The organism is Streptomyces lushanensis, from assembly GCF_001700515.1.
Lineage (GTDB): Bacteria > Actinomycetota > Actinomycetes > Streptomycetales > Streptomycetaceae > Streptomyces > Streptomyces lushanensis.
On sequence record NZ_MAUD01000039.1, the window covers coordinates 1 to 46,230 of the forward strand.

Annotated in this window: 51 protein-coding genes and 1 pseudogene; 12 read left to right on the forward strand and 40 right to left on the reverse strand. The window is 69.3% G+C overall.

The annotated features are described in order from the left end of the window. Positions 1 to 110 precede the first annotated feature (110 nt). Complete coding sequence (gene coaA / locus BFF77_RS03180; RefSeq protein ID WP_066943563.1) at positions 111 to 1,106, forward strand: type I pantothenate kinase; 996 nt, start codon at positions 111 to 113, stop codon at positions 1,104 to 1,106. Between the two features lie 50 nt (positions 1,107 to 1,156). Then, positions 1,157 to 2,179, forward strand: a complete 1,023-nt coding sequence (locus BFF77_RS03185; RefSeq protein WP_079124796.1) for a DUF389 domain-containing protein — start codon at positions 1,157 to 1,159, stop codon at positions 2,177 to 2,179. Between the two features lie 158 nt (positions 2,180 to 2,337). Here BFF77_RS03185 and glmM read toward each other — a convergent pair whose 3' ends face one another. From glmM to BFF77_RS03205, 4 genes are all read right to left on the reverse strand, one after another. Then, positions 2,338 to 3,696: a phosphoglucosamine mutase gene (glmM, locus tag BFF77_RS03190; protein ID WP_066943565.1), complete on the reverse strand. Its 1,359-nt coding sequence runs from the start codon at positions 3,694 to 3,696 to the stop codon at positions 2,338 to 2,340. Between the two features lie 191 nt (positions 3,697 to 3,887). Continuing rightward, positions 3,888 to 4,415: a 30S ribosomal protein S9 gene (gene rpsI / locus BFF77_RS03195; protein ID WP_066943567.1), complete on the reverse strand. Its 528-nt coding sequence runs from the start codon at positions 4,413 to 4,415 to the stop codon at positions 3,888 to 3,890. A gap of 42 nt (positions 4,416 to 4,457) precedes the next feature. Next, positions 4,458 to 4,901, reverse strand: coding sequence for a 50S ribosomal protein L13 (gene rplM / locus BFF77_RS03200; RefSeq protein WP_066943569.1), 444 nt, complete (start codon positions 4,899 to 4,901; stop codon positions 4,458 to 4,460). A 357-nt stretch (positions 4,902 to 5,258) separates the two neighbouring features. Next, positions 5,259 to 6,878: an ABC-F family ATP-binding cassette domain-containing protein gene (locus tag BFF77_RS03205; protein ID WP_211280143.1), complete on the reverse strand. Its 1,620-nt coding sequence runs from the start codon at positions 6,876 to 6,878 to the stop codon at positions 5,259 to 5,261. 137 nt (positions 6,879 to 7,015) lie between these two features. Between BFF77_RS03205 and BFF77_RS03210 the strand changes: the two genes are divergently transcribed. The 3 genes and pseudogenes from BFF77_RS03210 (at position 7,016) to BFF77_RS03220 (ending at position 12,499) form a co-directional block, all read left to right on the forward strand. Beyond that, a complete protein-coding gene (locus tag BFF77_RS03210) occupies positions 7,016 to 7,912 on the forward strand; it encodes a hypothetical protein (RefSeq protein ID WP_066943573.1) in 897 nt (298 codons plus the stop codon). Positions 7,913 to 8,203: 291 nt separating this feature from the next. Next, positions 8,204 to 9,277: pseudogene (manB, locus tag BFF77_RS03215) on the forward strand (mannose-1-phosphate guanylyltransferase); the annotation flags it as partial. Between the two features lie 141 nt (positions 9,278 to 9,418). Next, positions 9,419 to 12,499 carry a glycosyltransferase family 2 protein gene (locus BFF77_RS03220; protein ID WP_066943575.1) on the forward strand — a complete coding sequence of 1,027 codons (3,081 nt, stop codon included), beginning with the start codon at positions 9,419 to 9,421 and terminating at the stop codon, positions 12,497 to 12,499. Between the two features lie 11 nt (positions 12,500 to 12,510). Here BFF77_RS03220 and truA read toward each other — a convergent pair whose 3' ends face one another. The 31 genes from truA to rpsJ all read right to left on the reverse strand — a co-directional run bounded on the left by truA (position 12,511) and on the right by rpsJ (position 29,797). Next, the gene (gene truA, locus BFF77_RS03225; RefSeq protein WP_066943577.1) at positions 12,511 to 13,374 is read right to left on the reverse strand and encodes a tRNA pseudouridine(38-40) synthase TruA; all 864 of its coding nucleotides are present in this window, start codon (positions 13,372 to 13,374) and stop codon (positions 12,511 to 12,513) included. 78 nt (positions 13,375 to 13,452) lie between these two features. Further along, entirely contained in the window at positions 13,453 to 13,971 is a 519-nt protein-coding gene (rplQ, locus tag BFF77_RS03230) for a 50S ribosomal protein L17 (protein WP_066943579.1), read from the reverse strand. A gap of 85 nt (positions 13,972 to 14,056) precedes the next feature. Continuing rightward, on the reverse strand, positions 14,057 to 15,067 hold the full coding sequence (locus BFF77_RS03235) for a DNA-directed RNA polymerase subunit alpha (protein WP_066943581.1): 1,011 nt from the start codon (positions 15,065 to 15,067) through the stop codon (positions 14,057 to 14,059). Between the two features lie 152 nt (positions 15,068 to 15,219). Beyond that, positions 15,220 to 15,624, reverse strand: a complete 405-nt coding sequence (gene rpsK / locus BFF77_RS03240; protein WP_003956432.1) for a 30S ribosomal protein S11 — start codon at positions 15,622 to 15,624, stop codon at positions 15,220 to 15,222. A gap of 67 nt (positions 15,625 to 15,691) precedes the next feature. Then, positions 15,692 to 16,072, reverse strand: a complete 381-nt coding sequence (rpsM, locus tag BFF77_RS03245) for a 30S ribosomal protein S13 (protein ID WP_046504684.1) — start codon at positions 16,070 to 16,072, stop codon at positions 15,692 to 15,694. A 198-nt stretch (positions 16,073 to 16,270) separates the two neighbouring features. After that, positions 16,271 to 16,384 (reverse strand): 50S ribosomal protein L36, encoded by a 114-nt coding sequence (gene rpmJ, locus BFF77_RS03250; protein ID WP_003956441.1) that lies wholly within the window; start codon positions 16,382 to 16,384, stop codon positions 16,271 to 16,273. A gap of 67 nt (positions 16,385 to 16,451) precedes the next feature. Continuing rightward, a complete protein-coding gene (infA, locus tag BFF77_RS03255) occupies positions 16,452 to 16,673 on the reverse strand; it encodes a translation initiation factor IF-1 (RefSeq protein ID WP_003956442.1) in 222 nt (73 codons plus the stop codon). A 228-nt stretch (positions 16,674 to 16,901) separates the two neighbouring features. Beyond that, positions 16,902 to 17,738, reverse strand: a complete 837-nt coding sequence (gene map, locus BFF77_RS03260; protein ID WP_066943583.1) for a type I methionyl aminopeptidase — start codon at positions 17,736 to 17,738, stop codon at positions 16,902 to 16,904. Positions 17,739 to 17,900: 162 nt separating this feature from the next. After that, positions 17,901 to 18,560, reverse strand: a complete 660-nt coding sequence (locus BFF77_RS03265; protein ID WP_066943585.1) for an adenylate kinase — start codon at positions 18,558 to 18,560, stop codon at positions 17,901 to 17,903. Beyond that, positions 18,560 to 19,879 carry a preprotein translocase subunit SecY gene (gene secY / locus BFF77_RS03270; RefSeq protein WP_066943587.1) on the reverse strand — a complete coding sequence of 440 codons (1,320 nt, stop codon included), beginning with the start codon at positions 19,877 to 19,879 and terminating at the stop codon, positions 18,560 to 18,562. The genes BFF77_RS03265 and secY overlap by 1 nt, the downstream gene beginning before the upstream one ends. A gap of 180 nt (positions 19,880 to 20,059) precedes the next feature. Further along, positions 20,060 to 20,515 carry a 50S ribosomal protein L15 gene (gene rplO / locus BFF77_RS03275; protein ID WP_066943589.1) on the reverse strand — a complete coding sequence of 152 codons (456 nt, stop codon included), beginning with the start codon at positions 20,513 to 20,515 and terminating at the stop codon, positions 20,060 to 20,062. 1 nt (position 20,516) lies between these two features. Further along, on the reverse strand, positions 20,517 to 20,699 hold the full coding sequence (gene rpmD / locus BFF77_RS03280; protein WP_066943591.1) for a 50S ribosomal protein L30: 183 nt from the start codon (positions 20,697 to 20,699) through the stop codon (positions 20,517 to 20,519). After that, positions 20,699 to 21,304, reverse strand: a complete 606-nt coding sequence (gene rpsE, locus BFF77_RS03285; RefSeq protein WP_066943594.1) for a 30S ribosomal protein S5 — start codon at positions 21,302 to 21,304, stop codon at positions 20,699 to 20,701. Before rpsE ends, rpmD begins: the two co-directional genes overlap by 1 nt. Before the next feature lie 45 nt (positions 21,305 to 21,349). Then, entirely contained in the window at positions 21,350 to 21,733 is a 384-nt protein-coding gene (gene rplR / locus BFF77_RS03290) for a 50S ribosomal protein L18 (RefSeq protein ID WP_066943596.1), read from the reverse strand. 3 nt (positions 21,734 to 21,736) lie between these two features. Further along, complete coding sequence (gene rplF / locus BFF77_RS03295) at positions 21,737 to 22,276, reverse strand: 50S ribosomal protein L6 (RefSeq protein WP_066943598.1); 540 nt, start codon at positions 22,274 to 22,276, stop codon at positions 21,737 to 21,739. A gap of 21 nt (positions 22,277 to 22,297) precedes the next feature. After that, entirely contained in the window at positions 22,298 to 22,696 is a 399-nt protein-coding gene (gene rpsH / locus BFF77_RS03300; RefSeq protein ID WP_030351444.1) for a 30S ribosomal protein S8, read from the reverse strand. Between the two features lie 235 nt (positions 22,697 to 22,931). Then, complete coding sequence (locus tag BFF77_RS03305) at positions 22,932 to 23,117, reverse strand: type Z 30S ribosomal protein S14 (protein WP_003948630.1); 186 nt, start codon at positions 23,115 to 23,117, stop codon at positions 22,932 to 22,934. A gap of 2 nt (positions 23,118 to 23,119) precedes the next feature. Continuing rightward, positions 23,120 to 23,680 (reverse strand): 50S ribosomal protein L5, encoded by a 561-nt coding sequence (gene rplE, locus BFF77_RS03310; RefSeq protein WP_030351443.1) that lies wholly within the window; start codon positions 23,678 to 23,680, stop codon positions 23,120 to 23,122. Further along, on the reverse strand, positions 23,680 to 24,003 hold the full coding sequence (gene rplX, locus BFF77_RS03315; RefSeq protein WP_066943600.1) for a 50S ribosomal protein L24: 324 nt from the start codon (positions 24,001 to 24,003) through the stop codon (positions 23,680 to 23,682). Before rplX ends, rplE begins: the two co-directional genes overlap by 1 nt. A gap of 2 nt (positions 24,004 to 24,005) precedes the next feature. After that, positions 24,006 to 24,374, reverse strand: coding sequence for a 50S ribosomal protein L14 (gene rplN / locus BFF77_RS03320; RefSeq protein ID WP_003974257.1), 369 nt, complete (start codon positions 24,372 to 24,374; stop codon positions 24,006 to 24,008). A 99-nt stretch (positions 24,375 to 24,473) separates the two neighbouring features. Next, the gene (rpsQ, locus tag BFF77_RS03325) at positions 24,474 to 24,758 is read right to left on the reverse strand and encodes a 30S ribosomal protein S17 (protein ID WP_066943603.1); all 285 of its coding nucleotides are present in this window, start codon (positions 24,756 to 24,758) and stop codon (positions 24,474 to 24,476) included. Next, a complete protein-coding gene (gene rpmC / locus BFF77_RS03330; protein ID WP_046504635.1) occupies positions 24,758 to 24,982 on the reverse strand; it encodes a 50S ribosomal protein L29 in 225 nt (74 codons plus the stop codon). The genes rpsQ and rpmC overlap by 1 nt, the downstream gene beginning before the upstream one ends. Next, on the reverse strand, positions 24,982 to 25,401 hold the full coding sequence (gene rplP, locus BFF77_RS03335) for a 50S ribosomal protein L16 (protein ID WP_046504633.1): 420 nt from the start codon (positions 25,399 to 25,401) through the stop codon (positions 24,982 to 24,984). Before rplP ends, rpmC begins: the two co-directional genes overlap by 1 nt. Positions 25,402 to 25,406: 5 nt before the next feature. Further along, positions 25,407 to 26,252, reverse strand: a complete 846-nt coding sequence (gene rpsC, locus BFF77_RS03340; RefSeq protein WP_066943605.1) for a 30S ribosomal protein S3 — start codon at positions 26,250 to 26,252, stop codon at positions 25,407 to 25,409. Then, complete coding sequence (gene rplV / locus BFF77_RS03345) at positions 26,252 to 26,599, reverse strand: 50S ribosomal protein L22 (protein WP_004571827.1); 348 nt, start codon at positions 26,597 to 26,599, stop codon at positions 26,252 to 26,254. The genes rpsC and rplV overlap by 1 nt, the downstream gene beginning before the upstream one ends. Before the next feature lie 41 nt (positions 26,600 to 26,640). Beyond that, positions 26,641 to 26,922 carry a 30S ribosomal protein S19 gene (rpsS, locus tag BFF77_RS03350; protein WP_030351437.1) on the reverse strand — a complete coding sequence of 94 codons (282 nt, stop codon included), beginning with the start codon at positions 26,920 to 26,922 and terminating at the stop codon, positions 26,641 to 26,643. 14 nt (positions 26,923 to 26,936) lie between these two features. Beyond that, positions 26,937 to 27,773 carry a 50S ribosomal protein L2 gene (gene rplB / locus BFF77_RS03355; protein ID WP_046504626.1) on the reverse strand — a complete coding sequence of 279 codons (837 nt, stop codon included), beginning with the start codon at positions 27,771 to 27,773 and terminating at the stop codon, positions 26,937 to 26,939. Positions 27,774 to 27,820: 47 nt separating this feature from the next. After that, on the reverse strand, positions 27,821 to 28,138 hold the full coding sequence (gene rplW / locus BFF77_RS03360; RefSeq protein WP_066943608.1) for a 50S ribosomal protein L23: 318 nt from the start codon (positions 28,136 to 28,138) through the stop codon (positions 27,821 to 27,823). Beyond that, positions 28,138 to 28,821, reverse strand: coding sequence for a 50S ribosomal protein L4 (gene rplD, locus BFF77_RS03365; RefSeq protein WP_066943610.1), 684 nt, complete (start codon positions 28,819 to 28,821; stop codon positions 28,138 to 28,140). The genes rplW and rplD overlap by 1 nt, the downstream gene beginning before the upstream one ends. An 8-nt stretch (positions 28,822 to 28,829) precedes the next feature. Next, positions 28,830 to 29,474 (reverse strand): 50S ribosomal protein L3, encoded by a 645-nt coding sequence (gene rplC, locus BFF77_RS03370; RefSeq protein ID WP_066943612.1) that lies wholly within the window; start codon positions 29,472 to 29,474, stop codon positions 28,830 to 28,832. A gap of 14 nt (positions 29,475 to 29,488) precedes the next feature. After that, positions 29,489 to 29,797, reverse strand: coding sequence for a 30S ribosomal protein S10 (gene rpsJ / locus BFF77_RS03375; RefSeq protein ID WP_003948644.1), 309 nt, complete (start codon positions 29,795 to 29,797; stop codon positions 29,489 to 29,491). A gap of 677 nt (positions 29,798 to 30,474) precedes the next feature. Between rpsJ and BFF77_RS03380 the strand changes: the two genes are divergently transcribed. Further along, positions 30,475 to 30,894: a DUF6010 family protein gene (locus tag BFF77_RS03380; RefSeq protein WP_066943614.1), complete on the forward strand. Its 420-nt coding sequence runs from the start codon at positions 30,475 to 30,477 to the stop codon at positions 30,892 to 30,894. 181 nt (positions 30,895 to 31,075) lie between these two features. After that, positions 31,076 to 32,389 (forward strand): ThuA domain-containing protein, encoded by a 1,314-nt coding sequence (locus BFF77_RS03385; protein WP_066943616.1) that lies wholly within the window; start codon positions 31,076 to 31,078, stop codon positions 32,387 to 32,389. A gap of 273 nt (positions 32,390 to 32,662) precedes the next feature. Here the strand turns inward: BFF77_RS03385 and BFF77_RS03390 are convergent, their stop codons facing one another. The 5 genes from BFF77_RS03390 to rpsL form a co-directional block, all read right to left on the reverse strand. Further along, entirely contained in the window at positions 32,663 to 35,872 is a 3,210-nt protein-coding gene (locus BFF77_RS03390; RefSeq protein ID WP_066943618.1) for a glycosyl hydrolase 115 family protein, read from the reverse strand. Between the two features lie 273 nt (positions 35,873 to 36,145). After that, positions 36,146 to 37,339: an elongation factor Tu gene (gene tuf / locus BFF77_RS03395; protein ID WP_046503245.1), complete on the reverse strand. Its 1,194-nt coding sequence runs from the start codon at positions 37,337 to 37,339 to the stop codon at positions 36,146 to 36,148. A 153-nt stretch (positions 37,340 to 37,492) separates the two neighbouring features. Next, positions 37,493 to 39,619, reverse strand: a complete 2,127-nt coding sequence (gene fusA / locus BFF77_RS03400) for an elongation factor G (protein WP_066943621.1) — start codon at positions 39,617 to 39,619, stop codon at positions 37,493 to 37,495. Between the two features lie 38 nt (positions 39,620 to 39,657). Further along, complete coding sequence (gene rpsG, locus BFF77_RS03405; protein ID WP_030742163.1) at positions 39,658 to 40,128, reverse strand: 30S ribosomal protein S7; 471 nt, start codon at positions 40,126 to 40,128, stop codon at positions 39,658 to 39,660. 2 nt (positions 40,129 to 40,130) lie between these two features. Beyond that, positions 40,131 to 40,502 carry a 30S ribosomal protein S12 gene (rpsL, locus tag BFF77_RS03410; protein ID WP_003948652.1) on the reverse strand — a complete coding sequence of 124 codons (372 nt, stop codon included), beginning with the start codon at positions 40,500 to 40,502 and terminating at the stop codon, positions 40,131 to 40,133. 373 nt (positions 40,503 to 40,875) lie between these two features. Between rpsL and BFF77_RS03415 the strand changes: the two genes are divergently transcribed. From BFF77_RS03415 to BFF77_RS03435, 5 genes are all read left to right on the forward strand, one after another. Further along, entirely contained in the window at positions 40,876 to 41,592 is a 717-nt protein-coding gene (locus BFF77_RS03415) for a Crp/Fnr family transcriptional regulator (RefSeq protein ID WP_066943622.1), read from the forward strand. A gap of 232 nt (positions 41,593 to 41,824) precedes the next feature. Next, complete coding sequence (locus BFF77_RS03420; RefSeq protein ID WP_245703164.1) at positions 41,825 to 42,484, forward strand: hypothetical protein; 660 nt, start codon at positions 41,825 to 41,827, stop codon at positions 42,482 to 42,484. A gap of 49 nt (positions 42,485 to 42,533) precedes the next feature. Beyond that, positions 42,534 to 42,797 carry a hypothetical protein gene (locus tag BFF77_RS36525; RefSeq protein ID WP_066943623.1) on the forward strand — a complete coding sequence of 88 codons (264 nt, stop codon included), beginning with the start codon at positions 42,534 to 42,536 and terminating at the stop codon, positions 42,795 to 42,797. Continuing rightward, positions 42,794 to 44,959, forward strand: coding sequence for a hypothetical protein (locus BFF77_RS03430; RefSeq protein ID WP_066943625.1), 2,166 nt, complete (start codon positions 42,794 to 42,796; stop codon positions 44,957 to 44,959). The genes BFF77_RS36525 and BFF77_RS03430 overlap by 4 nt, the downstream gene beginning before the upstream one ends. A 95-nt stretch (positions 44,960 to 45,054) precedes the next feature. Continuing rightward, on the forward strand, positions 45,055 to 46,167 hold the full coding sequence (locus BFF77_RS03435; protein WP_066943627.1) for a hypothetical protein: 1,113 nt from the start codon (positions 45,055 to 45,057) through the stop codon (positions 46,165 to 46,167). The last annotated feature ends 63 nt before the right edge of the window (positions 46,168 to 46,230 follow it).

Here is a 46,230-nt window from a genome sequence, read left to right on the forward strand (position 1 = left end):
GCCGCGCCCGTACCCGCCGAGTACCTCGTCCGGCCCCCAGCACCCGCCCGGCCGCCGGTACGTGACTGAGCACACCCCCCGCGAGCGGCGGTGAGAGCCGACAATGGGGCGTGATCAATCCGTTGCCACGAAGTGTCCTCCGCCGGGGGGAGCACGGGCCGACCCCGTACGTGGATCTCAGCCGGGACGAGTGGAGCGCGCTGCGGGAGAAGACGCCGTTGCCGCTGAGCGCCGAGGAGGTGGAGCGGCTGCGGGGGCTGGGGGACGTCATCGACCTCGACGAGGTGCGGGACGTCTATCTGCCGTTGTCGCGGCTGCTGAATCTCTACGTCCAGGCCACGGCCGGGCTGCGCGGCGCGCTCAACACGTTCCTCGGGGAGGCGGGCAACGGGCACGGCGCGCAGCGCGGTACGCCGTTCGTCATAGGGGTCGCCGGGAGTGTGGCGGTCGGCAAGTCGACCGTGGCCCGGCTCCTGCAGGCGCTCCTCGCTCGGTGGCCCGAACATCCTCGGGTCGAGCGCGTCACCACCGACGGCTTCCTGTGGCCGATGGAGGAGCTGAAGGCGCGCGGGCTGATGTCGAGGAAGGGCTTCCCCGAGTCGTACGACCGGCGGGCCCTGACCCGGTTCGTCGCCGACATCAAGGCGGGCAAGGACGAGGTCACCGCGCCCGTCTACTCGCACCTCATCTACGACATCGTGCCGGGCGAGCTGCTCACCGTACGGCGCCCGGACATCCTGATCGTCGAAGGGCTCAACGTCCTTCAGCCCGCGCTGCCCGGCAAGGACGGCAGGACACGGGTCGGGCTCGCGGACTACTTCGACTTCAGTGTGTACGTGGACGCCCGCGCCGAGGACATCGAGAGCTGGTACCTGAACCGGTTCCGCAAGCTCCGCGAGACCGCGTTCCAGAACCCGGCCTCGTACTTCACGAAATACACCCAGGTCTCCGAGGACGAGGCCCTGGAGTACGCCCGTACGATGTGGCGGACCGTCAACCGGCCCAATCTGCTGGAGAACGTGGCCCCCACCCGGAGCCGCGCCACCCTGGTACTGCGCAAGGGCCCCGACCACAAGGTCCAGCGGCTCTCGCTCCGCAAGCTCTGAGCGCCCGGAAGGCCGACAGGCCCGGACCCCGACCCCGAGGAGCCGTTCGCTTGCTGCATCTGCGTCTGCTGGTGCCCGCCGACCGTACCGACGAGGTCGTACGGGCCGTCGAGCGCACGGTCGGCACGGCCCATCTCGCCGTCGTGCCCGGTGCCGCGCGCGATCCGCTGGGCGATCTCGTCATGTGCGACGTGGCGCGCGAGGCCGGCGACGAGCTGATCTCGGATCTGCGCGCCCTCGGGATCGACGACATCGGCTCGATCACCGTCGAGAACATCGATCTGACGCTCTCCCGGCGGGCGGAGGAAGCGGAGGAGGAGGCCCCGGGCGAGGGCGCCGACGCCGTCCTGTGGGAGCAGCTGGAGGAGGTGACCCACGAGGAGTCCACACTCTCCTTCACCTATCTCGCGTTTCTCTCCCTCGCGACGATGATCGCGGCCTGTGGTGTGGTGCTCGACAACGCGATCCTGATCGTGGGCGCGATGGCCGTCGGCCCGGAGTTCGGCCCGCTGGCCGGCGTCTGCACGGCGCTGGTGCAGCGCGCCCCGCGGCTTGCGTGGCGCTCGCTGGTCGCGGTCGTCGGCGGTTTCGCGGTGGCGATGGCGCTGACAACGGCGTTCGGGCTGCTCATGGATGTCTTCGGGCTCTTCTCCCGTTCCCTGCTGGAGGCCGAACGCGCGAACACCTCCTTCATCTGGAATCCCGATCCGTTCTCGCTGGTCGTCGCCGTGCTCGCGGGTGTGGCCGGAATGCTCTCGCTGACCTCCTCACGGTCGGGCGCGCTGGTCGGAGTCGCCATCTCGGTGACGACCGTTCCCGCCGCCGCCAACGCGGCGGTCGCGCTCGGCTACGGCGACTTCGACCAGGTCTGGGGCTCCAGCGGCCAGCTCCTGCTGAATCTGGCGGGCATCCTGGCCGCGGGCACACTCACGCTGGCCGCCCAGAAGGGACTGCGGGTGCTGACCCGGCGGCGGCGGACACGACGGAGCGGGCGGATCAAGGACGCCGGGCCCGTGGAGCGCACCGGTCCCGGACGTGTGCCCGCCGGCCCCGGGGGGACCCTTCCGGGCTGACGGGGAGCCGCGCGAATTCCCTTTCGACGCCGCGTGGCGCCCGTACGGGGAGTACGGGCGCCACGCGACAAGCCCGGGGTGACGCGACAGGCGCGGGTGCGGCCAGGCCGCCCCGCCCCCTCTTCACGACAGTCGCCGTATCGTTCCTTCGGCCGGTCTCAGCCCAGCGCCGACTTCACCGCGTCCGCCAGGCGGCCCGCCACCGAGCTCGCCTGGTCGATGTCCGGCGCCTCGACCATGACCCGTACCAGCGGTTCCGTGCCCGAGGGACGAAGCAGGACACGGCCCGTGGTGCCGAGCTCGGACTCCGCCTCGGAGACCGCCGCCGCCAGCTCCGCCGAGGTGTGCACCCGCGTTTTGTCGACATCGGGCACATTGACCAGCACCTGCGGCAGCCGCCGCATCACGCCCGCGAGATCCGCCAGCGTGCGGCCGGTCGCCGCGACCCGGGCCGCCAGCAGCAGACCGGTCAGCGTGCCGTCGCCGGTCGTCGCGTGGTCGAGGACGATGACATGGCCCGACTGCTCGCCGCCGAGCGCGTACCCGTGCTCCTTCATCGACTCCAGCACGTACCGGTCGCCGACCGCCGTCTCCACCAGATGGATGCCCTCGCGCTCCATGGCGATCTTGAAGCCGAGGTTGGCCATCACCGTGCCGACCACCGCGTTTCCGCGCAGCGTGCCCGCCTCGCGCATCGCCAGGGCCAGCACCGCGAGGATCTGGTCGCCGTCGACCTCCTCGCCCGCCGCGTCCACCGCGAGACAGCGGTCCGCGTCGCCGTCGTGCGCGATGCCGAAGTCCGCGCCGTGCTGCACCACCGCGGTCTTGAGCTGCGTGAGATGCGTGGAGCCGCAGCCGTCGTTGATGTTCAGCCCGTCCGGCTCCGCGCCGATCGTGATCACTTCGGCGCCGGCCCGGGTGAAGGCCTCCGGCGAGACCCGCGCCGCCGCGCCGTGCGCCTCGTCGAGAACGACCTTGAGCCCGTCGAGCCGGTTCGGCAGCACCCCGATGAGATGGGCCACATACCGGTCGAAGCCCTCGTCGTAGGTACGGACCCGGCCCACGCCCGCACCCGTCGGCCGCTCCCACGGCGCGCCGGTGCGGTGCTGCTCGTACAGCGTCTCGATCCGGTCCTCCAGCTCGTCCGCGAGCTTGTGCCCGCCGCGCGCGAAGAACTTGACGCCGTTGTCCGGCATGGCGTTGTGGCTCGCGGACAGCATCACACCGAGGTCGGCGCCCAACGCGCCGGTGAGATACGCCACCGCCGGGGTGGGCAGCACACCGACGAGCAGGACGTCCACGCCCGCGCTCGCGAGTCCGGCCACGACAGCGGCTTCCAGGAACTCGCCGGAGGCACGCGGATCACGCCCGACCACCGCCGTGGGCCGATGCCCGTCGAACGTCCCCACCTCGGCGAGCACATGTGCCGCCGCGACCGACAGACCGAGCGCCAGCTCCGCCGTCAGATCGGCGTTGGCGACACCGCGCACGCCGTCCGTACCGAAGAGTCGTCCCACAGCTCTCCCTCCGAGAACACTCCGAGCCGTCACCGCTCCGAGCGAAAATGCTCCGAAAATGCAAACTATTAAGCGCCTGATGCTGTTATACGCCCGAGATCACCCGGAAAACGAACGCCCCGGCGGCACGGAGTGCCGCCGGGGCGAACGAATGCCGTAGAGGCGTAATGCCTGGACCGGCCAGCGAGCGATTAGCGCTTGCTGTACTGCGGGGCCTTACGGGCCTTCTTGAGACCGGCCTTCTTGCGCTCGACGGCGCGGTCGTCGCGGCTCAGGAAGCCGGCCTTCTTCAGCGGGGCGCGGTTGTTGTCCACGTCCGCCTCGTTCAGCGCGCGGGCCACGCCGAGGCGCAGCGCGCCGGCCTGGCCGGAGACGCCGCCGCCGGAGATACGGGCGATGACGTCGTAGCGGTTGTCCAGTTCGAGCACCTTGAAGGGCTCGTTGACTTCCTGCTGGTGCACCTTGTTGGGGAAGTAGTCCTCAAGGGTGCGACCGTTGATCTTCCACTTCCCGCTGCCCGGGACGATCCGGACGCGGGCGATGGCGTTCTTGCGACGGCCCAGGCCGGCGGCCGGCTGCGGGTCGCCGAAGCGGGAGGCCAGGGACTCGGAGGTGTACTCACCCTCGACGGGGATCTCCGACTCGAAGGTCGTCACCGCGTCGAAGGTCTCTTCGACCTCGGCGCCTTCGACGGGGTTCTCAACAGTGGTCTCGGCCACGATGCTCCTCAGATTTCTTTTCGTCTTAGGGGGTGGCCGGAACTACTGCGCGACCTGGGTGATCTCGAACGGGACCGGCTGCTGGGCGCTGTGCGGGTGCTGGTCGCCCGCGTAGACCTTCAGCTTCGAGAGCATCTGACGGCCCAGGGTGTTCTTGGGGAGCATGCCCTTGACGGCCTTCTCGACGGCCTTCTCGGGGTTCTTGGCGAGCAGTTCGTCATAGCGGACGGAACGCAGACCACCCGGGTAGCCGGAGTGGCGGTACGCCATCTTCTGGGTCCGCTTGTTGCCGGACAGGTGCACCTTGTCCGCGTTGATGATGATGACGAAGTCACCGGTGTCCACGTGGGGAGCGTAGATGGGCTTGTGCTTGCCCCGGAGAAGGGTGGCGGCGGTGGTCGCCAGACGGCCCAGGACGATGTCCTGCGCGTCGATGATGTGCCACTGGCGCGTCACATCGCCGGGCTTGGGGCTGTACGTACGCACGGTCGTAGCCTTCGCTTCTTCAGTGATGGGGTCTCCCCGGGCCCGCTAGGGCCTGAGGGACGGGTCCTGTACAAGGGCCACCCGGACGATGCACGACAGCCTTGGCCGGCACACGGGGACGCAACCCGTTGCCAGCCGCTGGTCATCGGCCCGGTGGACCAGCGTAAGGGCCCCTCGCGTGAGAACGACCAAGCCAATACGCATAACGAACCAGAAGAATACCGTCGGTGCCCCGTACGGGTCAAAACGGCGGGTGGGGCACACGGCCCACGGGGTCCGGTACGGGTACGGGGGCCGGCGCCCGCGGCCCGGGACGCACGGCCTCCGGACCGGGCCGGGTGCGGCCCCGCGCGGCGGTCAGCGGGCGCGGACCACCCTGCGCTCGTCCCACACCGGCTCCGGGGTCTCCCGTACGACGCCGTCCGACCCGAACACCAGATAGCGGTCGAAGGAGCGCGCGAACCAGCGGTCGTGCGTGACCGCGAGCACCGTGCCCTCGTACGCCTCCAGGCCCTCCTGAAGGGCCTCCGCCGACTCCAGGTCGAGGTTGTCCGTCGGCTCGTCCAGCAGCAGTGCCGTCGTACCGCTCAGCTCCAGCAGCAGGATCTGGAAGCGCGCCTGCTGGCCGCCGGAGAGCTTCTCGAAGGGCTGGTCGCCCTGGCGCTCCAGCTCGTACCGGCGCAGCACGCTCATCGCGCCGCCGCGGTCCTTCGCGTGCTCCGTCCACAGGATGTCGACCAGGGTGCGTCCCAGCAGCTCCGGGTGGGCGTGGGTCTGCGCGAAGTGTCCGGGCACCACCCGGGCGCCCAGCTTCCACGTTCCCGTGTGACGGACCTCCTCGCCGGCCAGCAGCCGCAGGAAGTGCGACTTGCCGGAGCCGTTCGAGCCGAGGACGGCCACCCGCTCGCCGTAGTAGATCTCCAGCGAGAACGGCTTCATCAGTCCGGTCAGCTCCAGGCCCTCGCAGGTCAGGGCCCGTACGCCGGTGCGCCCGCCGCGCAGCCGCATGGTGATCTCCTGCTCGCGCGGCGGCTCCGGCGGCGGCCCGGCGTCCTCGAACTTCTTGAAGCGCGTCTGCATCGCCCGGTAGCGCGAGGCCATGTCGGGACTGATCGCCGCCTGCTGCCGCAGCCGGTGGACCAGCGCCTTCAGCCGGGCGTGCTCCTCGTCCCAGCGCCGCTTCAGCTCCTCGAAGCGGGCGAAGCGCTCCTTGCGCGCCGCGTGGTACGTACCGAACCCGCCGCCGTGCACCCAGACGTCGGAGCCGGCCGGGCCCGGCTCCACGCTCACGATCTTCTCGGCCGCCGTGGCCAGCAGCTCCCGGTCGTGGGAGACGAAGAGCACGGTCTTACGGGTCTCCTTGAGGCGCTCCTCCAGCCAGCGCTTGCCGGGCACGTCCAGATAGTTGTCCGGCTCGTCCAGGAGCAGCACCTCGTCGGGGCCGCGCAGCAGCGCCTCCAGCACCAGCCGCTTCTGCTCGCCGCCGCTGAGCGTGCGCAGTTCCCGCCACTGCGCCTTCTCGTACGGGACGCCGAGCGCCGCCATGGTGCACATGTCCCAGACGGTCTCGGCCTCGTAGCCACGGGCCTCGGCCCAGTCGCTGAGCGCCTGCGCGTACCGCATCTGCGCGGCCTCGTCGTCCACCGTCATGATCGCGTGCTCGGCCTCGTCGACCGCGGCCGCCGCCTCGCGGATACGCGGCTGCGCGACCGAGACCAGCAGGTCACGGACCGTACGCTCGTCGCGCACCGAGCCCACGAACTGCGACATCACGCCGAGTCCGCCGCTGACGGTCACCGTGCCGCCGTGCGGCTGGAGCTCTCCCGCGATCAGCCGCAGCAGTGTGGTCTTGCCCGCGCCGTTGGCGCCGACGAGGGCGACGACGGCCCCCTCGCCGACGCGGAACGAGGCGTCGCCGAGCAGCACCCGTCCGTCGGGGAGGTAGTACTCCAGGTGCGCGGCCTCAAGATGTCCCATGGTCCGCATTGTCGGGGCAGGCGCCACCGGAACCCAATCCTTTTCCGCCGGTCCTTTCGCGTCGCCCGCGTCCGCCCTCCCCGGCTCTTCCGCCTCCGGCGCACAACGCCCGCGCGGGCGGCCTTAAACTGCGCGGCATGAGCTATGGGCAAGGGGGACCCTGGGGCGGCCCCGGTTCACCCGGACAGGACCCGTACGGAACGCCCGGACCGGACCCGTACGGCACACAGACACCGGACTGGGCCGCGCTGGCGGACGCCTCCGCCGCGCGTGCGCGCCGTAGGCGCTGGCTGCTGATCGGCGGCGGCGTGCTCGCGACCGCCGCGGTCGGCGCGATCGTGGCGACCGCGGTCGTCTCCCTGGACAAGGGCGAGGACCGGGCCTCGGAGACCAGCGCCAGTGAGCTGCCCGCGCCCGAGGAGCTGCCGGCCGAGAGCGCGGTGCCCGAGCCGACCTTCTCCTCGGTCGATCCGCTGCCGCCGCCGGACCCGAAGGACTTCATCTCCAGCGCCGCCAAGGACAAGGCGCCGCTGAGCGCCGACACGCTCTTCCCCGGCGCGAAACTGACCATGGGCGACCGGGTGTACCGGAAGGGCGCCACCACCCGTACGACCAACTGCGCCGCTGCGGCCCAGGGCGCCCTCGGCTCCATCCTCGCCGCCAACGGCTGCGACCAGGTCATCCGCGCCACCTACAGCAAGGACGGCGTGGCGGTGACCGTCGGTGTCGCGGTCTTCGAGCAGGAGGCGCAGGCGCTCAAGGCCAAGGCCGAGGCGAAGGACGGTATCGCCTCGCTGTCCGGGAGCGGTGTCCCCACCTTCTGCCGGGCCCCCTCGATCTGCCGCAAGGTCACCAACTCCATAGGCAGGTACGTGTACTTCACGGTCGGCGGCTTCACCAGCGGCAAGGACGTCACCGAGTCCGACAAGGACGTCTACACCACCGGTGACGATGTCGCGGAGTTCACGTTCCGTCAGATATTCGGCCGGGGCCGCGTCCAGGCGTCGGCGGCGGCCACCGCTCCCGCGGCCTGACCCGGCAGGACGCGGAGACCGGACGCAGGGACAGGACACCGTCCCGACCCGGACAAGGCGCGCAACGGGCACCAATCGCGCGCATCTTCGCATTCGCCCCTCATGCTCCGCCCACAGCTGTCAGAATGTGGCTTTCGTCGGCCACAGCAGAGCGGGTACCGGGGGGTGCGCGGTCGGCCGGCGTGCCACAGAAGGCGCTGGGGGGATCCGGGCCGGGCGGGACGCGCGAGCTGACGTGCCCCGCCGCGCCCGGCTGTTCCGCCCGGTCCCGCGACACGAGGCGGACACCAGATGACCGAGGCGATTCTTCTCGTCGGTGGCCAGGGAAGCCGGCTGCGCCCGCTGACCAGTCACACACCCAAGCCGCTGCTTCCCGTGGCCGGCGTCCCGTTCCTTGCCCATCAACTCGCGCGCGCCGCCGCCGCCGGAGTCACCAGGGTCGTCTTCGCGACCTCGTACCTGGCCGGGCTGTTCGAGCCGCACTTCGGTGACGGCGCCCGGTTCGGCCTGCGGCTGGAGTACGAGACCGAGGCCGAGCCGCTGGGCACCGGCGGAGCGATCCGCAACGCGGCCCGGCGGCTGCGGTGCGGGCCCGGCGAACCGGTGCTGGTGTTCAACGGCGACATCCTCTCCGGACTGGACATCGCCGCACTCCGGGAGGGCCACCGCGCCTCCGGAGCCGCGGTCACCCTGCATCTGACCCGGGTGCCCGATCCGCGCGCCTTCGGTCTCGTGCCGACCGACGCGGACGGACGGGTGCTGGCCTTCCTGGAGAAGCCCGGGTCCCCCGAACAGATCGTCACCGACCAGATCAACGCGGGCTGTTATGTCTTCACACGCTCCGTCATCGACCGGATCCCGGTGGGCCGCGCGGTGTCCGTGGAGCGTGAGACCTTCCCGGGCCTGCTCGCCTCCGGCGTCCCGGTGCGCGGTGTGGTGGACGACACGTACTGGCTCGACCTGGGCACTCCGGCGGCGTTCGTGAAGGGCTCCGCCGATCTCGTGCGCGGAATCGTCTCCTCCCCCGCCCTGCCCGGCCCGGTCGGCGACGCCCTGGTGCTGCCCGGCGCCCGGGTCCATCCGGGCGCGGCGCTCGGCGGCGGCACCGTCGTCGGCGAGGGCGCCGAGATCGCGGACGGTTCGGTGGTCGAGGGCAGTGTCGTGCTGCCGGGCGCCCTGATCGGCGCGGGGGCCCGCGTCCGCCGCAGTGTGATCGGCCGGCACGCCGTGGTCGGTACGGACGCCACGCTCGACGCGGTGGTCGTCGGCGACGGCGCCGAGGTCGGCGCGGGCAACGAACTGCCGTCCGGCGTCCGCGTCGGCTGCGGGGTGAGGCTCGCGCCGGAGGCCGTCCGGCTCTCCGCCGCGCCGACGCCGTGCGCCGCGCCCTCGCCCTTCACACTCTCCGGTGTACCGCACGCCTCGTCCGCGGTGCCCCGCACACGGTCCGCGTAAAGTCTGTGCGACTTGAGCGGTAACGGTGAGCGTCGAGAAGGTGTGGGGCGGATGGCGGTCAAAGTCACGGTGGTGGTCCCGACGTACAACTCGGGAAGCCACATCGAGCCGTTGGTCGAGTCGATGCTGCGGCAGACACTGCCCCGCTCCGAGTTCGAGGTGCTCTTCGTGGACGACGGCTCGACCGACGGGACGCCCGAGCATCTGGAGGCACTGGTCGCCGCCCACGACCACTTCCGCATGACGCGGATCCCGAACTCGGGCTGGCCGGGCAGGCCGCGCAATGTCGGTGTGGAGCGGGCGAACGGCGCGTACGTGCAGTTCGTGGACCACGACGACCGTATGGCACCGGAGGCGCTGGAGCGGCTGTACGAGATGGCCCGGCGCAACGGCTCCGACATCGTGATCGGCAAGGTCGCCAGCAACTTCCGCAGCCGTGGCGTTCCGTACGGTCTGATGAGCCGGACCCGCGAGAGCGCCACGGTGTGGAACGCGCCGCTCATCGACAGCCTCACACCGCACAAGATGTTCCGCACGGCGTTCCTGCGCGAGCACGGCATCGTGCATCCCGAGGGGCCGTGGATCCTGGAGGACCAGCTCTTCATGGTCCGCGCCTACCTCAAGGCGTCCGTCGTCTCCGTGCTCGGCGACTACGTCTGCTACACGTACTGGGCCCGCGAGGACGCCGAGAACGCGGGCACCGCGGCCATGGACCCGCGGTGGTACTACGGAAACCTGCGCCAGGTCATGGCGGCGGTCGTCGAAGGCACCGAGCCGGGGGCCGAGCGCGACCGGCTGCTGCGCCGCTTCTACCGGGTGGAGATGCTGCACCGGCTCGGTGTGCCGCCCCAGGGGCTGCTGATCGACCCGCCGTTCCGTGACGATCCGTACGAGGTCGTGCGCGAGCTGGCCGAGGAGTTCATGACCGACGGCGTGCACCGGGGACTGGCCGCCGTGCAGCGCACCAGGTCGGCGCTGCTCCGGGCGGGCCGACGCGAGGAGCTCACCGAGTTCACCCGCCGCCAGAGCGATCTGGTGGCCCGGTGCGAGGTCGGGCGGCCGGTCTGGAACCGCGACCGGTTCAAGGTCCCCTTCACCGCGCGCTTCGCAGGCGGTCCGGGGGACGGCTCGGGGCTGCTGCTCGCCCGGCGCGGCGAACGGTACTTCCTCGCGCCGGCCCTGACGGACGGGGTCCTCTCCGAGCCCGTCGAGGTGACCGACGAGCTGAAGACCTTCAAGGCCGATGTGCTGCTGCGGCACACGGAGACCGCCCATGTGTGGGTGATGCCGCGCGAGACGTCCCTCGAACTTGAGGAGGAGCCCGCGCCAGGGACCGGGGAGGCCGAGGACGACGGCACCGTGCTCGTCCGTCCCGTCGTGCGCGGCACCTTCACCGTGGACCCGCTCCGCGCCGCCGGCGGCGCGCCGCCGGCCGAGGGCGTGTGGGAAGCCCAGATCCGGCTGATGGGCGCCGGTTTCGACCGGTACACACGGCTGGGCGGGAGCACCGTGCCCGGCGAGGTCGATCCGCCCGCCCCGGAGATCCTCGGCGGCCGGGAGATCACCGCCACGCTCGACGGCGGCGGGCTGGCCCTGACCGTACGGGCGAGCGACGCGGCGCCGCGCGCCCGGCCGCCGAAGGTCAGCGTCGTCCTGCCCACGGACGGTGCGGACCCGGCGGCCGTCGGGTCCACGCTCGCCTCGCTGACCGCCCAGACCCTGCCCGCCCGGGACGTCGAGGTGATCCAGGTGGCACGGACACCGCAGGGCACCGAGCCGCGCAACGCGGGCGCCGACGCCGCCACCGGCTCGTATGTGATCTTCATGGAGCCCGGTGACCGTCTCACCCCCGACGCCCTGGAGCGCATGTACGCGTACGGCGTCGAGCACGACGCCGACATCGTCGCGGGCAAACCGGCCGCCCGGGGCAGGCCCGTGCCGCGTGAGCTGTTCGTACGCGACCGGCCACGGGCCACGCTCGCCAGGGATCCGCTGGCCGACAGTCTCACGCCCGACAAGCTCTTCGACCGCGCCTTCCTCGCCGAGCACGGGATCCGCTTCGCCGAGGGCCGCCCGCTGGCCGGTCAGGCGTTCACCGCGGAGGCGACGCTGCGGGCAGGCCGTACAGCGGTCCTCGGCAGCCGTGTCTGCTACCTGTACGGGCCGCCGCGCACCGGGCAGCCGCCCGTGGCCCCGGACGCGTTCTACGACGCCCTGAAGGGGCTCCTGAAGCTGACCGACGCGCTCACCGGGCCCGGAGCCGCACGGGACCGGCTGCACCGGCGGTGGCTGCGCGTGGAGATCCTGGACCGGCTGAGCGGCAAGCGCTTCCTCGATCTGGACGAGGACGCGCGGCGCGGGCTGTTCCACGAGATCCGCGAGGTCGTGGTGGACGGTGTCTCCCGTACGGCCGTGGCGGGGCTGCCCACCGCACGCCGGCTGGCCGTCGGGCTGATCGTCGACGACCGGCCGGACGATCTCATGGCGCTCGCCCGCTGGGAGTCCTCCGTCGGCTGCCGCGCCCGGCTGGACGCCCTCTCCTGGCAGGACGGCGGCCGGCTCCGGATCGCCTTCACCGCCGAACCGCTCGCCGCCGGGGCTCCGTTGGGCCTCACCACCACGGGCGACGACGGACCGGCCCTCGTACCGGCCGGCCTCTCCGCCGCCCTGCGGGAGCGCTTCGCGCGTGAGCCGCTCACCGGCGGCGCGCTGCCCGGGAAGGCCACCGCCGTGCTCGTCCTGCGCGAGCGCGCGGGCGGCGCCGAGCACCGGCTGCCCACGGATGTCACCGTCCGCCACGAGGACGGCGCCCTGAGTGTCACCGGCGCCGCGCTCCTCGATCCCGCCACCGCCGTGGACGGCTCACCGCTCGAGGACGGCGTCTGGGACCTGTACGTACGGCTCACCGCGCTGGGCTGGACGAAGACCGCCCGGCTCGGCGCGCTGCGCGGCCCGGACGTCCCCGAGCGGCTCACGCCCGTACCGCACCCGGCCGCGCGGGACCGCCGTATCACGCCGTACTGGACCAATCCGCAGACGGATCTGTCCCTGCGCGTGGCCGTCCCCAGGGCGCCCGAACCCAAGGCACCGGGCCTGCTGCGCCGCGTGGGCCGCCGGCTGCGCCGCGTCTGAGCCGTCCGCGGTCAGCAGCAGCCGGGACCGCCGCCCAGCGTCCGCTTGTTGCGCGCCTCCCGGCTGCGGGAGGCCAGCAGCTCGTCGGCCGGATAGCCGACCTCCTCCAGTGTGAGCCCGTGCGGCCGTACGACATGCACCGCCGAGTCCCGCACCCCCGCCGCGAGCACCTTCGCCGGCCACTCCACGGGCCGGTGTCCGTCGCCCACGAACAGCAGCGCGCCCACCAGCGAACGGACCATGTTGTGGCAGAAGGCGTCGGCCCGCACGGTCGCGGTGACCACGCCGTGCGCGTCCCGCTCCCACTCCAGCCGCTGGAGCGTACGGATGGTCGTCGCGCCCTCCCGCTTCTTGCAGTACGCCGCGAAGTCGTGCTCGCCGAGCAGCCCGGCCGACGCCGCGTTCATCGCCCCGACGTCCAACGGCCAGTCGTGCCACAGGACATGGCCGCGCAGCAGCGGATCGACACCGCCGGGACGGTCCACCACGCGGTACGCGTACCGCCGCCAGAGCGCGGAGAAGCGCGCGTTGAAGCCGGCGGGCGCCTCCGTGACCCGCCACACCCGTACGTCATGGGCCAGCCGCCCGGCGAGCCGCCGCAGCAGCCGCTCCCGGTGCTCGGCCCACACGGACTCCGGCAGATCGACATGCGCGACCTGTCCCCGCGCGTGCACGCCCGCGTCCGTACGTCCGGCGACGGTCAGCTCGTACGTCCGCGCGGACCGTGTCACCGTGCGCAGCGCGTCCTCGATGTCGCCCTGGACGGTGCGCCGGCTCGCCTGCCTCGCCCAGCCGGAGAAGTCCTTGCCGTCGTACGAGAGGTCCAGCCGCACCCGTACGAAACCGGGCGCCGCGCCCTCGATGTCCTCGTTCACCTGCCCGCTCCCCTTCACAGCCGAACGGGCCCGCCCCCATCAGGGAGCGAGCCCGTCCGTCAGCCGTCTTCCGTACGCTCAGGCGTCCTTGGACCCGGCCTCGTCGGCCTTGGCCTCGGCGTCGGCCGGCTTGGCGTCCTCGACGGTCTCGGCCGGAGCCTCGTCCTTCTTGAGGGCGTCCTCCTTGACCGCGCGCTTGGTCGCGGCCTCGGCCTCACCGGTCGCCTGCTGCGCCACGGTCAGCGCCTCGACCAGCTCGATGACCGCCATCGGGGCGTTGTCGCCACGACGGTTGCCGATCTTGGTGATACGGGTGTAGCCACCGGGCCGGTTCTCGTACCGCGGCGCGATCTCGGTGAAGAGCGTGTGGACGACGCTCTTGTCCGTGATCGACTGAAGAACCAGACGACGGTTGTGGATGTCGCCCTTCTTCGCCTTGGTGATGAAACGCTCCGCGACCGGACGCAGGCGGCGGGCCTTGGCCTCGGTCGTGGTGATGCGGCCGTGCTCGAAGAGCGACTTCGCGAGGTTCGCGAGAAGCAGCTTCTCGTGCGCGGCGCTGCCGCCCAGACGGGCGCCCTTGGCGGGCTTCGGCATGGTGTGTCTCCTTGTGTCTGCACCGGCCGTATCAGGTACCGGTGTCAGTTACCGACGGGCTGCTGCCCGCCGGAAGCGTTCACGATCAGTACTGCTCGGTCTCCACGAAGCCGGCGTCCGCGTCGAACGCGTCCGCCGCGGCCGTCGGGTCGAATCCGGGCGGGCTGTCCTTGAGCGCCAGGCCCATGCCCGCGAGCTTCGCCTTGACCTCGTCGATCGACTTCGCACCGAAGTTGCGGATGTCGAGCAGATCGGCCTCGGAGCGCGCCACCAGCTCACCCACGGAGTGGATGCCCTCGCGCTTGAGGCAGTTGTACGACCGGACGGTGAGCTCCAGCTCCTCGATCGGCAGGGCGAGATCGGCGGCGAGCGCGGCGTCCGTGGGCGACGGGCCCATGTCGATGCCCTCGGCGTCGATGTTCAGCTCGCGCGCCAGACCGAACAGCTCGACCAGCGTCTTGCCCGCGGACGCCATGGCGTCACGGGGCCGCATGGCCTGCTTGGTCTCGACGTCGACGATCAGCTTGTCGAAGTCGGTGCGCTGCTCGACTCGGGTCGCCTCGACCTTGTAGGTGACCTTGAGCACGGGCGAGTAGATCGAGTCGACCGGGATACGGCCGATCTCCTGGCCCACCTGCTTGTTCTGCACGGCGGAGACATAGCCGCGACCGCGCTCGACGGTCAGCTCCATCTCCAGCTTGCCCTTGCCGTTCAGCGTCGCCAGCACGAGGTCCGGGTTGTGGACCTCGACACCGGCCGGCGGCGCGATGTCGGCGGCGGTCACCAGGCCGGGGCCCTGCTTGCGCAGGTACATCACGACCGGCTCGTCGTGCTCCGAGGAGACGACGAGCTGCTTGATGTTGAGGATGAGGTCGGTGACGTCCTCCTTGACGCCCGGCACGGTGGTGAACTCGTGCAGGACACCGTCGATCCGGATGCTGGTGACAGCGGCGCCCGGGATCGAGGAGAGAAGCGTACGGCGGAGCGAGTTGCCGAGCGTGTAGCCGAAGCCCGGCTCCAGCGGCTCGATGACGAACCGCGAACGGTATTCGTCGACGACCTCTTCGGTCAGCGACGGACGCTGAGCGATAAGCATGCGTGAATCCTTCAGTTGGGGACGCCCGCTATTTGACGTCCTTCGGTACTGCTCGGTTCAAGAGTACGGGCGGCACGGCACCGAAGCGCCGAACCGCCCGTACCGCACATCAGCCGCAGGTGCGTCACGCGGAACGCGTCACGCCCCTGTGGTCAGACGCGCCTCCGCTTGGGCGGGCGGCAGCCGTTGTGCGGGGTGGGGGTGACGTCCTGGATCGAACCCACCTCCAGGCCGGTGGCCTGGAGCGAGCGGATCGCGGTCTCACGGCCGGAGCCGGGGCCCTTCACGAAGACGTCGACCTTGCGCATGCCGTGCTCCTGCGCGCGACGGGCGGCCGACTCGGCGGCCATCTGCGCGGCGAACGGAGTGGACTTGCGCGAGCCCTTGAAGCCGACATGGCCGGCGGAGGCCCAGGAGATCACATTGCCCGAGGGGTCCGTGATCGAGACGATCGTGTTGTTGAACGTGCTCTTGATGTGGGCGTGCCCATGAGCGACGTTCTTCTTTTCCTTGCGGCGCACCTTCTTGGCTGCACCCTGTCGGCCCTTAGGAGGCATGTTTTGACTTCCTGCGAGGAGGTGATCGGTCCTACAGCGAAGACCGCTGATGAGCGTCCGCTGAGGACTACTTCTTGCCCGGCTTCTTCTTGCCGGCGATGGCGCGACGCGGGCCCTTGCGGGTACGGGCGTTCGTGCTGGTGCGCTGACCGTGCACCGGCAGGCCACGGCGGTGGCGCAGACCCTGGTAGCAGCCGATCTCGACCTTGCGGCGGATGTCGGCGGCGATCTCGCGACGGAGGTCACCCTCGGTCTTGAGGTTGGCGTCGACGTACTCGCGGATCTTGACGAGGTCTTCCTCGGCGAGATCGCGGACGCGGACGTTCGGGTCGACGCCGGTGGCGGCGAGCGTCTCCTTGGACCGGGTGCGCCCGATACCGAAGACATAGGTGAGGGCGACCTCGACGCGCTTTTCGCGCGGAAGGTCAACGCCTGCGAGGCGTGCCATTCATGGCTCCTGTTGATGTTCGGAGGTCTTCCGCAGTGACTCTCCCTGCCGTCGGCGCCCGTCTGCACGAGAGGCGCCCGGTCCGGGTCCCCGGCCTCCGCCGGAGGTGTCGGTCGCCCGCGTACGGGAACCGGACACTGCGTAATTACGAGTTTGCTCGCGTCGCGCGAAGTACTGCGAGAGGCAGGCGGTCGTGCGTCAGCCCTGGCGCTGCTTGTGGCGCAGGTTGTCGCAGATGACCATGACCCGGCCGTGACGGCGGATCACCTTGCACTTGTCGCAGATCTTCTTGACGCTCGGCTTGACCTTCATGGGATTGAGGTTCTCCGGGTCAGTGCTGACAGCCCGTGCACAGGGTGCCCGGGATGCTCAGCAAGATCTACTTGTATCGGTAGACGATCCGGCCACGCGTCAGGTCGTACGGAGACAGCTCCACCACGACCCGGTCATCGGGAAGGATCCGGATGTAGTGCATCCGCATCTTGCCGCTGATGTGCGCGAGGACCTTGTGACCGTTCTGGAGCTCCACCTTGAACATGGCGTTCGGGAGGGACTCGATCACGGTGCCCTCAATTTCGATGGCACCTTGCTTCTTGGCCACGCTTCGCCCTTCGAATCGGCTACCTTGATCGATTCTGACAGCCGTGCAGCCGCACCAACCGCATACGGACACACGGGTACACCAGAGCCGACGCGTCAGTCTACGGCAGCACACCCGGAAAGACGAATCCGTGAAGTTTGCCCGCCCCGGAGATCCTTAAGCGGCCGGACCGTCCCGGCCCGCGCGGCGAGCGGGGCCGGCTGGCGGCCCGGCACGCGGGCCGGACCCTCAGGCCAGCGGATCCGGAGCCGCCGTGACGCCCAGCTCCGCCAGCTTGGCCCGGCCGCAGTCCGGGGAGGTCAGCACCAGCGGGCCCTCCTCGGTGAGAGCGACCGAGTGCTCCCAGTGGGCGGACCAGGTGCCGTCCGTCGTGATGACCGTCCACTCGTCCGCCAGCACCTGGGTGTGCGGCGTACCGAGCGAGACCATCGGCTCGATCGCCAGACAGAGGCCGGGCACCAGCTTGGGGCCCTTGCCGCGCTTGCGGGAGACGTAGTTCAGCAGATGCGGGTCCATGTGCATCTGGGAGCCGATGCCGTGGCCGCCGTAGTCCTCGATGATCCCGTACTTGCCGCCGCCGGGCCGGGGCTGGCGGCGGATGTACGTCTCGATCGCGCGCGAGACGTCCACGAGTCTGCTGCCGTTGCGCATCGCCGCGATCCCGGCCCACATCGACTCCTCGGTCACCCGGGAGAGCTCGACGAGCTCCGGAGCGTGACCGGAGCCCACGAACACGGTGAAGGCCGCGTCGCCGTGCCAGCCGTCGATGACCGCGCCGGCGTCGACGGAGATGATGTCGCCGTCCTTGAGCACGGTCTTGTCGTCCGGGATGCCATGGACGACGACCTCGTTGACCGAGGTGCAGATCGTCGCGGGGAAGCCGCCGTATCCGAGGAAGTTCGACTTCGCCCCGTGCTCGGAGAGCACCCCGCGGGCGACCTCGTCCAGGTCCCTGGTGGTGGCGCCCGGCACGGCTGCCGCGCGGGTGGCCGCGTGCACGGCGGCGACGACCAGTCCCGCCTCGCGCATCTTCGCGATCTGCTCGGGAGTCTTGATCTCCACCATCGTTCTGCCTTCCACCCTGACATCCGGACCCGGACGCGTACCGATACGTTTCGCCTGACGGTGCCGCGCCCGTCACAACACCCGCTCAACACTACGGCCGTGGTGCCCGAAGGACGCCACGGCCGTACGCTTACCGCCTTCTTGCCACGAGCCGGACCGCGCCTACGCGGCCTGGTCTCCCTGGAGTGCGCGCATCGCGCGCTCGGTCACCTCGGTGACCTTGCCCAGCGCGGAGATCGTGACCACCAGGCCCTGGGCCCGGTAGTAGTCGATGATCGGCTCGGTCTGGGTGTGGTAGACCTCCAGCCGCGTCCGCACCGTCTCCTCGGAGTCGTCGTCCCGCTGGTAGAGCTCGCCGCCGCAGAGGTCACAGACGCCCGGTACCTCCGGCGGGCTGTAGGTGACATGGAAGACATGCGCGCTCTCGTTGCGGCAGATACGCCGGCCGGCGATCCGCTTCACGACCTCGTCCTCGGGGACCTCCAGGTCCAGCACGGCGTCCAGCTTCAGACCCTCGCGCTTGAGCGCCTCGTCCAGCGCCTCCGCCTGCGACACATTCCGCGGAAAGCCGTCCAGCAGGAAGCCGTTGGTGGCGTCCGGCTGGGACATGCGCTCCAGGGCCATCGCGATGGTCACCTCGTCGGGCACCAGGTTCCCGGCGTCCATGAACGCCTTCGCCTGCTTGCCCAGCTCGGTGCCCTGGCTGATGTTGGCCCGGAAGAGGTCGCCCGTGGAGATGTGCGGTACCGAGAGGTTCTTGGCGAGGTACGCGGCCTGCGTTCCCTTGCCGGCACCGGGCGGTCCGACGAGGACGATTCGCATCAGCGGAGGAACCCTTCGTAGTTGCGCTGCTGAAGCTGGCTCTCGATCTGCTTCACGGTCTCCAGACCCACACCCACGATGATCAGGATGCTCGTCCCGCCGAACGGGAAGTTCTGGTTCGCGCCTCCGAAGCCCGCCAACGCCATCGTCGGGACAAGAGCGATCAGACCCAGGTACAGCGAGCCCGGCCACGTGATCCTGTTGAGCACATAACTCAGATACTCGGCGGTCGGGCGACCTGCCCGGATACCCGGGATGAAGCCACCATACTTCTTCATGTTGTCCGCGACTTCTTCGGGGTTGAAGGAGATCGCCACGTAGAAGAAGGCGAAGAACACGATCAGCAGGAAGTACGTCGCGATGTAGTACGGATGGTCGCCCTTGACGAAGTGCGCCTCGATCCAGGTCTTCCATCCGGCCTGCGAGCTGGAGAACTGCGCGACCAGTGCCGGGATGTAGAGCAGCGACGAGGCGAAGATGACCGGGATCACACCCGCCTGGTTCACCTTGAGCGGGATGTAGGTCGACGTACCGCCGTAGGACCGGCGGCCGATCATGCGCTTCGCGTACTGGACGGGGATCCGGCGCTGCGCCTGCTCGACGAAGACGACCAGGCCCACCATCACGAAGCCGATCAGGATGACCGTGCCGAACTCGATCCAGCCCTTGGCGAGCGTGCCGCTCTGCTTGATGGCCCAGAGCGCGCCCGGGAAGCCGGCCGCGATCGAGATGAACATCAGGATGGACATGCCGTTGCCGATGCCGCGGTCGGTGATCAGCTCACCGAGCCACATGACGGCCGCGGTGCCCGCGGTCATGGTGATCACCATGGTGACGGTGACGAAGATCGACTGGTCGGGCACGATCTCCGAGGCGACCGGGCAGCCGCTGAAGAGCGCACCGCTGCGCGCGGTGGCGACCAGGCCGGTTCCCTGGAGGACGGCGAGGGCGACCGTCAGATAACGGGTGTACTGGGTGATCTTGGCCTGACCGGACTGGCCCTCCTTCTTGAGGGCCTCCAGCCTGGGGATCACCACGGTCAGCAGTTGGAGGATGATGCTCGCGGTGATGTACGGCATGATGCCGAGCGCGAAGATCGTGATCTGCAGCAGCGCCCCGCCGCTGAACATGTTGACGAGGCCGAACAGGCTGTTATTGCCCTTCTGGGCCGCATCGACACAGGTCTGGACATTCTCGTAGCTGACACCTGGCACGGGGATGTGCGCCCCGAGCCGGTACAGCACGATGATGCCGAGCGTGAAGAGCAGCTTCTTGCGCAGGTCGGGCGTCTTGAACGCCCGGGCGAACGCGGTGAGCACGGTGCCTCCTGCGACCCCCGCGCTACTGCGTCAAGGGTGACGGTCTTGAGGATCGACGGATAAGGAACAAGCAACAATGCACGCCACCTTACCGGCGACTGTGCCCCCCTAGGAACGACCAACCGGGGATGCCTCGTGTGAGAGACATCCCCGGTCGGGTGTTCAGGCCATCGAGTTCTCTCAGACGAGCTCGGTGACGGTGCCGCCGGCGGCGGCAATCTTCTCCTTGGCGGACCCGGAGACGGCGTCCACCGTCACCGTGAGTGCCACGGAGATCTCGCCCTGGCCCAGGACCTTGACGAGGCTGTTCTTGCGTACCGCGCCCTTGGAGACCAGATCGGCCACCGTGACCTCGCCGCCCTCGGGGTAGAGCGCGGAGAGCTTGTCCAGGTTCACGACCTGGTACTCGGTGCGGAACGGGTTCTTGAAGCCCTTGAGCTTCGGGAGACGCATGTGGAGGGGCATCTGCCCGCCCTCGAAGCGCTCCGGAACCTGGTAGCGGGCCTTGGTGCCCTTGGTGCCACGACCAGCGGTCTTGCCCTTGGACGCCTCACCACGGCCCACACGGGTCTTGGCGGTCTTGGCGCCCGGAGCAGGACGGAGGTTGTGGACCCTCAGCGGGTTGTTCTCCGCCATGTCAGTCGACCTCCTCAACCGTCACGAGGTGGCGGACGGTGTGCACCATGCCGCGGAACTCGGGGCGGTCCTCCTTGACAACCGTGTCGCTGACCCGCTTGAGGCCGAGCGAACGCAGGGTGTCGCGGTGGTTCTGCTTGCTGCCGATGTACGACTTCGTCTGCGTGATCTTGAGACGGGCCATCACGCACCCGCTCCCGCACGCGCCCGCAGCAGAGCCGCGGGGGCGACGTCCTCAAGGGGCAGACCGCGGCGGGCCGCGATCTCCTCGGGGCGCTGGAGGCCCTGGAGGGCCGCCACCGTCGCGTGCACGATGTTGATCGCGTTGTCGGAGCCGAGCGACTTCGACAGGATGTCGTGGACGCCCGCGCACTCCAGCACGGCACGCACCGGGCCACCGGCGATCACGCCGGTACCGGGGGAAGCCGGCTTGAGCAGGACGACGCCCGCGGCCTTCTCGCCCTGGATCGGGTGCGGGATGGTGCCCTGGATACGGGGGACCTTGAAGAAGTGCTTCTTGGCCTCCTCAACGCCCTTGGCGATGGCGGCCGGCACCTCCTTGGCCTTGCCGTAACCGACACCCACGGTGCCGTCACCGTCGCCCACCACGACCAGCGCGGTGAAGCTGAAGCGACGACCACCCTTCACAACCTTGGCGACACGGTTGATCGCGACGACGCGCTCGACGTACGCGGTCTTCTCGGCGGCAGCCGAACCGCCGTCACGGCCCTTCCGGTCCCGCCGCTCGCCGCCACCGGCACCGCTTCCGCGGCGCTGGGGTCCAGCCATTGGATTACCTCTCTCTGTTACGTCCGCTGGCTCCGGAACCGGGGCCTAGAACTTCAGCCCGGCCTCGCGGGCGGCGTCGGCCAGAGCGGCGATCCGCCCGGCGTACTGGTTGCCACCACGGTCGAACACGACGGCCTCGACACCGGCCGCCTTGGCGCGCTCGGCGACCAGCGACCCGACCTGCTTGGCCTGGGCGCTCTTGTCACCTTCGGTGCCACGGATCGAGGTGTCCAGGGTCGACGCCGACGCGAGCGTGTGGCCCGCGATGTCGTCGATGACCTGAGCCACCATGTGGCGGTTGGAACGCGTCACGACGAGGCGCGGGCGCTCCTGCGTGCCCGAGACCTTCTTGCGGACGCGAATGTGGCGGCGCTTGATGGCAGCGGCCTTGTAGGCCTTGCCCTTGGCGATCTTCACACCGTATGCCATGGCTTACTTACCAGCCTTTCCGACCTTGCGGCGGATGACCTCGCCGGCGTACTTGACGCCCTTGGCCTTGTACGGGTCGGGCTTCCGCAGCTTGCGGATGTTCGCCGCGACCTCGCCGACCTTCTGCTTGTCGATGCCCTCGACGGAGAACTTCGTGGGCGACTCGACCTTGAAGGAGATGCCTTCGGGCGCCTCGATGAGGATCGGGTGGCTGTAGCCCAGGGCGAACTCCAGGTTGGAGCCCTTCGCCTGGACGCGGTAACCGACACCGCTGATCTCGAGCGCCTTGACGTATCCCTGGGTCACGCCGGTGATCATGTTCGCCACCAGCGTGCGGGACAGGCCGTGCAGGGCCTTGTTCTGACGCTCGTCGTTCGGGCGCGACACCGTGAGGATGCCGTCCTCGCCCTTGGTGACCTCGATCGGCGCGGCGACGGTGTGCGAGAGGGTGCCCTTGGGGCCCTTCACCGCGACCGTGCGGCCATCGATGGTGACGTCCACACCAGCGGGAACCTGGATGGGGAGCTTGCCGATTCGCGACATGAGCTGTTCCTCCGTTCCCGATTACCAGACGTAGGCGAGGACTTCCCCACCTACGCCCTTCTTGCTGGCCTGCTGCCCGGTCAGGAGACCGTGGGACGTGGAGATGATCGCCACGCCCAGGCCGCCCAGGACCTTCGGCAGATTGGTGGACTTCGCGTACACACGCAGACCCGGCTTGGAGATGCGCTTGATGCCGGCGATCGAGCGCTCGCGGTTCGGGCCGAACTTCAGCTCCAGGACGAGGTTCTTGCCGACCTCGGCGTCCTCGACCTTCCAGCCGGTGATGAAGCCCTCCTGCTGGAGGATCTCCGCGATGTGCGACTTGATCTTGCTGTGCGGCATCACGACATCGTCGTGGTACGCCGAGTTCGCGTTGCGCAGACGCGTGAGCATGTCTGCGATGGGATCAGTCATGGTCATGAATTGGCCTTCGGCCTCTCTCGCCGGGGTTTCCTGTATGCGCCATCCCTCTCCCCGGTCGAGCCGGGACGGGTGCGGTGCGGGGACCTACGGCGTAGTAAGCATTACTGAGCGGGCTCGGCCCGCGTGCATTGATGGTCGGCGGGCGCCCAACCCCGCAAGCCTACGGCATTTCGGGGAGGGCGCTCACCGGCCAACTGCTTACCGAGAGTCCTGGGTCGTTCCCTCGCGGGAACTACCAGGAGCTCTTGGTCACGCCCGGCAGCTCGCCGCGGTGGGCCATCTCACGGAGGCACACGCGGCACAGGCCGAACTTGCGGTAGACGGAGTGGGGACGGCCGCAGCGCTGGCAGCGGGTGTAACCGCGCACGCCGAACTTCGGCTTGCGGGCGGCCTTAGCGATCAGAGCCTTCTTCGCCACGGTCAGTTCTCCTTGAACGGGAAGCCGAGGTGACGAAGGAGGGCACGACCCTCGTCGTCGTTGGTCGCCGTGGTGACCACGGTGATGTCCATGCCCCGGACCCGGTCGATCTTGTCCTGGTCGATCTCGTGGAACATGACCTGCTCCGTGAGACCGAAGGTGTAGTTGCCACGGCCGTCGAACTGCTTCGGCGACAGACCGCGGAAGTCACGGATACGCGGCAGCGCGAGCGACAGCGTACGGTCCAGGAACTCCCACATACGGTCACCACGGAGGGTGACGTGGCAGCCGATCGGCTGGCCCTCACGCAGCTTGAACTGCGCGATGGACTTGCGTGCCTTGGTGACGGACGGCTTCTGGCCGGTGATCGTGGTGAGGTCCTTGATGGCACCCTCGATCAGCTTGGAGTCGCGGGCGGCGTCGCCCACACCCATGTTGACCACGATCTTGACGAGGCCGGGGATCTGCATGACGTTCTCGTACGAGAACTCCTCACGCAGCTTGCCGGCGATCTCCTCGCGGTAGCGCAGCTTCAGACGCGGCGCGGTAGTGGTCGCAGTCATCAGATGTCCTCACCGGTCCGCTTGGCAACGCGGATCTTGTTGCCCTCGTCGTCAAAGCGGTAGCCGACGCGGGTGACGACCTTCTTGCCGTCCTTCTCCACGACGAGCTGCACATTGCTGACATGGACGGGGGCCTCGGTGGTGACGATGCCGCCGGTCTGCGAACCGCGGGCCGTCTGACCGGCCTTGGTGTGCTTCTTGACCCGGTTGACACCCTCGACGAGAACGCGGTCCTCACGGGGATAGGCCACGATGACCTTGCCCTGCTTGCCCTTGTCCTTGCCGGTGATGACCTGGACCAGATCGCCCTTCTTGATCTTCATGCTTACAGCACCTCCGGAGCGAGCGAGATGATCTTCATGAACTTCTTCTCGCGCAGCTCACGGCCCACCGGGCCGAAGATACGGGTGCCACGAGGGTCGCCGTCGTTCTTCAGAATGACGGCGGCGTTCTCGTCGAAGCGGATGTACGAGCCGTCCGGACGGCGGCGTTCCTTCACGGTGCGAACGATGACCGCCTTGACGACGTCACCCTTCTTCACGTTGCCACCGGGGATCGCGTCCTTGACGGTGGCGACGATGACGTCACCGATGCCCGCGTAGCGGCGACCCGAGCCACCGAGAACACGGATGGTGAGAATTTCCTTCGCACCCGTGTTGTCGGCGACACGCAGTCGCGACTCCTGCTGGATCACGTCTATCTCCTGATCGTCTGCCGGTTCCCCGGGGGCCGATCACTCGGCCCCCGGAGCCTGGCGGAACTGTTCCGAGGAGGAACTCCCCCTCGGAGGGGTTTACTTGGCCTTCTCGAGGATCTCGACGATGCGCCACCGCTTGGTGGCGGACAGCGGCCGGGTCTCCATCAGGAGGACGCGGTCGCCGATGCCGGCGGCGTTCTGCTCGTCGTGCGCCTTGAGCTTGTTGGTACGGCGGATGACCTTGCCGTACAGCGCGTGCTTGACACGGTCCTCGACAGCGACGACGACGGTCTTGTCCATCTTGTCACTGACGACCAGGCCCTCACGGGTCTTGCGGAATCCGCGGTCGCTCGTGGTCTCGGTCACGTTGTTCTCAGTCATCAGGCGCTCTCCACCGTCTCGATGCCCAGCTCGCGCTCACGCATCAGGGTGTAGATCCGCGCGATGTCCTTACGGACGAGCTTCAGCCGCCCGTGATTCTCGAGCTGGCCGGTCGCCGCCTGGAAGCGGAGATTGAACAGCTCTTCCTTGGCCTCGCGGAGCTTGTTGACCAGCTCCTCGTCGCCCAGCTCGCGCAGTTCGGACGCCTTGGTCACGGCCGCCATCACGCCTCACCTGCCTCGCGCCGAACGATCCGGCACTTCATCGGAAGCTTGTGAGCAGCGCGGGTAAGCGCCTCACGCGCAATCTTCTCGTTCGGGTAGGACAGCTCGAACATCACCCGGCCGGGCTTGACGTTCGCGATCCACCACTCGGGGGAGCCCTTACCGGAACCCATGCGGGTCTCGGCGGGCTTCTTGGTGAGCGGACGGTCCGGGTAGATGTTGATCCAGACCTTGCCGCCACGCTTGATGTGACGGGTCATCGCGATACGAGCGGCCTCGATCTGACGGTTCGTCACATAGGCCGGAGTCAGCGCCTGGATGCCGTACTCGCCGAACGAGACCTGGGTGCCGCCCTTGGACATACCGCTGCGCTTGGGGTGGTGCTGCTTGCGGTGCTTGACCCTACGGGGGATCAGCATGTCGGTCAGGCCTCCGTTCCACCGGTAGAAGAGGACGTCGCCTCAGCGGCCGGCGCGGCGGTGGCGTCGGCCTTGGGGGCCTCGGCTCCCGGGTTCTGCGGCTTGCGGCCACGGCCGCCACGCTCGCCACCACGGCCACCGCGGCCGGCGGGACGGTCGTTGCCGCCGCCACGGGCCGGACGGTTGCCGGCGCGGGCCGCGGCGTTCTCGGCACGCACCTCGGCGATGTTCTTGACGTCGCCCTTGTAGATCCAGACCTTCACACCGATACGGCCGAAGGTGGTCTTGGCCTCGAAGAAGCCGTAGTCGACGTTCGCACGGAGCGTGTGCAGGGGCACACGGCCCTCGCGGTAGAACTCCGAGCGGGACATCTCGGCGCCGCCGAGACGGCCGCCGCACTGGATCTTGATGCCCTTGGCGCCGGCCTTCATCGTCGACTGCATGCTCTTGCGCATGGCACGACGGAAGGAGACACGCGAGGAGAGCTGCTCGGCCACGGCCTGGGCCACGAGCTGAGCGTCCACCTCGGGGTTCTTGACCTCAAGGATGTTGAGCTGGACCTGCTTGCCGGTCAGCTTCTCCAGCTCGCCGCGGATACGGTCGGCCTCGGCGCCGCGGCGGCCGATGACGATGCCCGGACGAGCGGTGTGGATGTCCACGCGGACGCGGTCACGGGTGCGCTCGATCTCGACCTTCGAGATGCCGGCCCGCTCCATGCCCTTCGTCATCATGCGACGAATGGCGACGTCTTCCTTGACGTAGTCCTTGTACAGCTTGTCGGCGTACCAACGGGACTTGAAGTCCGTGGTGATACCGAGCCGGAACCCATGCGGGTTAACCTTCTGGCCCATTACCGGGTTCCTTCCTTGCTGCTGACGACCACGGTGATGTGGCTGGTCCGCTTACGGATCCGGTAGGCACGGCCCTGGGCACGCGGCCGGAACCGCTTCAGGGTCGGACCTTCGTCCACGTACGCCTCGCTGATGACCAGCGAAGAGGCGTCGGTGTGGTCGTAGTTGTGCGCGGCGTTGGCAATGGCGCTGTCCAGCACCTTGCCGACCGGCACGCTCGCGGCCTGCGGGGCGAAACGCAGGACCGCCTGAGCCTCCGTGGCGTCCATGCCACGGATGAGGTCCACCACGCGGCGGGCCTTCATGGGCGTGACGCGGATGTACCGCGCCTGGGCCCTGGCTTCCATGGTTGTCCCTTCGGTGTAAGTCATAGTCGTTCCACCCCGCGTTAGCGGCGCTTCGACTTCCGGTCGTCCTTGACGTGGCCGCGGAAGGTGCGAGTCGGCGAGAACTCACCGAGCTTGTGGCCGACCATGGACTCGGTGACGAACACCGGGACATGGATCTTGCCGTTGTGCACCGCGATCGTGTGGCCCAGCATGGCCGGGACGATCATCGAGCGACGGGACCAGGTCTTGATGACGTTCTTGGTGCCTGCTTCGTTCTGGACATCCACCTTCTTGATCAGGTGGTCGTCGACGAAGGGCCCCTTCTTGAGACTGCGCGGCATCTGAAAACCCGCTCCTAGCGCTTCTTGTTCGTCTTGCGGCGGCGGACGATGTACTTGTTGCTCGCCTTCTTGGGAGAACGAGTACGACCCTCCTTCTGACCCCACGGGCTGACCGGGTGGCGACCACCGGAGGTCTTGCCCTCACCACCACCGTGCGGGTGGTCGACCGGGTTCATGGCCACACCGCGGACGGTCGGGCGGACGCCCTTCCAGCGCATACGGCCGGCCTTGCCCCAGTTGATGTTCGACTGCTCGGCGTTGCCGACCTCGCCGATGGTGGCGCGGCAGCGGACGTCGACCAGCCGGATCTCACCGGACGGCATACGGAGGTGGGCCATGGAGCCCTCCTTCGCCAGCAGCTGCACGGAGGCACCCGCGGAGCGGGCGAACTTCGCGCCGCCGCCGGGCCGCAGCTCGATGGCGTGGATGGTCGTACCGACCGGGATGTTGCGCAGCGCCAGGTTGTTGCCGGGCTTGATGTCGGCGGTCGGGCCGTTCTCGACACGGGCGCCCTGCGCCAGGCCGCGCGGCGCGATGATGTAGCGCTTCTCGCCGTCGGCGTAGTGCAGCAGCGCGATGCGCGCGGTGCGGTTCGGGTCGTACTCGATGTGCGCGACCTTGGCGGGCACGCCGTCCTTGTCGTGCCGACGGAAGTCGATCACACGGTAGGCGCGCTTGTGGCCACCGCCCTGGTGGCGGACGGTCACACGACCGGCGTTGTTACGGCCGCCCTTGCTGTGCAGCGGGCGGACCAGCGACTTCTCCGGCGTGGACCGCGTGATCTCGACAAAGTCGGCGACGCTGGAGCCACGACGGCCCGGGGTCGTCGGCTTGTACTTGCGGATACCCATTTCTCAGTCCTCGGAAGATTCCGGACTTCTGAACGATCCAGCCCCCGTCAGGAGGCCGGGCCGCCGAAGATGTCGATACGGTCGCCCTCAGCGAGGGTCACGATGGCGCGCTTGGTGTTGGCTCGCTTGCCGAAACCGGTGCGGGTGCGCTTGCGCTTGCCCTGGCGGTTGATCGTGTTGACCCCGGCGACCTTGACCGAGAAGACCGCTTCCACGGCCTGCTTGATCTGGGTCTTGTTGGCGTGGGGCGCGACGATGAACGTGTACTTGTTCTCGTCGAGCAGCGCGTAGCTCTTCTCGGAGACCACGGGCTTGACGAGGATGTCACGCGGGTCCGTGTAGGTCTTGCTGGTGACCTCGGCCATCAGGCTTCGCTCCCTTCGGTGTCGTCATCGGCGCCGGAGGCGTGGACGGCCTTGGACGGGCCGGACACGAAGGACTCGAAGGCGGCCTGGGTGAAGACCACGTCCTCGGAACGGATCACGTCGTACGTGTTGAGCTGGCCCGGCGCGAGGATGTGCACCTCGGGCAGGTTGCGGGCGGACAGCCACGCGGCCTCGTCGCTGCGCTCGGCGACCAGGAGCAGGTTCTTGCGCTCCGAGATCTTGCCGAACAGCGTCCTGGCGGCCTTCGTGGACACATCGCCGTCGACCACGCCGGAGACGACGTGGATACGGGAGTGACGGGCCCGGTCGGTGAGGGCACCGCGCAGGGCGGCGGCCTTCATCTTCTTCGGGGTCCGCTGCGAGTAGTCACGCGGCACGGGGCCGTGGACGACGCCACCGCCGGCGAACTGCGGAGCGCGGGTCGAACCCTGACGGGCGCGGCCGGTGCCCTTCTGGCGGTACGGCTTCTTGCCACCGCCGCGGACCTCGCCACGGGTCTTGGTCTTGTGCGTGCCCTGACGGGCGGCGGCGAGCTGGGCGACCACGACCTGGTGGATCAGCGGAATGCTGACCTTCGCGTCGAAGATCTCCGCGGGGAGCTCGACGGTCCCGGCCTTCTCACCCGCCGGCGAAAGGATGTCGATGCTGGTTGGAGTGCTCATCGGTAACCTCAGGCCCCCTTGGCCGCGGTACGGACCAGGACGAGGCCGCCGTTCGGACCAGGAACCGCGCCCTTGATCAGGAGCAGGCCCTTCTCCGCGTCAACGGCGTGAACGGTCAGGTTCTGGGTGGTGACCCGCTCGTTGCCCATGCGGCCCGCCATGCGGAGGCCCTTGAACACACGGCCCGGGGTGGCGCAGCCACCGATGGAACCGGGAGAGCGGTGCTTGCGCTGGGTGCCGTGACCGGCGCCGAGGCCCTTGAAGTTGTGACGCTTCATGACACCGGCGAAGCCCTTGCCCTTGCTCTTGCCCGTGACGTCGACCTTGACGCCGGACTCGAACACGGCGGCGGTGACCTCCTGGCCGAGCGTGTACTCGCCGGCGTCGGAGGTGCGCAGCTCCACCAGGTGGCGGCGCGGGGTCACGTCGGCCTTGGCGAAGTGGCCCTTGAGGGGCTTGTTCACCTTGCGCGGGTCGATCTCGCCGAAGGCGATCTGGACCGACTCGTAGCCGTCGGAGTCATTCGTACGGACCTGGGTAACGACACAGGGCCCGGCCTTGACGACGGTCACCGGGACGACACGGTTGTTCTCGTCCCAGACCTGGGTCATGCCGAGCTTCTCGCCCAGGACACCCTTGATCTGCTTTGCCATCTCTTCCGCGCCTCTCAGAGCTTGATCTCGATGTCGACGCCGGCCGGAAGGTCCAGGCGCATCAACGAGTCAACGGTCTTGGGCGTCGGGTCGAGGATGTCGATCAGGCGCTTGTGCGTGCGCATCTCGAAGTGCTCGCGCGAGTCCTTGTACTTGTGCGGCGACTTGATGACGCAGTACACGTTCTTCTCAGTGGGCAGCGGCACCGGGCCCGCGACCGACGCACCAGTACGCGTCACCGTCTCGACGATCTTCTTCGCCGATGAGTCGATGACCTCGTGGTCGTAGGCCTTGAGCCGGATGCGGATCTTCTGTCCCGCCATGGCTGCTTCGTAGTCCTGTCTCTCGTAACGCTCTGGAACCTGGTGACCTTGCGCTGCTCCGACCCACGCGGTCGGGCGTGTCGCATCCCCTCTATTCAGAACTCCCGAAGGATTTCCCTGCCGAGGGGGCGCGGCCCGAGTCCGCTGAGCCGGTCACAGGCCGCACACGCGTGCACTGGTCACCGGGCGCCTGGTCGGAGCCCCGCTGACACTTCCCGGAAGATTCCCGTACGTCCGCCCCAGCGCTGCCCGTAAGGCAGTTGGGACGACGAGTACTGTGGGACTCGCTTCCGGTCCTCCCGGCGGGAGGCGCGCAACATCGGCACTCAACCGAGCAACCTGGCTAGTGTGCCATAGCGGCCAGGGCCATGGCCAATCGAGCCGGAAAGCGTACCCCACGGCGGCGACGGCCAATCCCTGCGCGCGCCGGACAGGGAATCGGCCCCGGCTCCGGCGGTACCGGGAGGGGTCCCGCGGGCCGCCGGGGAGCCCCGCCGGGCCGGTCACGCGCGGCGGTCGCGGCGGCACGGTCGCGGCGGCACGGGTGCGGCCCGGCGGCGAGAACCCGTCGGAAGCTGTCGGTCACGCCCCTGGGGGGCGAACGGGCACGGCCCTAGCGTGGTGAGCCGTCCGCGCGCCGGTCCGGTCGCGCCACCCACCCCGGAGAAGGCACACACATGCAGTACCTCCCGCCGATCGGCATCGGCGTCCTCTACGCCCTGCTGATGTCCCTGGTCCGCGAACCGCACCGCCGGCGCCTCAACGCGGTCATGGTCGCCGGTGCGGGCGCCGCCTACCTCGGCGGTGGCGGCCTGGGCGGCTGGGAGTTCGCGTTCACCGCGCTCGTCACCTACGTCGCCTTCCGCGGCCTGGACTCATGGACCTTCATCGGCGTCGGCTGGCTGCTGCACACCGTCTGGGACGTGGTCCACCATCTCAAGGGCAGCCCCCTGATCCCCTTCGCCGACACCTCGTCGCTGGGCTGCGCGATCTGCGACCCGGTCATCGCGCTGTGGTGCCTGTACGGCGGCCCGTCACCGCGCGAACTCCTCCGCGCCAGGCGCACCGCGGCGCCCCGGGACCCTGCCGTCCCGTGAGGCCCCCGGTCCGCACCCGCGTCCGAACATTGGTCCATACCAGGACCTTGACGTGGCGTGAGTTCACTTCTTAAATCACGAGCGGACCGTATGCGTGAACACATGTCAGATACATGACACAAATTGCCCTCGCGCATCCCCCCACCCCCCACCGTCGGCAGAAGAAGGGATCGTCCCCGCGATGACCACGATCAGAGACAGGGACCGCCTGAGGAGCGTCGGTGTACGACTCCTCGCGCTGCTCGCCGTACTCCTCGGCCTGACCGCCGCTCCCGCCGCCCACGGCGCCGTTCAGAAGGCGAACGCCGCGGCGCCGTTCAACGTGCTGGCGTTCTACAACGGCACCTGGGACGACGCCCACATCAGCTTCGTCCGGGAGGCCAACACCTGGTTCCCCCAGCAGGCCGCCGCCAACAACTTCTCGTACACGGCGACCAACAACTGGAACCAGCTCACGAACATCACCAAGGACCAGTACCAGGTGGTGCTCTTCCTCGACGACGCGCCGCAGACGGCGGCCCAGCGGTCGGGCTTCGAGCGGTACATGCGCAGCGGCGGGGCCTGGATGGGCTTCCACGTGTCCGCGTTCACCACCAACGCCGGCGGCTGGTCCTGGTACTACAACGACTTCCTCGGATCCGGGAACTTCAAGTCGAACACCTGGGGTCCGACGACCGCGACGCTCAAGGTCGAGGACCGCACGCATCCCACGACCGTGGGCCTGCCCGGTACGTTCACCTCGTCGGTCAGCGAGTGGTACAGCTGGACCAACGACCTCAGGACCCGGTCGAACATCAAGATCCTCTCGTCGGTCGACCCGGTGAGCTTCCCGCTCGGTACGGACCCCAACCAGTCCTGGTACAGCGGCTACTACCCGATCATGTGGACCAACACGGGCTACAAGATGATCTACGCCAACTTCGGGCACAACGCCATGAACTACAGCACGGGTCAGACGCTCTCCTCCACCTTCGGCAGCGCGACCCAGAACCGTTTCGTCCTCGACAGCCTCAAGTGGCTCGGTACGGGCGAGGGCGGCAACCCGACGCCGCCGGGACCGATCAACGAGTCCGCCTGGTACGCGCTGGTGAACGCCGGCAACAACCTGTGCGTGGACGCCCGCGCCGCGGCGACCGCGAACGGCACGGCGATCCAGCAGTACACCTGCAACAGCACCCTGGCCCAGCAGTACCAGATCCGCTCCACGGACAGCGGCTTCTCCCGCATCGGACCGCGCGCCAACGCGGCGCAGGCCGTCGACGTCACCGATGTCTCGACCGCCGACAACGCCCCGATCCAGCTCTGGAACTACACCGGCGGCCTGAACCAGCAGTGGCAGGCGGTCGCGGAGGCGCCCGGCCGCTATCACTTCACGGCCCGCCACAGCGGCAAGTGCCTGAGCGCCCCGGCCACCACCGCTTCCGGCACCCAGCTCATCCAGCGCCCGTGCAACGGCTCGGCGGCCCAGTCGTTCCAGCTCGTGCAGCAGCCCTGACCCCGGCCGCCCCCTCTCCGGGCCCGCGTATCCCCCGTCCGGGCGATACGCGGGCCCGAACCGTCACCGCCCGCCGGGACCCATGGCTCGTTGGCATGAGTGGCAAGGCTTCGCCTGCGCGGCAGAGCGGCCGGGCCGTCAGAGACAGGAGCGAGGGACATGACGATCGCCCCCGATCACGCACGGTGTGACGCCCTCCGGTACCAAGCGATGCGCGACATCGTTGAACGGATACAGGACAGCGTTCCTGGGCACCGAGGCCCGTCCGCCCGTTCAGCCCGCCCGGTAGCTCTCCGGCGGGCCCAGGTAGGTCGTCGGCAGGCTGCCCGTGTCGATCAGCAGGCGTTGCAGGACCACCGTCGGGTCCACCATCCAGAAGGTGAGGCGGTGGCGGCCCGCACGCGGGAGGGTGTGGCGGGTGGCCGTGCGGTTGACGTTGTCCGAGGTGTGGCGCGCCCACTGCGGGTTCATGGTCCCGTCGTCCGCGCCCGTCGCCGCGATGATGTCGACCACCCGCGGGACCTCGTCGTCGAAGGACACCGCGTACCGCAATCCCTCTGCCGGCAGCGCCGGGTTGCGGGGTGAGACGTACGCCCAGACCGTGACCGGCCCGGAGGCCAGCAGGCTCAGCTCGTACTCCAGCCGGGGCGAGCCGCCGCCGCGCCGCGGGGTCCGGCTCGCGGCCGTGACCGGGAAGGGTGTCATGCCCGCGCCCGTACGCCCGATGCCCTCGATCCGCTGCCAGTGCACACCGTCGGCGTCGATCGCGCGGGTGGCGTGCTCCGCGTCGATCGCGACATAACCGCCCGCCTCCACGAAGCCGTTGACGCCCGCGAGGCCGTCGAGGAGCCGCCGGTGGTCGATCACCGCCGTCACCGGGACCGCCGTGCCCTCCGGCCCGTACACCACGATCTCCGCCTCCGTCCGGCCGCGCGGCGCCCGCGACCAGTCCACCCGCAGCGTCGCCCGTATCTGCTGACCGACCTGGCCCCGCGGGCGGTCGACGGTGATCCAGGGCACGGACGGCACGATGCGGTAGCCGAACGGGCTCAGGCCCCGGTTGAAGACCTCGATGTACTGGGCGGGGCAGGTCTGGTACGGGCTGAACTCGGGCAGCACCGCCCGGCTCCCCGACCCCGGCCACCACTCCCCCGAGCCGTCCACCGCCACGCCCAGCCGCGCCTCCTGGGGCAGCTCGATACGGCGGACGGCGGGGAACAGTTCGTCGGGCAGGGCGACATTGTCCCGCTCCGGCTGCTGCCAGGGCGCGTTCGGACCGTACCGCTCGACGTCCCCGTACCCGATGTGCGGCTGGGTCTGGAAACCCCGCCACTTGCCGCCCGCGATCCGGCTGTTGAAGCGCTCGGCCAGGGCGAAGTCCTCGGCGAGCCCGGCCTCGGCGGCGGCGGCGCGGTCGTTGGTGGCGGCGCGGCCCTGCCGGGCGTAGAGCAGGCCGGTGAACTCGGCCTCGCGCAGCGCGTAGAGATTGGCGGTGGCCTGGATCGCGTATCCGGCGAGTTCGTACCACGCGTCCTGGTCGGCCGCCGGCAGACGCCGGGCGATCCGGTCGGCGTCCTCGGCGAGTCGCCGCCAGTCCTCGGTGACCCGCTCCAGCTCGCGGTGGGCGGTGAGCGAGAACGGGGTGGCCCGGTCGTCGTAGACCACCGCCGAGGAGTCGGTGGCCGGGTCCTTCGCCGGGTCCAGGGTGATCCTGCGGTTGAGCAGTTCGGGCTTGCGGCGGGACTGGAGCCGGCCGTACGCCGCCAGCACGGAGGCGATCGCGGCGGCCCGCGCCTCACCGAAGTTCTGCCGGGCGTAGTGCCGTTCCCACTCGGGCAGCTCGGCGAGCGTCCAGCGGTCCGGGTTCCAGGCGTAGTCGAGGAAGAACTGGGTCGGCAGCTCATTGCCCTTGAGATCACCCACATTGGTGACCCAGAGACGGTCGTTCCCGTACGCGACGGCCTGGTGCAGCTGGTCCCACATGTTCGGCAGGGAGGTGGTGTCGACCCATTTGTAGTTACGGCCGAGACCCACATAGTCGAAGTGGTAGTAGAGGCCGTAGCCGCCGGCGCGGGCGGGCTCGGCCGGGTCGGGGTGCTTGCGGATGTTGCCCCAGTTGTCGTCGGTGAGGACGACGGTGACATCGTCGGGCGCGCGCAGTCCGCGGTCCCAGTAGTGCTGGACCTCCTTGTAGAGGGTCCACACCTGCGGCACCGAGGCGGGGCCGCCGGCGGCCGAGGCGGCCGGCTCGCCGCCCAGGACCTCCGCCAGGATCCGCCGCTGCGCCGCGATGATCTCCCGCATCAGCTCGATGCCGTCGCCGTCCGGCAGACTCGTGTCGCCGTTGCCGCGCATGCCGAGCGTGACCACGCCCTCGAAGTCCTGCTCGGCCATGCGCCGGATCCCCTCGGCCCAATAGGCCTTGATCGCCTCGGCGTTGCGGAGGAAGGACCACTCGCCGGTGCCGCCGTACGGGTCGTGCCCGGGGGTGACGACGGCGCCGCCGCTGTCGCGTACGGCGGGGACGGCGTGCCGGTTCCACTCCTCGATGCCCCGCATCATCGGAGCCTCATGGGACGTGCCCATGACAATTCCGTATTCCTTGGCGCGGGCGTGATTGAGCGGATCGTCCTCGGCGAAGGCGCGCCCCCACACCGCGGGCCACAGATAGTTCGCCTTGAGGCGCAGCATGACCTCGAAGACCTTGGCGTAGAAGCCGGCGTTGAAACCGCCGGGGAAGCCCTCGGCCCTGCCGGGTCCGAAGTAGGCCGGGGCCCAGGTGCCGAGCGCCGGGTTCTCGTCGTTGATGAAGATCCCGCGGTACTTCACGGCGGGCGTGCCCTGGGTATGGCGGCCGGGGAGGACATACAGCGCGTCGCGGCGGACCGGCCGTACGTCGTCCCACCAGTACCAGGGCGAGACTCCGATGCCGAGGGAGACGTCGTACACCCCGAAGATCGTGCCGCGCTGGTCGCTGCCCGCCACCACGAACGCGCGGTCCACTCCCGGCAGCGGGTGCTCGACCACGGTCTGGAGCGAGGTCTCCCAGGCGCCCTCGATCCCGCTGACGTCGAGCTTTCCGGCGGCGATCAGGCCGTCGACCAGGGGCGAGCGGCCGATCGTACCGACGAGGGTGATCTCGCGACGGCCTCCCGGGACACCCCGCGCGCCGAGGTCGGGGCGTACTCCGGTGACCCGCTCGATGTCGTCCCGCAGATCACCCACCGCCCGTACCACCCCGGGGTGGTCGTCGGCGCTGACCACGAGCGGCGCCGCGCGCCCCGACCGTACGAGCGGGAAGGAGCCGGTCCTCGGGGTGAAGGAGATGTACGCGCCCGGGTCCGTGGGCCTCGCGCCCCCTCCGGGGACGGCCGCGGCGGCGGGGCCCGCCGCAGCGAGTCCGACCACCGCCCCCGCCCCGATCCCGATCCCGGTGCCGAGAACGGCTCTGCGGCTGGGCTCGCGCGGGACAGCACTCCCCATGGCACCCATGAATCTCCTCCAGTCGCCGACGCCGCTCGATGGCGTCTCCGCCGTCTGCCGTCTCTGCATACTGGATCGGAGAATTCCCCGAAACAATGGGCATGCACGCTCGAAACTTTTTCGAAGCCCTGCCCCGGAACCGTCCCGGAGCCCCCGGGGGCCGCCCCGGAGCCCGGCCGGGTACGGCAGAGGACCCCCGCGGGCACGACAAAGGCCCCGCACCACCGTCCTCGTCGGACGGAATGCGGGGCCTTCGCGGACCAGGTCGGTGGACTACTTGTTGATCTTGGTGACCTGGCCGGCGCCGACGGTCCGGCCACCCTCACGGATGGCGAACTTGAGGCCCTCCTCCATGGCGACCGGCTGGATCAGCTCGACCGTCATGACGGTGTTGTCGCCCGGCATGACCATCTCGGTGCCCTCGGGGAGGGTCACCACGCCGGTCACGTCCGTGGTACGGAAGTAGAACTGCGGGCGGTAGTTGTTGAAGAAGGGGGTGTGACGGCCACCCTCGTCCTTCGACAGGATGTAGGCCTGGGCCTCGAAGCTGGTGTGCGGCGTGACCGAACCCGGCTTGATGATGACCTGGCCGCGCTCGACGTCCTCGCGCTTGATGCCACGGAGGAGCAGACCGACGTTCTCACCGGCCTGGCCCTCGTCGAGCAGCTTGCGGAACATCTCGATGCCGGTGACCGTGGTGGTGGTCTTCTCGGTCTTGATACCGACGATGTCGACGGTCTCGTTGACCTTGAGGACACCACGCTCGATACGGCCGGTGACGACGGTGCCACGACCGGTGATCGTGAAGACGTCCTCGATCGGCATCAGGAACGGCTTGTCGACGTCGCGCTCGGGCTGCGGGATCGCCTCGTCGACGGCGGCCATCAGGTCCAGGACCGTCTGGCCCCACTCCTTGTCGCCCTCGAGCGCCTTGAGCGCCGAGACCTTGACGACCGGCAGGTCGTCGCCCGGGAACTCGTACTCGGAGAGAAGCTCACGGACCTCGAGCTCGACGAGCTCCATGATCTCCTCGTCGTCCACCATGTCGGCCTTGTTCAGGGCGACGACGATGTACGGCACGCCGACCTGGCGGGCCAGGAGCACGTGCTCCTTGGTCTGCGGCATCGGGCCGTCGGTGGCGGCGACCACGAGGATGGCGCCGTCCATCTGCGCCGCACCCGTGATCATGTTCTTGATGTAGTCCGCGTGACCGGGGCAGTCGACGTGGGCGTAGTGACGCGACTCGGTCTGGTACTCGACATGCGCGATGGAGATGGTGATACCGCGCTGGCGCTCCTCAGGAGCCTTGTCGATCTGGTCGAAGGCCGAGGCCTCGTTCAGGTCCGGGTACGCGTCATGCAGCACCTTGGTAATGGCGGCCGTGAGGGTCGTCTTACCGTGGTCGATGTGACCGATGGTGCCGATGTTGACGTGCGGCTTAGTCCGCTCGAACTTCGCCTTCGCCACTGGGGTCCTCCTGTGGAGTGGTTCTGTACGCCTTACTCATCGGCGCCAGGTGATCTTTGCTGGGATGCCGGGGCCCGGGGCGCTCCCGCCGTGATCCGGCGGGAACGTCCCAGGGCTTCCCGGTGACAAGCCTAAAGCGTGAGCTCGGGAGAGTTACTCGCCCTTGGCCTTCGCGATGATCTCCTCGGCGACGTTCCGCGGAACCTCGGCGTAGGAGTCGAACTGCATCGAGTAGCTTGCGCGACCCGAGGTCTTGCTTCGGAGGTCTCCGACATAGCCGAACATCTCCGAGAGCGGCACCAGGCCCTTGATGACCCGGGCACCGGCCCGCTCCTCCATGGCCTGGATCTGGCCACGGCGGGAGTTGATGTCGCCGATCACATCGCCCATGTAGTCCTCGGGCGTGGTGACCTCGACGGCCATCATCGGCTCCAGGAGCACGGGGGACGCCTTGCGAGCACCCTCCTTGAACGCCTGCGAACCGGCGATCTTGAACGCCAGCTCGGAGGAGTCGACCTCGTGGTACGCACCGTCGAGCAGTGTGATACGTACGCCGGTCATCTCGTAACCGGCCAGGATGCCGAACTGCATGGCTTCCTGAGCACCCGCGTCGACCGAAGGGATGTACTCCTTCGGGATGCGGCCACCGGTGACCTTGTTCACGAACTCGTACGAGGCGTCGCCGCCCTCGATCGGCTCGATCGAGATCTGCACCTTGGCGAACTGGCCGGTACCACCGGTCTGCTTCTTGTGGGTGTAGTCCACCCGCTCGACGGCCTTGCGGATCGTCTCACGGTAAGCGACCTGCGGCTTGCCGACGTTCGCCTCGACGCGGAACTCGCGCTTCATACGGTCGACCAGGACCTCGAGGTGAAGCTCGCCCATACCGCCGATGACGGTCTGGCCGGTCTCCTCGTTGGTGTGCACCTGGAAGGAGGGGTCCTCCTCCGCGAGCCGCTGGATGGCGACACCCAGCTTCTCCTGGTCACCCTTGGACTTGGGCTCGATCGCGACCTCGATGACCGGCGCCGGGAAGTCCATGGACTCCAGGATCACCGGGTTCTTCTCGTCGCACAGCGTCTCACCGGTGGTGGTCTGCTTCAGGCCCATCACGGCGACGATGTCGCCGGCGCCCACCGCCTCGATCTCCTCACGCTTGTTCGCGTGCATGCGGTAGATCTTGCCGATGCGCTCCTTGCGGCCCTTCACGGAGTTCAGCACGGCGGTGCCGGACTCCAGACGGCCGGAGTACACACGGACGAAGGTGAGCTTGCCGAGGTGCGGGTCGCTCATGATCTTGAACGCCAGCGCCGACAGCGGCTCGTCGTCCGAGGGCCTGCGCTTGACGACCAGCTCCGCGTCCTTGATGTCGTGGCCCTCGATGGCCTCGACGTCCAGGGGCGACGGCAGGTAGCGCACGACCGCGTCGAGCAGGGGCTGAACGCCCTTGTTCTTGAACGCGGTTCCGCAGAACACCGGGGTGACGGTGGTGTCGTTGGACTTGCCCGACGCGATCGTGATGCGGCGGATGGCGGCGTAGAGCTGCTCCACGGAGGGCTCGACGCCCTCCAGGTACAGCTCCATCAGCTCGTCGTCGTTCTCGGAGACGACCTCGAGCAGCTTGCCGCGCCACTCCTCGGCCGCCTCGGTGTGCGTGGCCGGGATGTCGACGATGTCGTACATCTCGCCCTTGGCGGCCTCGGCGGACCAGACGAGGGCCTTCATCGTCACGAGGTCGACGACACCCTTGAAGTCCATCTCGGCACCGATCGGAAGCTGCATGACGATCGGGGTCGCGCCGAGGCGGTCCGAGATCATGTCGACGCAGCGGTGGAACTCCGCGCCGGTCCGGTCGAGCTTGTTGACGAAGCAGATACGGGGCACGCCGTAGCGGTCGGCCTGACGCCACACCGTCTCCGACTGCGGCTCCACACCCGCGACACCGTCGAACACGGTGACGGCACCGTCGAGCACGCGGAGCGAACGCTCCACCTCGACCGTGAAGTCCACGTGACCGGGGGTGTCAATGATGTTGATGGTGTGGTCGACGTCCTCGAGCGGCCAGTGACAGGTGGTCGCGGCGGACGTGATCGTGATGCCGCGCTCCTGCTCCTGCTCCATCCAGTCCATCGTGGCAGCGCCGTCGTGGACCTCACCGATCTTGTAGCTCACACCGGTGTAGAACAGGATGCGCTCGGTGGTCGTCGTCTTGCCCGCGTCGATGTGGGCCATGATCCCGATGTTGCGGACCTTGGCCAGGTCAAGCGAAGTGGTGGCCATGAGGCTCAATCTTCTCTCGGTCTCGATGGGGGTAGCGACTACCAGCGGTAGTGCGCGAAGGCCTTGTTGGACTCGGCCATCTTGTGCGTGTCCTCACGCTTCTTGACCGAGGCGCCGAGACCGTTGGAGGCGTCGAGCAGCTCGTTCATGAGGCGTTCGGTCATGGTCTTCTCGCGACGGGCGCGGGAGTAACCCACGACCCAGCGGAGTGCGAGGGTGGCGGCACGACCGGGCTTGACCTCGATCGGCACCTGGTAGGTGGCACCACCGACACGGCGGGACTTGACCTCAAGCGTGGGCTTGACGTTCTCAAGCGCGCGCTTCAGCGTGATGACCGGGTCGTTGCCGGTCTTCTCGCGGAGACCTTCCATCGCGCCGTACACGATCCGCTCGGCGGTGGAACGCTTGCCGTTGAGCAGGATCTTGTTGATCAGCGAGGTGACAAGAGGAGAACCGTAGACCGGGTCGATGATGACCGGGCGCTTCGGGGCAGGGCCCTTACGAGGCATTCTTACTTCTCCTTCTTGGCGCCGTAGCGGCTGCGGGCCTGCTTGCGGTTCTTGACACCCTGGGTGTCGAGGGAGCCGCGGATGATCTTGTAACGAACACCAGGCAGGTCCTTCACACGGCCACCTCGCACGAGCACGATGGAGTGCTCCTGAAGGTTGTGTCCCTCACCCGGAATGTAGGCCGTGACCTCGATGCCGGAGGTCAGACGCACACGCGCGACCTTCCGGAGGGCCGAGTTCGGCTTCTTCGGGGTGGTCGTGAACACACGCGTGCAGACACCGCGACGCTGAGGGGAACCCTCGAGCGCGGGCGTCTTGTTCTTCTCGACCTTGTCCTGCCGGCCCTTCCGGACCAGCTGCTGGATCGTAGGCACTACTTCTCCGGTTTCTGTGTGCCGTTAGTACAACTAACCTGGAACGACTCCGACCCACGCGGTCGGGTGTGTCGAATGCTGCAATGACCCCGCCGAAGGCGAGGAAGGCGCAGATCACGGTGGCCGATACTCGAACTCGCCATGCGGTTGAAGACACGCACAGGAGCCCAGGCACACCCCAGGCACAAGGTCTGAGCGTACCTACCTCATCGACTCCGGTCAAAACAAATGCCCTGGACCAGACACGCCGTACGGCGGAGGGAAAGGCACCACGCCGGGATTCCCGCTTTCCCGGGGTAAACCGGCCGTTCTTCCTGCATGTACCCGTCACCTTCAGTAGCTTGTCCTGTTCATCAGGACGATCGGGGAGCCCATGTCTGTATCGGAATTACCCGGTGACGCGGGTCTGGACGACCGCGTTCCCTTTCTGGCCCGGCTGGAGCGTGAGGACCGGGCGGCGCTGCTGGCGCTGGGCAGCGCCCTCCGCTTTGTCCCCCGTACGCCTCTCATCCATCAGCACGAACCGTCCACCCATGTCCTGCTCATCCTGCACGGCTGGACGAAGGTGACGGCCTCGGCCGCCAACGGGTACGAGGCACTGCTCGCCCTGCGCGGTCCCGGCGACATCGTCGGCGAGTCCGCGGCGCTCACCGGGCGGGTACGGGCGGCCACCGTGACCGCGCTGGAACCGGTGGAGGCGGTCGCGGTCGAACACGACCGGTTCCGGGAATACCTCGCGGGTTCACCGCAGGTTTCCCTGAAATTGCTCGGACTCACCGCCGACCGCACCAGGGCCGCGGACCGGCGGCGGCTGGAATTCGGTTCGATGAGCGTCCGGGAGCGCTTCGCCGTGCTGCTGCTCGATCTGGCGCGCACGCACGGACGGCGCACGGAGGAGGGCATCGAACTCTCCGTACCGCTCAGCAAGCAGGAACTGGCCGGATCGGTCGGCGCCTCGCGGGAGATGGTGCAACGGCTGCTCAAGGACCTGCGGGACCGGCAGGCGGTGGTCACGGGCCGGCGGACGATGCTGATCCTGCGGCCGGAGGTGCTCCGGCAGATCGCGCGCTCGGGACCGGGCGCGCCGTAGCGGTCCGCCCTGCCAGCCCTGCCCACGCCGTCCGCCCTGTCCACGGCGTCCGCCCACGCTGTCCGCGCCGTCCCCGGTTTCCGCGCTCTCCACGGTCACTCTGTGCGAGCGCGGGCATCGCCCGGGTGACTCTGTGCACACGGTCACACTTCCAGTGCGTCATCCGCCCTCACCACAGGGAGCGCTCCGGCACCACGCTGCTGCACCACGGCATCCCACCGAGAGGCGCAGCATGACCGACCCTGTGAGCCGCACGATTCTGCTGCTCGACATCGAGAAGTACAGCGACCGCGACGATGTGGAGCAGTCCTATCTGCGCCGCATGCTCTACGACATCGCGGACCGCGCCCTGGAGGCGGCCGGCATCGACGAGCCGCGGCGGCGGCGTGCGGACCGCGGCGACGCCGTGATGGAGCTCATCGACGCGAACGCCTCGGTCGCCAGGCTGCTCCGGGCCCTGCTGACCGAGGTGCCCGCGCAGTTGAGGGCGACCAACAGGATGGCCTCGAGCTCCGCGCAGATCCGGTTGCGGGCGGTCCTCGCGACCGGCTATGTGGCGATCGACGGACACGGCGGATGGGTCGGCTCCGACCTCAACCACGCGTGCCGGCTGCTCGACGCCGAACTGCTGCGGGAGGCCCTGCGCGAGCGGTCCGACGACTTCGTCCTCTGTGTCTCCGAGCCGGTGCACGCCGGGATCGTGCGCCATGAGTACGCCGGTATTCCGGCGAGCGACTTCCATCCCGTCACGGTCGGCAGCAAGAACGGGCCGCTGCCGGCCTGGCTGCACGGTCCGGTGCCGAAGGGGGCGGCCACCGGGTCGGGGACCGGCGCCGGGCGGTACAGGGGGCCGCCAGGCGCCGGCTTCCACCGAGGGCGGCGGGGCCGGTGAGGGCGGTGACGGCACGGCGGCGACCGACGCGAGGGCGGTCGCTCCGCCTGTGAGCCCCGCGCCCGCCGGTCCCGCGCCCATCAGCCCCGCGCCCGGCCCCCAGTTCTTCGGCGGCTCCCCGTCCTTCGGCGGCAGTCTGGTCATGGGCGACCAGACCGGTGTCTCGGGGGGCCGGGTCGGCGGCGATGTCGTCATGGGCGGAAGCACGGGCCCACGCACGGCCCCGTACACGGCCCCACCGGCGGACACGGCCCCCGGCGCCGGCACAGGCCCGGACTCCGACCCGTCCGCCGACCGAGGTGAGCGGTCATGATCCCGCAGGCCCCGCCCGCCGCGCCGGGTCCCGGCCCGGTCCCCGCTCCCGCCGCCCCGGCGGACCAGCAGTCGCCGCATCAGCCGCAGCCGGCCGGTGACGGCGAGCGCCCCGAGGAGGAGGAGCACGCACAGGAGGCGCGTGCCGCCCAGCGTGAACTCTTCGCCCACGCGCCGGAGTTCATGCTCCGATCCACCGCGTTCGGCGGTTCCTATGTCGCGGGCGCCCAGCACGGCGTCTCCGGCGGGCATGTCGGCCGTGACGTGATCATGGGCAGCAAGACCGAGATCCACCACCACGGCCCGTCGGGGCTCGGCCCCGAGAACCCCTCCGGAGAGATCTCCCGCGACGAACTCGACCGCCTCGCCGAGGTGTTCGTCGAGGGCGACCCGGAGTTCTTCGAGGCGGCCCTGCGCCGGCTCCGTACCGAGCGGGTTCTCGTCCTGTCGGGTGCGCACTCGACCGGCCGGCGTGCCGCCGCCTGGATGCTGCTCCACCGGCTGGGCGTCACGGCCGTACGCGACCTCGATCCCGAGACACACCCGAAGTCGCTCGCCGCCGGGCTCGCCGACGCCGGAGGCCATGTGCTCTGCGATCTCTCGCTGTCCCGCAACAGACCGCTGCGCGACATCCACATACGTGCCGTGCGCGAGCAGCTCGCCAAGCGCGACAGCTATCTGGTGATCACCGTACGGGACCGGTCGTACGTCCACGCCGTCACCACCTGTGCCTGGCGGGCCCCTGCCTCGGCCGACGTCCTGCGGGCCCATCTCACCCGGCACACGGCCGCGACCGCCGGCACCGCCGACGAGGTCGAGCGGCTGCTCGGCCTCGCACCGGTACGGGACTTCCTCGCCCAGGGCCACCAGCGGCTCGCCGAGGTGGCCGCCCTCGCGGCGGACCTCGCCGCGTACGACGGCAGTGAGCGGGCCCGCGAGGCCCTGGCCGGATTCAGCCGGGCCACCGTGGAGCAGCAGTGCCGGGAATGGCTCACCGACACCACGCTCTCCCTCCGGGACAAGGCGTTCCTGATCTCCCTGGCCGTGTTCGACCGGGCGCCCTATGTCCTCGCCGCCGAGCTGGGCGATCTGCTCTTCGTACGGTTCCAGCAGCTCAACCATCCCGACGAGCCCGCCGAGATCCCGGTCTTCGGCCCTTCCGTCGCCGACCGGCTGCATCTGGCACGGGCCCGGGGCGAGCAGCGCGACGAGCAGACGGAATGGGGCCAAGTGCCCCAGTACATGGCCGAGTTCCGGGAGAGCCGCACCGCGCGGACCCTGCTCGGCGATGTGTGGACCGCCCATCCGTCCGCCCGGCCCGCCCTGGTGGAGTGGCTCAAGGATCTCGCCCGCGACGGCCGGCCCCTGGTGCGGACCCGGGCCGCCGCCGCAACCGCGCTGCTCGCGGAGGCGGATCTGCCGTCCACCGTCGCGCTGCTGATCGACGGCTGGGCCACCTCACGAGGTCCGGGTGCCCGGCTGATGGCCGCGAACACCCTGACCCTGGCCCATCTCACCGGGGCGCCCGCCGTGCCCCGGCTGCTCGGCCAGTGGTGCGCGGACGCACACGGCGCCCGTCGCTGGACGGCCGTCCGCGCCTTCGCGCTGCTCGCTCCGGTCAGTCCCGAACTGGTGGGGCCCGCCCTCGACGCGCTGGCCGCGCGGGCCGCCGACGACGAGAGCGGCGAGGCGGAGAGGGAGCATCTCTTCCGGTCCACGACGCTGCTGCTGTCCGCGGGCCGCCGCGCCGACATGCTCTCCGAGCTGGTACGGCTCCTCCAGCGGGACTCCCCCGCCGTCCGGACCCTGGCGCTCACCGCGTTCACCCGCTCCTGCGCCACGGTCGACGAGGACAGCCTCCTGGAGTGGTACGCCGACAACGGCACCGCCGAACCCGACGGAAGGCGTGATCTCGCCACGCTCTGGCGCACGGCCCTGGGCGATCTCTCCCACACCCGGGACGCGCTGGAGTCGCTGCGGGCCTGGGTGCGCGCGGCCGACCGGCGCCCGGATGTGGAGGGCGCGCTCGCCGCGCTGCTGCCGGAGCTGGTCCGTACCGCGGCCGATCAGCAGCGGCTGAGCCATCTGCTGCGCACGCTGCGCGGTGCGGACGGCGGGCCGCCGCCGGGGGCCGCCGCACGGCTGCTGGCCGTCCTCACCTGACCGTACTCACCCCGCACCCCGCACCCCGCGTCCCGCATCCCGCTCACCCCGCCCGCTCCGCCCGCGGACCGGGAGCACCGAGGAGTTGAATCACCATGGCGGACTTCCGCCGGCAGCCGGAATGGCAGCAACAGGTCGACCGGCACAGCCAGTTGAGAGACCCGGTCCTCACCGTCCGGCCGATCTCGCGCTTCGAGTACACCGCCCGCAAGCCGGTCACGCCGATCGACCACGCGCTGGTCTTCGTCACCGCCAAGGGCGCCTACGACACCTATCTCCCGCCGCACCGGCCGAGTCGCTCGGACGCGGCGAGCCGCTGGTACACCTCGGTGTACGAGGTGGACATGGGAAACCATCCCGTACGGCTGGAACTGGAGCTGCCCAGCGACGACGACGCGTTCTCCTTCGGCGCCACCGCGGACCTGACCTGGCGGGTCGCCGATCCGGCGCACTATGTGGCCGGCGGCGAGCGGGACGTACCGACCCGGCTGGAACGGGAGTTCCACCAGCTCGCGCGGCCGGTGAGCCGGGGCTTCTCCATCGAGAAGAGCCGGGAAGCCGAGATCGCGGTGCGGCAGGCGCTGGAGGACGGCGGCTTCGCGGCGGGCATCGGCCTCCAGGTGACCTGCGCCGTACGGCTGCGGCTGGACGACGAGGCGATCGCGCACCGGCGGCGCAGGCGGAGCCTGGAGTACGAGCGGGAGATGCTGGCCCCGGAGCACGAGTTCCAGCTCCAGCAGGCACACCAGGCGCATGAACTGGAGCTGCTGCGGGCCGAGCAGCAACGGCAGTTGATGACGGAGAAGATCAACTTCTATCAGTACCACCTTCAGCACGGCGGAGTCGCCGCCTGGGCGCTGCATCTGGCCGCGCATCCGGAGGACACCCGGCTGGCCATGACCAGCATGCGGCAGGAGCAGCTCGCCCTGGTGCACAGCCAGCTGGAGCTGCTGAACAGCGAGCAGTTGGAGGACTACCAGAAGGCGGAACCCGCGAGGCAGGCGCTCAGGACGGTGTCCGAGCTGATGCGCCAGCAGATGCCGGACCTGGCGGGCGGGGCCGGCCGGCCGGCCCCGGCGGACCAGCCGGGCGCACTGCCCGCCGGGCCCGCCGGCGCCGACGCCCGACCGGCTCCGCAGCCGCCGCACCCGGGGACGCCGCCCGGGACACCGCCCACGACGCCCGGTGAGGGCGGCGGTCCCGTATGACCGACCCCTCGCCGCTCACCCCCGCGAAACCGCTCGCCGAGCGGCTGCTCACCGAGTTACGGG

Coding starts and splice junctions, on each gene's coding strand:
- BFF77_RS03205 (WP_211280143.1), bottom strand. CDS start 6,878: ATGGGACATCTTGAGGCCGCGCACCTGGAGTACTACCTCCCCGACGGA.
- BFF77_RS03210 (WP_066943573.1), top strand. CDS start 7,016: ATGAGCTATGGGCAAGGGGGACCCTGGGGCGGCCCCGGTTCACCCGGA.
- BFF77_RS03220 (WP_066943575.1), top strand. CDS start 9,419: ATGGCGGTCAAAGTCACGGTGGTGGTCCCGACGTACAACTCGGGAAGC.
- rplQ (WP_066943579.1), bottom strand. CDS start 13,971: ATGCCGAAGCCCGCCAAGGGCGCCCGTCTGGGCGGCAGCGCCGCGCAC.
- BFF77_RS03235 (WP_066943581.1), bottom strand. CDS start 15,067: ATGCTTATCGCTCAGCGTCCGTCGCTGACCGAAGAGGTCGTCGACGAA.
- rpsK (WP_003956432.1), bottom strand. CDS start 15,624: ATGCCTCCTAAGGGCCGACAGGGTGCAGCCAAGAAGGTGCGCCGCAAG.
- rpsM (WP_046504684.1), bottom strand. CDS start 16,072: ATGGCACGCCTCGCAGGCGTTGACCTTCCGCGCGAAAAGCGCGTCGAG.
- rpmJ (WP_003956441.1), bottom strand. CDS start 16,384: ATGAAGGTCAAGCCGAGCGTCAAGAAGATCTGCGACAAGTGCAAGGTG.
- map (WP_066943583.1), bottom strand. CDS start 17,738: ATGGTGGAGATCAAGACTCCCGAGCAGATCGCGAAGATGCGCGAGGCG.
- BFF77_RS03265 (WP_066943585.1), bottom strand. CDS start 18,560: ATGCGAATCGTCCTCGTCGGACCGCCCGGTGCCGGCAAGGGAACGCAG.
- rplO (WP_066943589.1), bottom strand. CDS start 20,515: ATGGCGGAGAACAACCCGCTGAGGGTCCACAACCTCCGTCCTGCTCCG.
- rpmD (WP_066943591.1), bottom strand. CDS start 20,699: ATGGCCCGTCTCAAGATCACGCAGACGAAGTCGTACATCGGCAGCAAG.
- rpsE (WP_066943594.1), bottom strand. CDS start 21,304: ATGGCTGGACCCCAGCGCCGCGGAAGCGGTGCCGGTGGCGGCGAGCGG.
- rplR (WP_066943596.1), bottom strand. CDS start 21,733: ATGGCATACGGTGTGAAGATCGCCAAGGGCAAGGCCTACAAGGCCGCT.
- rplF (WP_066943598.1), bottom strand. CDS start 22,276: ATGTCGCGAATCGGCAAGCTCCCCATCCAGGTTCCCGCTGGTGTGGAC.
- rpsH (WP_030351444.1), bottom strand. CDS start 22,696: ATGACCATGACTGATCCCATCGCAGACATGCTCACGCGTCTGCGCAAC.
- rplE (WP_030351443.1), bottom strand. CDS start 23,680: ATGACTGCGACCACTACCGCGCCGCGTCTGAAGCTGCGCTACCGCGAG.
- rplX (WP_066943600.1), bottom strand. CDS start 24,003: ATGAAGATCAAGAAGGGCGATCTGGTCCAGGTCATCACCGGCAAGGAC.
- rpsQ (WP_066943603.1), bottom strand. CDS start 24,758: ATGACTGAGAACAACGTGACCGAGACCACGAGCGACCGCGGATTCCGC.
- rpmC (WP_046504635.1), bottom strand. CDS start 24,982: ATGGCGGCCGTGACCAAGGCGTCCGAACTGCGCGAGCTGGGCGACGAG.
- rplP (WP_046504633.1), bottom strand. CDS start 25,401: ATGCTGATCCCCCGTAGGGTCAAGCACCGCAAGCAGCACCACCCCAAG.
- rpsC (WP_066943605.1), bottom strand. CDS start 26,252: ATGGGCCAGAAGGTTAACCCGCATGGGTTCCGGCTCGGTATCACCACG.
- rplV (WP_004571827.1), bottom strand. CDS start 26,599: ATGGAAGCCAGGGCCCAGGCGCGGTACATCCGCGTCACGCCCATGAAG.
- rpsS (WP_030351437.1), bottom strand. CDS start 26,922: ATGCCGCGCAGTCTCAAGAAGGGGCCCTTCGTCGACGACCACCTGATC.
- rplB (WP_046504626.1), bottom strand. CDS start 27,773: ATGGGTATCCGCAAGTACAAGCCGACGACCCCGGGCCGTCGTGGCTCC.
- rplW (WP_066943608.1), bottom strand. CDS start 28,138: ATGGCCGAGGTCACCAGCAAGACCTACACGGACCCGCGTGACATCCTC.
- rplD (WP_066943610.1), bottom strand. CDS start 28,821: ATGAGCACTCCAACCAGCATCGACATCCTTTCGCCGGCGGGTGAGAAG.
- rplC (WP_066943612.1), bottom strand. CDS start 29,474: ATGGCAAAGCAGATCAAGGGTGTCCTGGGCGAGAAGCTCGGCATGACC.
- rpsJ (WP_003948644.1), bottom strand. CDS start 29,797: ATGGCGGGACAGAAGATCCGCATCCGGCTCAAGGCCTACGACCACGAG.
- BFF77_RS03380 (WP_066943614.1), top strand. CDS start 30,475: ATGCAGTACCTCCCGCCGATCGGCATCGGCGTCCTCTACGCCCTGCTG.
- BFF77_RS03385 (WP_066943616.1), top strand. CDS start 31,076: ATGACCACGATCAGAGACAGGGACCGCCTGAGGAGCGTCGGTGTACGA.
- BFF77_RS03390 (WP_066943618.1), bottom strand. CDS start 35,872: ATGGGGAGTGCTGTCCCGCGCGAGCCCAGCCGCAGAGCCGTTCTCGGC.
- fusA (WP_066943621.1), bottom strand. CDS start 39,619: ATGGCCACCACTTCGCTTGACCTGGCCAAGGTCCGCAACATCGGGATC.
- rpsG (WP_030742163.1), bottom strand. CDS start 40,128: ATGCCTCGTAAGGGCCCTGCCCCGAAGCGCCCGGTCATCATCGACCCG.
- BFF77_RS03415 (WP_066943622.1), top strand. CDS start 40,876: ATGTCTGTATCGGAATTACCCGGTGACGCGGGTCTGGACGACCGCGTT.
- BFF77_RS03420 (WP_245703164.1), top strand. CDS start 41,825: ATGACCGACCCTGTGAGCCGCACGATTCTGCTGCTCGACATCGAGAAG.
- BFF77_RS03430 (WP_066943625.1), top strand. CDS start 42,794: ATGATCCCGCAGGCCCCGCCCGCCGCGCCGGGTCCCGGCCCGGTCCCC.
- BFF77_RS03435 (WP_066943627.1), top strand. CDS start 45,055: ATGGCGGACTTCCGCCGGCAGCCGGAATGGCAGCAACAGGTCGACCGG.